At 54.8% G+C, this 57,671-nt stretch carries 48 protein-coding genes and 1 pseudogene (1 of these 49 running past the window's edge); 19 read left to right on the forward strand and 30 right to left on the reverse strand.

What is annotated here, in order from left to right; translation table 11 throughout:
• The first annotated feature begins 234 nt into the window (after positions 1–234).
• On the forward strand, positions 235–1,677 hold the full coding sequence (locus AC01ZF_RS13355) for a 1,4-alpha-glucan branching protein domain-containing protein (protein ID WP_424674748.1): 1,443 nt from the start codon (positions 235–237) through the stop codon (positions 1,675–1,677).
• A 176-nt stretch (positions 1,678–1,853) separates the two neighbouring features.
• On the opposite strand, the gene AC01ZF_RS13360 is transcribed toward AC01ZF_RS13355, so the two are convergent.
• The 4 genes from AC01ZF_RS13360 to AC01ZF_RS13375 form a co-directional block, all read right to left on the reverse strand.
• Complete coding sequence (locus tag AC01ZF_RS13360) at positions 1,854–2,726, reverse strand: DUF547 domain-containing protein (RefSeq protein ID WP_476575421.1); 873 nt, start codon at positions 2,724–2,726, stop codon at positions 1,854–1,856.
• A complete protein-coding gene (locus AC01ZF_RS13365) occupies positions 2,723–3,505 on the reverse strand; it encodes a helical backbone metal receptor (protein ID WP_424674746.1) in 783 nt (260 codons plus the stop codon). Before AC01ZF_RS13365 ends, AC01ZF_RS13360 begins: the two co-directional genes overlap by 4 nt.
• 19 nt (positions 3,506–3,524) lie before the next feature.
• Positions 3,525–4,913 carry a circularly permuted type 2 ATP-grasp protein gene (locus tag AC01ZF_RS13370; RefSeq protein WP_424674745.1) on the reverse strand — a complete coding sequence of 463 codons (1,389 nt, stop codon included), beginning with the start codon at positions 4,911–4,913 and terminating at the stop codon, positions 3,525–3,527.
• Between the two features lie 102 nt (positions 4,914–5,015).
• Complete coding sequence (locus AC01ZF_RS13375) at positions 5,016–6,086, reverse strand: ATP-grasp domain-containing protein (protein WP_424674744.1); 1,071 nt, start codon at positions 6,084–6,086, stop codon at positions 5,016–5,018.
• A 211-nt stretch (positions 6,087–6,297) separates the two neighbouring features.
• Between AC01ZF_RS13375 and AC01ZF_RS13380 the strand changes: the two genes are divergently transcribed.
• The gene (locus tag AC01ZF_RS13380) at positions 6,298–6,711 is read left to right on the forward strand and encodes a nuclease A inhibitor family protein (RefSeq protein WP_424674743.1); all 414 of its coding nucleotides are present in this window, start codon (positions 6,298–6,300) and stop codon (positions 6,709–6,711) included.
• A 155-nt stretch (positions 6,712–6,866) separates the two neighbouring features.
• Positions 6,867–7,913, forward strand: coding sequence for a DNA/RNA non-specific endonuclease (locus tag AC01ZF_RS13385; protein WP_476575426.1), 1,047 nt, complete (start codon positions 6,867–6,869; stop codon positions 7,911–7,913).
• A gap of 190 nt (positions 7,914–8,103) precedes the next feature.
• On the opposite strand, the gene AC01ZF_RS13390 is transcribed toward AC01ZF_RS13385, so the two are convergent.
• The 4 genes from AC01ZF_RS13390 to AC01ZF_RS13405 form a co-directional block, all read right to left on the reverse strand.
• A complete protein-coding gene (locus AC01ZF_RS13390; RefSeq protein ID WP_424674742.1) occupies positions 8,104–9,513 on the reverse strand; it encodes a glycosyltransferase family 4 protein in 1,410 nt (469 codons plus the stop codon).
• Complete coding sequence (locus AC01ZF_RS13395) at positions 9,510–10,034, reverse strand: type 1 glutamine amidotransferase domain-containing protein (protein ID WP_424674741.1); 525 nt, start codon at positions 10,032–10,034, stop codon at positions 9,510–9,512. The genes AC01ZF_RS13390 and AC01ZF_RS13395 overlap by 4 nt, the downstream gene beginning before the upstream one ends.
• An 88-nt stretch (positions 10,035–10,122) precedes the next feature.
• The gene (locus AC01ZF_RS13400) at positions 10,123–11,046 is read right to left on the reverse strand and encodes a GGDEF domain-containing protein (protein ID WP_424674740.1); all 924 of its coding nucleotides are present in this window, start codon (positions 11,044–11,046) and stop codon (positions 10,123–10,125) included.
• Positions 11,047–11,127: 81 nt separating this feature from the next.
• A complete protein-coding gene (locus tag AC01ZF_RS13405) occupies positions 11,128–11,616 on the reverse strand; it encodes a putative iron-sulfur cluster-binding metallochaperone (RefSeq protein WP_424674739.1) in 489 nt (162 codons plus the stop codon).
• Between the two features lie 402 nt (positions 11,617–12,018).
• On the opposite strand from AC01ZF_RS13405, the gene AC01ZF_RS13410 reads away from it, so the two are divergent.
• The gene (locus AC01ZF_RS13410; protein ID WP_424674738.1) at positions 12,019–14,310 is read left to right on the forward strand and encodes a sensor histidine kinase; all 2,292 of its coding nucleotides are present in this window, start codon (positions 12,019–12,021) and stop codon (positions 14,308–14,310) included.
• A gap of 1,071 nt (positions 14,311–15,381) precedes the next feature.
• Here AC01ZF_RS13410 and AC01ZF_RS13415 read toward each other — a convergent pair.
• Positions 15,382–16,929, reverse strand: a complete 1,548-nt coding sequence (locus AC01ZF_RS13415) for a nicotinate phosphoribosyltransferase (protein ID WP_428111714.1) — start codon at positions 16,927–16,929, stop codon at positions 15,382–15,384.
• Between the two features lie 828 nt (positions 16,930–17,757).
• Between AC01ZF_RS13415 and AC01ZF_RS13420 the strand changes: the two genes are divergently transcribed.
• Positions 17,758–18,669, forward strand: coding sequence for a sortase (locus AC01ZF_RS13420; protein WP_428111716.1), 912 nt, complete (start codon positions 17,758–17,760; stop codon positions 18,667–18,669).
• 12 nt (positions 18,670–18,681) lie between these two features.
• Here AC01ZF_RS13420 and AC01ZF_RS13425 read toward each other — a convergent pair whose 3' ends face one another.
• The 11 genes from AC01ZF_RS13425 to AC01ZF_RS13475 all read right to left on the reverse strand — a co-directional run bounded on the left by AC01ZF_RS13425 (position 18,682) and on the right by AC01ZF_RS13475 (position 32,582).
• The gene (locus AC01ZF_RS13425; protein WP_424674735.1) at positions 18,682–18,897 is read right to left on the reverse strand and encodes a helix-turn-helix domain-containing protein; all 216 of its coding nucleotides are present in this window, start codon (positions 18,895–18,897) and stop codon (positions 18,682–18,684) included.
• Between the two features lie 9 nt (positions 18,898–18,906).
• Positions 18,907–19,548 (reverse strand): phosphatase PAP2 family protein, encoded by a 642-nt coding sequence (locus AC01ZF_RS13430; RefSeq protein ID WP_424674734.1) that lies wholly within the window; start codon positions 19,546–19,548, stop codon positions 18,907–18,909.
• Positions 19,549–19,560: 12 nt separating this feature from the next.
• Complete coding sequence (locus AC01ZF_RS13435) at positions 19,561–20,715, reverse strand: glycosyltransferase family 4 protein (protein WP_428111719.1); 1,155 nt, start codon at positions 20,713–20,715, stop codon at positions 19,561–19,563.
• Between the two features lie 2 nt (positions 20,716–20,717).
• Positions 20,718–21,773 (reverse strand): lysylphosphatidylglycerol synthase transmembrane domain-containing protein, encoded by a 1,056-nt coding sequence (locus AC01ZF_RS13440; protein WP_424674732.1) that lies wholly within the window; start codon positions 21,771–21,773, stop codon positions 20,718–20,720.
• Between the two features lie 94 nt (positions 21,774–21,867).
• Positions 21,868–22,824, reverse strand: coding sequence for a GDP-mannose 4,6-dehydratase (locus tag AC01ZF_RS13445; RefSeq protein WP_424674731.1), 957 nt, complete (start codon positions 22,822–22,824; stop codon positions 21,868–21,870).
• Positions 22,821–24,311, reverse strand: a complete 1,491-nt coding sequence (locus tag AC01ZF_RS13450) for an O-antigen ligase family protein (protein WP_428111721.1) — start codon at positions 24,309–24,311, stop codon at positions 22,821–22,823. The genes AC01ZF_RS13445 and AC01ZF_RS13450 overlap by 4 nt, the downstream gene beginning before the upstream one ends.
• Positions 24,311–25,810 carry a sugar transferase gene (locus AC01ZF_RS13455; protein ID WP_428132630.1) on the reverse strand — a complete coding sequence of 500 codons (1,500 nt, stop codon included), beginning with the start codon at positions 25,808–25,810 and terminating at the stop codon, positions 24,311–24,313. Before AC01ZF_RS13455 ends, AC01ZF_RS13450 begins: the two co-directional genes overlap by 1 nt.
• A 44-nt stretch (positions 25,811–25,854) precedes the next feature.
• The gene (locus AC01ZF_RS13460; protein ID WP_424674728.1) at positions 25,855–25,998 is read right to left on the reverse strand and encodes a hypothetical protein; all 144 of its coding nucleotides are present in this window, start codon (positions 25,996–25,998) and stop codon (positions 25,855–25,857) included.
• 232 nt (positions 25,999–26,230) lie between these two features.
• Positions 26,231–30,829, reverse strand: a complete 4,599-nt coding sequence (gltB, locus tag AC01ZF_RS13465; RefSeq protein WP_476575422.1) for a glutamate synthase large subunit — start codon at positions 30,827–30,829, stop codon at positions 26,231–26,233.
• A 344-nt stretch (positions 30,830–31,173) separates the two neighbouring features.
• Complete coding sequence (locus AC01ZF_RS13470) at positions 31,174–32,037, reverse strand: DnaJ C-terminal domain-containing protein (RefSeq protein WP_424676146.1); 864 nt, start codon at positions 32,035–32,037, stop codon at positions 31,174–31,176.
• A 161-nt stretch (positions 32,038–32,198) separates the two neighbouring features.
• Positions 32,199–32,582 (reverse strand): hypothetical protein, encoded by a 384-nt coding sequence (locus tag AC01ZF_RS13475; protein ID WP_424676145.1) that lies wholly within the window; start codon positions 32,580–32,582, stop codon positions 32,199–32,201.
• 276 nt (positions 32,583–32,858) lie between these two features.
• Between AC01ZF_RS13475 and asd the strand changes: the two genes are divergently transcribed.
• A complete protein-coding gene (gene asd, locus AC01ZF_RS13480) occupies positions 32,859–33,905 on the forward strand; it encodes an aspartate-semialdehyde dehydrogenase (RefSeq protein WP_428111726.1) in 1,047 nt (348 codons plus the stop codon).
• The gene (locus AC01ZF_RS13485; protein ID WP_424676143.1) at positions 33,902–34,954 is read left to right on the forward strand and encodes a hypothetical protein; all 1,053 of its coding nucleotides are present in this window, start codon (positions 33,902–33,904) and stop codon (positions 34,952–34,954) included. Before asd ends, AC01ZF_RS13485 begins: the two co-directional genes overlap by 4 nt.
• A gap of 90 nt (positions 34,955–35,044) precedes the next feature.
• Here AC01ZF_RS13485 and AC01ZF_RS13490 read toward each other — a convergent pair whose 3' ends face one another.
• Positions 35,045–35,470 (reverse strand): response regulator, encoded by a 426-nt coding sequence (locus tag AC01ZF_RS13490; protein ID WP_424676142.1) that lies wholly within the window; start codon positions 35,468–35,470, stop codon positions 35,045–35,047.
• A 254-nt stretch (positions 35,471–35,724) separates the two neighbouring features.
• Here AC01ZF_RS13490 and AC01ZF_RS13495 point away from each other — a divergent pair, with 254 nt between their 5' ends.
• Positions 35,725–36,582, forward strand: a complete 858-nt coding sequence (locus AC01ZF_RS13495; RefSeq protein ID WP_424676141.1) for a carotenoid biosynthesis protein — start codon at positions 35,725–35,727, stop codon at positions 36,580–36,582.
• Here the strand turns inward: AC01ZF_RS13495 and AC01ZF_RS13500 are convergent.
• The 5 genes and pseudogenes from AC01ZF_RS13500 to AC01ZF_RS13520 form a co-directional block, all read right to left on the reverse strand.
• Complete coding sequence (locus AC01ZF_RS13500) at positions 36,503–37,309, reverse strand: lysophospholipid acyltransferase family protein (RefSeq protein ID WP_424676140.1); 807 nt, start codon at positions 37,307–37,309, stop codon at positions 36,503–36,505. The two genes, AC01ZF_RS13495 and AC01ZF_RS13500, sit on opposite strands and share 80 nt — an antisense overlap.
• Before the next feature lie 16 nt (positions 37,310–37,325).
• The gene (locus tag AC01ZF_RS13505) at positions 37,326–37,817 is read right to left on the reverse strand and encodes a hypothetical protein (protein WP_424676139.1); all 492 of its coding nucleotides are present in this window, start codon (positions 37,815–37,817) and stop codon (positions 37,326–37,328) included.
• A gap of 17 nt (positions 37,818–37,834) precedes the next feature.
• Entirely contained in the window at positions 37,835–38,890 is a 1,056-nt protein-coding gene (gene dusB, locus AC01ZF_RS13510; RefSeq protein ID WP_424676138.1) for a tRNA dihydrouridine synthase DusB, read from the reverse strand.
• Between the two features lie 161 nt (positions 38,891–39,051).
• Positions 39,052–39,767 (reverse strand): annotated as a pseudogene (locus AC01ZF_RS13515) (baeRF3 domain-containing protein).
• 408 nt (positions 39,768–40,175) lie between these two features.
• Positions 40,176–40,814 carry a redox-sensing transcriptional repressor Rex gene (locus AC01ZF_RS13520; protein WP_428111730.1) on the reverse strand — a complete coding sequence of 213 codons (639 nt, stop codon included), beginning with the start codon at positions 40,812–40,814 and terminating at the stop codon, positions 40,176–40,178.
• Between the two features lie 188 nt (positions 40,815–41,002).
• Here AC01ZF_RS13520 and coaBC point away from each other — a divergent pair, with 188 nt between their 5' ends.
• The 11 genes from coaBC (at position 41,003) to AC01ZF_RS13575 (ending at position 53,717) form a co-directional block, all read left to right on the forward strand.
• Complete coding sequence (gene coaBC, locus AC01ZF_RS13525; RefSeq protein WP_424676136.1) at positions 41,003–42,241, forward strand: bifunctional phosphopantothenoylcysteine decarboxylase/phosphopantothenate--cysteine ligase CoaBC; 1,239 nt, start codon at positions 41,003–41,005, stop codon at positions 42,239–42,241.
• Positions 42,238–43,290, forward strand: coding sequence for a HEAT repeat domain-containing protein (locus tag AC01ZF_RS13530; RefSeq protein WP_424676135.1), 1,053 nt, complete (start codon positions 42,238–42,240; stop codon positions 43,288–43,290). Before coaBC ends, AC01ZF_RS13530 begins: the two co-directional genes overlap by 4 nt.
• 15 nt (positions 43,291–43,305) lie before the next feature.
• Positions 43,306–45,474, forward strand: coding sequence for an ArnT family glycosyltransferase (locus AC01ZF_RS13535; protein ID WP_476575423.1), 2,169 nt, complete (start codon positions 43,306–43,308; stop codon positions 45,472–45,474).
• A gap of 125 nt (positions 45,475–45,599) precedes the next feature.
• The gene (locus AC01ZF_RS13540; RefSeq protein ID WP_424676133.1) at positions 45,600–47,744 is read left to right on the forward strand and encodes a glycosyltransferase family 39 protein; all 2,145 of its coding nucleotides are present in this window, start codon (positions 45,600–45,602) and stop codon (positions 47,742–47,744) included.
• 19 nt (positions 47,745–47,763) lie between these two features.
• The gene (locus AC01ZF_RS13545; RefSeq protein WP_424676132.1) at positions 47,764–48,699 is read left to right on the forward strand and encodes a glycosyltransferase family 2 protein; all 936 of its coding nucleotides are present in this window, start codon (positions 47,764–47,766) and stop codon (positions 48,697–48,699) included.
• Between the two features lies 1 nt (position 48,700).
• Positions 48,701–49,663 (forward strand): lysylphosphatidylglycerol synthase transmembrane domain-containing protein, encoded by a 963-nt coding sequence (locus AC01ZF_RS13550; RefSeq protein ID WP_424676131.1) that lies wholly within the window; start codon positions 48,701–48,703, stop codon positions 49,661–49,663.
• Positions 49,660–50,448 carry a class I SAM-dependent DNA methyltransferase gene (locus AC01ZF_RS13555; RefSeq protein WP_424676130.1) on the forward strand — a complete coding sequence of 263 codons (789 nt, stop codon included), beginning with the start codon at positions 49,660–49,662 and terminating at the stop codon, positions 50,446–50,448. Before AC01ZF_RS13550 ends, AC01ZF_RS13555 begins: the two co-directional genes overlap by 4 nt.
• Entirely contained in the window at positions 50,409–51,335 is a 927-nt protein-coding gene (locus tag AC01ZF_RS13560; protein WP_424676129.1) for an asparaginase domain-containing protein, read from the forward strand. The genes AC01ZF_RS13555 and AC01ZF_RS13560 overlap by 40 nt, the downstream gene beginning before the upstream one ends.
• Positions 51,336–51,434: 99 nt before the next feature.
• Positions 51,435–52,154 carry a bifunctional demethylmenaquinone methyltransferase/2-methoxy-6-polyprenyl-1,4-benzoquinol methylase UbiE gene (gene ubiE, locus AC01ZF_RS13565; RefSeq protein WP_424676148.1) on the forward strand — a complete coding sequence of 240 codons (720 nt, stop codon included), beginning with the start codon at positions 51,435–51,437 and terminating at the stop codon, positions 52,152–52,154.
• A gap of 83 nt (positions 52,155–52,237) precedes the next feature.
• On the forward strand, positions 52,238–53,017 hold the full coding sequence (locus AC01ZF_RS13570) for a DUF4230 domain-containing protein (protein ID WP_424676128.1): 780 nt from the start codon (positions 52,238–52,240) through the stop codon (positions 53,015–53,017).
• A 28-nt stretch (positions 53,018–53,045) separates the two neighbouring features.
• The gene (locus tag AC01ZF_RS13575) at positions 53,046–53,717 is read left to right on the forward strand and encodes a response regulator transcription factor (protein WP_428111739.1); all 672 of its coding nucleotides are present in this window, start codon (positions 53,046–53,048) and stop codon (positions 53,715–53,717) included.
• Here the strand turns inward: AC01ZF_RS13575 and AC01ZF_RS13580 are convergent.
• From AC01ZF_RS13580 to AC01ZF_RS13595, 4 genes are all read right to left on the reverse strand, one after another.
• Positions 53,704–53,922: a hypothetical protein gene (locus AC01ZF_RS13580; protein WP_424676126.1), complete on the reverse strand. Its 219-nt coding sequence runs from the start codon at positions 53,920–53,922 to the stop codon at positions 53,704–53,706. The genes AC01ZF_RS13575 and AC01ZF_RS13580 overlap by 14 nt on opposite strands.
• A 132-nt stretch (positions 53,923–54,054) precedes the next feature.
• The gene (locus AC01ZF_RS13585) at positions 54,055–54,978 is read right to left on the reverse strand and encodes an alpha/beta fold hydrolase (RefSeq protein WP_424676125.1); all 924 of its coding nucleotides are present in this window, start codon (positions 54,976–54,978) and stop codon (positions 54,055–54,057) included.
• A gap of 3 nt (positions 54,979–54,981) precedes the next feature.
• Positions 54,982–56,154: a galactokinase gene (galK, locus tag AC01ZF_RS13590; protein WP_424676124.1), complete on the reverse strand. Its 1,173-nt coding sequence runs from the start codon at positions 56,152–56,154 to the stop codon at positions 54,982–54,984.
• A gap of 87 nt (positions 56,155–56,241) precedes the next feature.
• Positions 56,242–57,671, reverse strand: the 3' portion of a protein-coding gene (locus AC01ZF_RS13595; RefSeq protein WP_476575424.1) for an MDR family MFS transporter. 79 nt of this gene lie beyond the right edge of the window; only the last 1,430 of its 1,509 coding nucleotides appear in the window; its start codon lies off the right edge, out of view; its stop codon occupies positions 56,242–56,244.

Below are 57,671 nucleotides of genomic sequence, written 5' to 3' on the forward strand. Positions count from 1 at the left end.
GGCGACACCAACCGTAACACCGACCGAGACGGCGACACCAACCGTGACACCGACCGAGACGGCGACACCAACACTCTAACGGTACGGTAACAGTTGCATCACCCGCAACGGTGACGCCATCACCAACTGATGAACCAACGCTGCTCCCTACACCTTTACCGGTAACACCAATACATCCGTAGTTCTGACATAACTGCACTATCTGTAGGTCATTCAGGAACCGGCGAGGCTAAGATGCCAATAGCATTTGTGATCGAAGTTCATACACCGTATGTGCGCCATCCCGGACGGCATCCGATTGGTGAGGAGCGCTTACATACCGTCATTGCGCAGTTGTTGATACCGTTACTCGATCTGCTCGGCGAATTGCAACGTCACCACCTCCCGATCACGATCACCCTTGCCTGTTCGCCAATTGCATTAGAACAGTGGCTTGATCCGATTGTGAATAAGCATTTCGGGCAATGGTTAGAGGATCGTATTACGCATCATCAAGCCGAGTTGAACCGTTTTGAAGCGGAAGGCAACAGTCATGGTGCCTACTTAGCCCGGTTTTACCTCGATTGGGATCGTCAACTCTTACGCACGTTCACGACTCGATACCGCCGGAATCTGGCAGGGCGGCTGCAAGAACTCACCCTTGCCGAAATCGTCGTCCCGCTCTGTTTGCCGGCCAGCCATGCGATTCTGCCTTTTTTGAGTCATGAGAGTATGGTGCGCGCACAACTCGAACACGGTTTATTGTACATTTCGCGCCACCTAAGACGACCGGAAGGCTTGTGGTTACCCAACTGTGCCTGGCGACCGGGTATTGAGCACATTGCCCTCGAACTCGATCTGCGGTACGTGTTGGTTGAGCCGACGAGTGTCATATCGGGATCACTGCCCGGTTGGGTTGTGCCGCGCCGGTTGGCGGCAATTGGGATTGACGATACGCTGGCCCGTCATGTGAATTCCGTTGAGCTGGGCTATCCCGGTGACCCGCTCTACCGCAATCCCGACGATCCTACCGGCTATACCGCGAACGGTACGCATACGCCACAGCCCTACGATCCGTATGATGCGCTCCGTCGTGCGCAAGAACATGCTAACCATTTTGTCGAACAACTACTACACCGCCTCCAACAACTGCCTGCGGAAGCGGTTGTTGTCGTCCCGATTGATGGACGCTTGTGGGGAAGCAGATGGTTTGAGGCACCAACTTGGTTCCAAGCCGTCTTGACCCGTTGTGCCACCGATACCCGCTTACGCCTAACGCATCCGGGAACGACGTTGACCGATTTGCGGGTAAGTGACTTGGTGACGTTACGCCCCGATCTCGCGATCGCCGATAAGCATGGACGCCGGCAGAATACCGTTTCACAGCGGTATTGGCAAGCGCTTGCCGATGCCGAGCAGCGCTTTGCCGATTTGGTCGCTACCTACCCGTCTGCGGAAGGTCTTCGCGAGCGTGTACTGACGCAGGCTGCCCGCGAGCTTTTCCTTGCCGAACAAAGTGATTGGATCGATGCACCACACGAGTTGGGCTGGCAACGCCACCTTGATCGTTTTGAGCAGTTGTTGATTCTTGCACGCCAAGAGTCGCTCAGCGCGACCGATCTCTTCACCCTCGAACAAATCGAGACCTACGATGCGATCTTTCCGGTGCTTAATTATCGTTTGTTTGGACGAGGGTGATCCGTCCCGACGGCACGGGAGCTATCGTTTGTTGATGTTCGGTGAGAGGTTTGTGAAGTCGGATACATCTCACCACAGTGCGTGGAGATGTTGCTTGAGCGTCGGGCTAATGTTGACCGACCAGACGATTAAGTTCACCTGCGAACGATTGAGCCGGTCACCACTGCTACCTGTTTCTAGCTACGGTTCAAAGCCCAATTGTACGGACGAAACACAAAACGTCCACGTTGTGTTTGCGACAGCCATGCCCGTCGCTCATCGTCGGGCAATGCGTGCCGTAAGAGCTGTACAATCCCTTGAAGACCACCAAAATCTTCGCGGTACCAGTCAAAAATGCGAGATACATGAATCTCACCACGCTCAGGATCAACGGTCACATCAGTCGCGACAAAATGACGCAACGCCATGTCGAGTTGATGATCGATCTGATCGACGCTATAGACGGCAATTGGCGGGCACGAACGGCTCGCACAGTTTAGTGTAAAATGAATACGCGGATCGGGCGGATCGATCACCCATGCCAAACGTGGATCGTCGGCGGCGAATTGGGGGCCAGGAATAAACGGATGGCCACGATTGGCGCGCAGGATGCCGTGCTCAATATCGTTAAGCGAACAGCGCTGACCACCGATCACATAGGCAGCCGCTTGAAAAAAGCTGAGACCGGCTAATTCGTCGGCAACGCTCTGCTTAACCGCAAAAGCAATCACAGCATCGATCACCAACGTGTTGTAGAGATTGATCCAGAAGGCCAACCGTGTTGCCCGATCGGGTAACGTGGTCGGATCGAACGTCTGTAATTGCGGGGTAAGTTCATGGCGAAACGCCTGGTACGCCGGATGATCACGTAGCCGGTCGTAGTTCACCTGTGTCCCGGTTTCATCCATTGCCAGCGCCTTAAATTGGTTGACGGCCCGTTTGATCGCACCGGCCAGTGCTCCACCATCAACTACCGTAGCCGAAGCAGGGCCACGATTGAGCACATCATTAGCCCGCTTGCCGATCACCAACCCCAACATCGCTTCACGCAGTCTGATTAATTGGTTCATAGCGCATCCTCAAGGAGATGACGGAATGTTGTCAGAGCCGTCACCGTGCGCGGGCCGGGCCATGTCAGCGCCATTCCATCACAAAAAGCGAGACGGCAACGTCCGGTTACCTCGGCAAACGCCGGCAGATCGCGTTCGCTAAACGGATATGGTTCGCTCGGTAGGAGAATAACTTCTGGATCGAATGCGAGGAACTCGGCTAACGTGGCTCGTGGATAGCGACCGGGCAACTCGATGGCGACATTGATCCCACCACTGAGACGCAGCACATCACCGGCGTAAGTAGCTTGCCCGACCGCCATCCACGGATCGCGCCAAATCAAGGCCAGCACCCGTCGCGTTGGCGGAGGAGGCGCAGCAATCGCTGCCTCTATCGCTGCAAGCATCGGCGCTGCTACCGGCGTAACGTCGAGTACAGCAGCCAAAGCAGCCAATTGCTTGACAGCATCGGCAACACTGCGAATAGCAGTGACATAGACATTGATCCCGGCCTCAGACAGTGCCCGCACATCACGTTCGCGATTTTCTTCTTGCTCGGCGATAACCAGGTCGGGCTGGAGCGAAATAATCGCTGCCCGATCCGGATTCTTGGTGCCACGCACCCGTGGCAAATGGGCAATCGCTGCCACCGGTTCGACACAATAGTCAGTCACGGCCACCACGCGCTCGCCGGCGCCAACGCTGAACAACCATTCGGTCATGCTTGGTACCAGCGAGATGATCCGGCGGGGTGGTGCAGGTAGTTCAAGCTGACGACCGAGAGCATCACTGAACCGCATACTTACTCCGATACAGACGTTATGGCCGATCTTTAATCACAAACACCGGCACGGTACTTCCACCACCCGCCGTCACGTTGAGTAACGTGACCGTAGAGAGACGACACAAGCAGCCATGCACGGTGGTGCCAAACAAATAGGGATCACTATCAACCAATCGATCGGCGATCACGACTTGCCCATCGACAAACGCCGGATACGGCTCATAGGCAATCGTCACTCGTTCTTGCACGACGAACGGCGTCTCGAGCGCAGCTTGGAGAGCGGCATCCCACGCATCGGCACTGACTTCCCAGCCAATAGTAATCCCCTTACCGCCGTATTCATCGTTCGGTTTGAGCAACAATCGCTCGCGGTTAGCGCGGGCAAACGCCAGTAAGTCAATCGTTTCTCCCTGATACGTTGTCTGACCGGGCCGTACCACTCGTGTCCATGGGACGTGGGCCACTACTGCTGACCGTTGTTCGGCGCTGAGTGGTTCGTGGAACCGTTCATCAGAGAGAAGTGCAAAGAGAGACTTTTTGTGGAGTAGCTTGGCCCGGAACGAGTTCACGATGACACACGCACCGGCAACATAAGCCTGTACCAGCGGATGCGAAAGCGCATCATCACCGTAATGGCTCAAGAATTCGCTAGTCAGTACGCGCTTGAAGACAATCGTTACCGGCAACTGTCCACCGTCAGCAGTCCTGGCAATTAATTGTCCGTCGCGGAAGACGAGATCGTGCGGTGAACAGATAACGGTGGTCAAGCCGTGCTCACTAAAATACTGTCGGAACATCTCAAACTCGGTAGCCGTCGGCACTCCATACCAATCTACAATCGCCACTCGCGGCTCGTGGCCGGGGCTACCGGCAGTGCGCCAACAATCGAGCAGAGTACGCAACATATATTGACGTGCCGGTAACGGCATAATCGAATAGCGCTTGGAAAACTCTTGCATAACCGGCATCGACAGAAAGGCCTGTGCCAACAGATCTTCGTAAGCAATCGCCGCCGGACTTTCGGCGTTATATTCAACAAACTGCAACGACGAACCATCGACAGTCAAGAACGTATCCATTCGTGAATGTGCGCTCGGCTCGAGGTAGCCGGGGGGCATCGCGATCAACCGTTCTTCAAGCGGGGTCAGCATCAGCACCTCACGCACAGCCCGCCCGACTTCATCATCGGCCAACGCCGCTGCGACGATCGAGCGGGCGGCTTCGGCAACCTGCTGTGTACCGCGCTGTAACAACTCATACTGCGTCATCGTCATGAGACGCGGACGGAGGACGGTAGCCAGTGGACGCTCACCAAAATACAAACGTCTTGCCCGCATCTCCTCGGTCAAACATTGCCACGAGACAGCCGCCAGTTTCGGATCGAGTAGGGCATGGTAATCGGCGATTGCTTGAACAAGAGTCATAGGCATCCTTTCAGTTCGATTATGTTAAGCTTTACTAATGATTGACGCCAAGGCTTGCGGGTACACCTGCGCCTTGGCGTTTCATGAACTGTTTTGGGCAGTTTAGGCCTCTTCTGTGGTCTTTTTCTTCGTGGTACGGCGGCGCTTCGGAGCTGCCGGTGCCTCTACCGGATCAGGGGGCGGTGGGTCGCTGTTCACCGTCGCCGCTACAACCGGAGCAGTTGCGGGCGTCATCGGTCCGTTCAACAAACGATGCCACGCAAACTCCTCTGGCTTGGCACGACCCTGTAAGGCCAATTCAATCGTGAAATCGGCCATTGTCCGTACAACCCAATCGAAGTAGAACGGCGTGAGAGAATTCACATCAAAGTCAGGGGCCGGATTAGTAAAATCGATAGCGTAGGCTACACCATCGCGAATCGCGAACTCGACAGTGTTCATGTCGTAGCCGAGCGCCTGATTCAGCTTCAACGCAGCATCAACCACTTGTCGGCCTTCGTCAGGTGTGAGATAGTTGTCATCGCGGAAGTAGCGGTGTGGCCACGGTGCATTGGCGTCAAACTTGATCGTCATGATGTGGCGACGACCAATAACAATGCAGCGTACATATTTCTCCCATGCGATGTACTCTTGCAGCATCATGCACTCGATGCCGGTCTCATTGTAGGCGCGCCACAACTCCTCATACGAATGGACTTTGTAGACCTTCTTAAAGCCACCGCCCCACGCCGGTTTGAGAATTACCGGAAAACCACCAACATAATCCACGTGATCCTTCCACGGAATTGGGTAGATCAGATTACGCAGGGACTCTTCAACCACACCTTCAATGTAGGAATGCGAGGGTAAGGCGACGGTGCGCGGATGGGGAATACCAAGAGCCGTCGCCAACGATGCGCCGAAGAATTTATCATCAGCGCTCCACCAGAATGGATTATTGACAATCCGTGTTCCACTGAGCGCCGCCGTCTTCAAAAATGTCCGGTAATACGGGATTTCATGGCTAATGCGATCGACAATCACGTCGTAGTCGCACAACTCTGCCATCCGCGTCCCGCCTAGTTTGATAAACTCAGCCCGCACGCCAACGTTGCGCCGATTGACCTCTTCGATAAACGCAGGCGGCCACGACCACTCGCGACCGACGAGAATGCCGATCTTTTTCTCACTCACGATAACCCTCCTCATCGTTTATCACGCTATACAGGTGGAGCCGCATCTGTTGCTACTCCGCCTTTGCACAATTTCAGATGGTTGCCGGTATCCTTATTCTGTATTCTGTATGCCGGCAAAGCTGATTGTAGCATAAGGTCTCGTTTTACGCGCGACATGGTACTATAGTAGCTCAGTAGTCCGTTGGTGTGGATCAACTGAGGAGATGGCTATGCCGGAACCGTTCTCGCCTGCTGCAACGGCTGCTCTGGCCGCATTCAACGCCGCCACCGGCGACTTGCGTATGCCGAGTGAACGCGATCATCCGTTTATCCCGGTCATACTCGGTATGATCACGTTGTCACCACAGACAGTGGCGCAGGCCCTTGATATTCCGCGCAACACTCCGGTGAGCGTCCAATCGTTTGAGCACTTTTTCGCACCGCTAACAACCCGCCAACCGTGGCATACGACCGATGATTTACCGACACTCGTTGGCTTTGCCGGATTACGTGATACCTTAGCCGCGTCTTTGCGCGATCCGGTGGTCTATCGTTTTGGGGAAGGGACAGTAACCGTACTCATTATCGGTTATCTGGATGATGGCACGATTGCCGGTGTACAAACGAAGGTAATCGAGACATAAGTAGACGCTATCTATAACTTTTACTTCTCCTCCAGATTGCCTTCTTCAGCGCCTATTTCGCGCTGATTGCGGTCAACACATCAACGAGTCGGCATCTCACCCTTGGCAATCCGAGCAATGCTGTAGCCGATCCAGCTTAGCCCAACAACTACTTAATCGAACGCGAGGTATATGCACTGGCCTATCAGCGCGACAGCGGAATTGCACGCTGGGTAAGCTGGCATCTGACCTTGACCGATTTCAGTCCGGCGCAAACCGATCGGTATAGCGGCAATTTTATCGTCGATCCTACCATCAGTGCGCTTGGTTGGTCATACGCGATGCACAGTGATTACACCAACACCGGCTACGACTGTGGTCACCTCACCCCTTCCGGCGATCGTCTCTCGAGCGATCTGGTACAGCGTGAGACCTTCTACCTCGCCAATATCGTACCGCAAGCTCCGGATAATAACCAAGGGCCATGGCGATTACTCGAAGAACATACGCGCAACCGGGTACGTGCCGGTAACGAAGCCTATGTGATCGGGGGAACAATTGGGAGTAATGGTACGATTGGGAACGGGAAGATTGTTGTTCCTGCCGATTTATGGAAAGTCGTGGTCGTCTTACCAGAGGGTGATAATGATCTCGCTCGCATCAATGCCGAGACTGAAGTCGTCGCGGTGATTATGCCGAACATCAATGGTCTCAGCAACGATTGGACTGAGTACCGCTCTTCAATCGCCTGTATTGAACAATGTACCGGACTTGATCTACTCAGCAACGTGGCACCGGAAATCCAAGCGGCATTGGCCGGACCACCTTGCTCAACCAGCACGAATCCCCAGAATATCTTTCTTCCGCTCGTGATCGGTCAGGACAATGGCACGAATGAACCGACGCCGACGTCGATTCCACCGACGGTACGCATCACCTACATCGAATGCAATCCACCGAGTGATGATGTAATGGGTGAATACGTCCGTATTGTGAACGAGGGAACGATACCGGTTGATCTGACCGATTGGATATTACGCGATTGTCTTCCCATTTTTTGTCTTACGTTGGTGGCCGCGTGCAGGTATGGACGGGTAGTAGTAGTATCAATACCAATACCAATGAACATGTGTACTGGGGACACAATCAAGCCGTTTGGAATAATCAAGACGGCGATGGTGATCGCGATACTGCTGTTCTCATCGACAGGAACGGCAATGTGATCTCAACATACCGGTACTGAGTCACCACGGAAACAAGAATGGGATGACCAACAGGCAGATCACCAGTACGACTACCTGTAATGGAATACCGACACGGGCATAATCGGCGAACCGGCCTCGAACTAGTACCTAGCGTACACCGGACGATCATCGTTGCCAGCACAGTAAAGGACAAAAGCAATCTCTGTCGTCATGCAGTTAATTCGTTAATCCGCACCGCTACCGAACGCAGCGCATCTATGTCGTGTTCGGTCAGACCGATCTCGGCAGCAGCGCGGGCTGCCGATTGTACCAGAAGCGATGGCTGGGTAGGTGCGGTTGTCGTTGGCACCGGCGTTTCTACCGGTTCCGGTTCACAGACCGGTGTTGGATCCCAGAGGGGTTGGGGGTGAATCAAGCGAGGTGGCGGCCAACCGTATACGTCGGCCAAAAAGCGGATCATCGCCTGTGCGGCACTGGGGAGGGTATGTTCGGTGGCAACATATTCCCGCGCCCGTGCCCCCAACGCCGCAGCCAAGGGGCGATCGGACAATAACCGTCGGCAATAGGCGACGATTAAGTCGATCTCACTCCCATCCACATCAACCTGCGCGGCAACGTCAGGAGGTAATTCGCAAAACGCATCGACTGCGCTGACCAGCGTTGGTTTGCCGGCACCTAGTAGTCGCAATAGACTGGCACTCGTTTCACCGGCAGTTGGGTAGCGCAAATTGAAACAAATGTCGGCTGCCGCCACGTAGTACTCAAATTGTGTTCTTGGAACATACCCGGTCACCGTTACCGCCGTTTGCAGGCCAAGACGCCGGATGAGGCTATCGAGGTCATAGTTTGGTGACACCGAACCTACGAGCACACAATGGGCGTCAATACCTTCGCGATGCAGGAGAGCAAGCGCGCGCAGCATTGGCTCGATCCGCTTCCACGCATTGATATGACCAAAACTCGCCAATAGTGGACGGTCGAGCGGAATACCAAGTCGTTGACGGGCCTCGTTGCGGTCAATCAGTGGTGGTAAGGGAATACCCATCGGCACAAGACCACGGGGCAGATCGGGACGGATCGCGGCCACGCGATCGAGGATATGCCGACTATGACCGATCACGGCTTGGGCAGCAGCGAGCACATCTTCGTTGCACGGAAAGCTAAAAGCGGCCGCACTAAAACGTGAGCGGATCATGAGCTGAGCAACATGCCACCCCTCATCTCCGTAGCGTGTGCGCATCATCGTCACATAACGCTGCACATCACGCTGAACGTTCGCGGCATACCAGAGCATAAAGTGGTGTAACACAAAATCATGCAACACCACCACCCCGGGAATACGTTGGGCTGACTGCCAAATTCTGGCGTGAACCGGGCTATTGCCCATATGGTAGACAATTGCATCAAATGCCCCACGCCGAACAAAATGTTCGAGTTTGCGCAGGGGTTGAATGGTTAAGTACTGATGAAGGAGCGGATTCGTCGGATGCAGCCCATCGTCGACAAACAGAGTGATGTCGGCGTATTGGGCAAGATAGGGCAATAGATCCTCGCTATAATCGGAAATACCCGACGCAGCCGGGTTAACGGGCGAGCAATACGCGATCCGCGGCATCATACGCGCTCAACCAATGCTGCAACCAGCTCACGACAAAAAGCGGGAATATCTGCGACAACCCGCCCCCACACGAGATTGCCATCACGGAACGCTGCTTCATCGCGCCAGTGGGCGCCGGCATTGATCAGATCGTCTTTAATCCCGGTTGAGCCGGTAGCCGGACGGCCACGGACAATACCCGCCGAGATCGCAATTGAACCACCGTGACAAATGATCCCGATCACCTTACCGTCGGCATCCATAGCGCGTACCAAATCGGTCACCTCGCGATACCGACGCAGCTTATCCGGTGCCCAGCCACCGGGTAATACAAGACCAAAGAGATCATCGGCACGCAGATCGGCAATGGTAGCGGTTGGAGCAATCTCAAGCCCATTCTTTCCCCGCACCGGACGTAAGTCTAGCCCGGCCGCAACCACATCGGCTCCCTCTTCCTGCAACCGCATCATCGGCACGTAGAACTCTAGGTCCTCCACCCCTTCGGCCAGTAGAATAGCGATCCGTTTTCCTGCCAGTCGCATATCATCACACTCCTTCTGCCTATCGCAGCCCTACGTCGCGGGAATAGTTCACGTTGTTCCCGACAAGAGATTGCTGTACATCATCCGGCTATACACCAAACGGGGTTTGCTTCTGAGTACCGGGCCATAAGCGCACACAGTTGCCGCCGGCCGCCTTAGCCGCGTAGAGTGCTTCGTGCGCCTGATTGAGCAACTCAACCGCGTTACGCGCATCATGGGGAAAAGTAGCAATACCAATCGAAATAGTCACTTGTAAATCGAGGGTTCCAGGGCGGATGATCGTTTCTGCAACCGACGCCCGCCATTGCTCGGCACGGTGCAAGATCGTTTCACGGCTCACACGTGGCAACAAAAGCAGCAACTCATCACTTCCATAGCGACAGAAAAGATCACCACCACGTACCTGACGCCCAATCAGAGTGGCCAGATGTTGGATGACTGCATCACCAAGGGCACGACCGAACTGCCAGTTAACGTGCTCGAGTTGGTCAATATCGATCAGGACAGCACTCAACACAATTTGTTCTCGGTCAGCACGACGCAATTCGCGCTCTAACGTCTCGTTAAGATAACGGCGGGTATACAACCCGGTAAGGGGATCACGGATCTGTTCGTTCTGCAACCGCACCGTCAACGCCTGGACTTGCGCCCGTGCCTCGGCGAGTTGCTGACGGCGCATCTGCTCGATCTGCCAACGGATCTGCGCAGTGCTGATGGCGCGATGCAAACAGATCGGTTGCAGATCGGCCATCGTGATGACTTCGTGAGCGCCGGCTCGCAAGACTTCACCGATCGCAGCAATGTCGGCAACTAATCCGATCAGCGGTGCTTGTTCAGCTTGGGCCGCAAGATTAGCCGGGATCGCGACGCGCAGATCGATCAAATGTGGATGGGAGAGATGAACCTCCGTAGCCGACACCAGTTGCCATTCTGCACCTAGTAAGGTCTGTAGATGATCGATCAAATCGTGATCGGTTGTAATGATCGAGATAGTTGTCTCAGCCGTGGTCATAATCATTTTGTGAGAGTGCTGACCGATTGCTGCGACAACGATAGCATACTTCACTGCTCTCGACAAGGATATTTAGAACTTCTAACTATTCTCTTGAGCGCGGATGATGCGCATGACATTCCCCAAACAACATACCCCCTGCGGATTCCGGAGATCGCATGCACACTGGTCGGCAGCAATACCGGCTTTAATATCAGCAACAATCGCTTCGTAATCGACCTGGCTCGCTCCGCTCAGATCACCTACCTGATACTGGAAACAGTAGCACACAAACACATCTGGTTGGTGAGCTTCTTTCTGAAACACGCGCTCACGAACGTGATCTACCGTTAGTGTCTGTGAACCATCATTGCTGAAGTACACAACCGGACAATCTGCCGTTTGACAAAACCGGTACTCTTGTGCCGTTACCCGCCGCAAACTGATCGCAGCTAACGCACGTACCGTTTGGATTGGCACCTTTTTACCGGTTGCCTGACAAGATGGACACAGATGAGCCGAAGACTGAGGCAGCTTCGCGTCACCTGTTACCGCACTCGCATCTACCGCACAACCGTAAGGGGTACACATATACCATCCCTCTCACTACCGATTTGTTACATACACTGAAGATACACCTTCCAGTAACTGGAATGTCAAGTGACTATCGAGAAGGCAGCATATATTCTGTTGATAGCAGTTCGGTAGTGAGTACTTCGTGTCGGGTAACTCCGTTGTCACGCGGTGTGTCAGCAGATGGCATGGTCAAGAATTACGACAAAACCTACAGGGGATCAGAGGTGTGAGCCAAAGAAAAGCCGAGTATCGCATCAGCATAATGTGAAAGATACCGTACCTCTTGTCGTTTATCGTTTTAAGGTACAATAATCGATATAGTCCGAACCTATATTCTGGATGCTGCAACAAGACCATTCGAAGTAAACCAATCTTGTTTGCAAGACCACCAATGCGCACATAGGGTGAGACGCGAGTATGGCGGCAATTCCCTTCATGATGATTTACCTGATCCCGGCCATTATCGCAGCCGGATTGGTAATGTTCATGTGGCAACGCCGTTACTATCGCGGTGGAAGACCATTTACCTTGTTACTGATCGCTATTGCATGGTGGAATCTCTGTCATGCTCTCAGCATCATAGACACGACCTTTGAAGGGACACTCTTCTGGTCGTTGTTGCAGAATTTAGGGATCGTGCTGATCGGACCGTGTTGGCTCTTAATCGCACTCGCCTATTCCGGTGAGTGGTGGCGCGTGCCACGCTGGTTGCGACGAGGTATCTTTGTCCCCGAGTTAGTCGCGCTAATTTTTGCCTTGACCAATAATCTCCACAACCTTTGGTGGTCAACGGTTGTCGCCGACACATCACGACCCTTTCTATGGTTGTCGGTCACCCGTGGCCCAGCCTTTTGGGTGCATAGCGTGTACGCTTATGTCTGTCTGGCGGTTGGGATTATCATACTGATCCGCTCGTCATGGCAAGCACCGCCGGTCCACCGTTTTCACTCACGGCTAATGCTGGTAGCTGCGCTCATTCCTGCGGTGGGCAATATTGCGTTTCTTAGCGGCGTTCGCGTTCCCTGGAATGATGACCCTACCCCTCTTTTACTTTTGATTTCGGCAGCACTTGGGATTTATACCACTGTGCGCTACCACCTCTTCGATTTGGCACCGCTGGCTGAACAAGAGGTGATTGCCAGCTTACCGGATGGTCTGATTATTCTGGATAGTCGCGGGCTAATCGTTGAGATCAATCAACACGCACCACGTCTGCTTGGTATCGAGAAAGAACGCTGGATTGGTCGATCACTTGCCCACCTGATACGTAATTCACCGTTTGGTCACGATCTGCAACGCATTCTGCAGACCAACCCTTCGAGTGCGAATCGACCATACATCCTCGATGATGGAACACAGGCTATTGAAGTTCGTCTCCGCCCACTGCAATCGGCTACCGGGATTACAACCGGTTCATTATTGTTGATCCGTGATGTGAGCGAACGGATGCGGGTGGAACAGGAGCGATCCCGCCACATTGCTGCTCTACGCCTGATCAATGCGATTGCCCGCAGTGCAAATACTGCCCAAGAGACCAATTCACTGCTTAACACGATTGCACGCATTATCGTGCAGGAAGGCCACTGGGAGCGTGTATCGATTGGCTTGATCGATGAAACAAAGCAGTACATTACGGTAGCGGTGGATTACACCGTGAGCGGTTCCGGTCGCTTGCAAGGCGAGGTGATTACCGGTTTGCCTGCCGCACAATTGATCAAACGTATTCGACATGGTCGACCCGAACTCATCCAACTTAGCGAACTTGCTACCGATGATCCTCTGGCTGCCGGGTTACAGCAGGAGGGTTTGCAATCACTCTTAATTGCACCACTCCGCCACGAGCATCAAGCTACCGGTATCCTTGGTCTTGCCAGCCATAAGCCGAAGACGATGACGCCAGCGCTGAGCGAACTTGTCACCGCTATCGGCGAACTGATTACCGATGCGATTATTCGTATTCGCCTGTACGAACGGGTACAGCACGCCGACCGGCTCAAGACCACATTTCTCGCTACAGTAAGCCATGATCTACGAACGCCACTGACCTCGATCATCGGGTACACCGATGTGTTACGCCGCGGTATCTTAGGCGAACTTAGTCCTGAGGTACAAGAGACCTTAGGGTATATGCGGCAAGCTAGCCTGAACCTGATGCGACAAATCAACGATATTCTTGAGTTTTCACGGATGGAGGCCGGTCAACTGGAGATTGAGATCGAACCGGTTGACGTGAGAGGAATTATCCAGAATGTGGTCGGGCAGATGTTACCGCAAGTGCGCGAACGCGATCTGACCGTAAACGTCACTATTCCGCCTGATGTACCCCAGATCGCAGCCAATATTGGTCGGTTGGAGCAAGTCCTGATCAATCTGCTGAGCAACGCGATCAAGTTCAATCGTCCGCAAGGCTGGATCGAGATCAGTGTCGAACCGCGCGGGGCATGGCTACGTATTAATGTCAAGGATTCTGGGGTTGGAATTGCACCGGAGGATCAAGAACGAATCTTTACCGAGTTTCAGCGTGCTCGCTCACCGAATGGAGAACGGGTGCATGGCGTTGGTCTCGGCTTGGCCATTTGCCGCCGTCTGATCACCCATATGGGTGGAACGATCGGCGTAACAAGTACACCGGGTGAAGGTTCCGTCTTCTATTGTGATTTGCCAGTGATAAACGTTGAGCAGATGGTAGGGAAACGAGCCGACGCATAACCGTACCCCCGATTCTGTTTCTGCCGCCATCTCTCTCGCTGCCAAGCAGCGGCCGCTCCTAGCGCGCCGGGTGTTACCCGGGTTGCCGTCGCGGCGGCGATGCGAGCGAGCGGGGTGGTACCGCGAATGCATTGCTGTCACATTCTCCCACCGATAAGCCCGCCCCACGCACCTTGCTCCCCATCGGCTGGCGCAGTCGCCTAGCCGCCGACATTACTGCCGGCGCTGGTCGGCTCTTACCCGACCGTTTCACCCCTTACCGGTTACCCGGCGGGACTATTCTCTGTTGCCGTCTTGCGTCACCGGTCGATTACTCAACCGGTGCCCTCGCTTACTGTTTCGCGAGGCAGCCTTCCGCCTTGTAGCGGGCGAGGAGTCGGGAAGTTCCTCTGGGAAGAACCCCAGCGGCGGCGCGTCATGCGTCGGCGCCAACCTTAGTATAGCACACTGATGTATAGGCACAAAGGGTGCGAAGAGCGCAAAGTCCGGGAACGCAAAGGTGCGAAGAGCGCAAAGGTCGCAAAGGATGTTATCATCTGGGCATGAGCGCGCTTCATAACTACCAAAAAACCTTAGCGCCCTCTGCGTCCTTAGTGCGCGTCTTGTCTAGCTGTATACCGCACTACCCGGTGACAAGGTACCCAAAAACCTTGGCGCCCTCTGCGTCCTTAGTGCGCGTCTTGTCTAGCTGTATACCGCACTACCCGGTGACAAGGTACCAAAAAACCTTAGCACCCTCTGCGTCCTTAGTGCGCGTCTTGTCTAGCTGTATACCGCACTACTCGGTGACAAGGTACCCAAAAACCTTGGCGCTCTCTGCGTCCTTAGCGCCTTTGCGTTTACCATCCTCTGCGCCTTTGCCTCAACTGCGTCTTTGCTCCCTCTGCATCCTTAGCACCCGCTACCGCCGGTCGGTACGAACAATAACAATCAGCCAAAAAACCTTGGCGCCCTCTGCGTCCTTAGTGCGCGTCTTGTCTAGCTGTATACCGCACTACTCGGTGACAAGGTACCAAAAAACCTTGGCGCTCTCTGCGTCCTTAGCGCCTTTGCGTTTACCATCCTCTGCGCCTAGACCTGTTGCAAGCGGGCCAGCAGCTCTTGCTTCAGATCCCACAACCGTTGACTAAGCGAGACGTGATAAATATGCGGGTTCATAATTCGGCGAACACCGAGATCGAGTCGTTCAACATCAGCATTACGTCGCGCCCGCATCTGCTCGAGTGGTAACGGCTCGGCTACCCGTTGCCCATTCACCATCGCTGGTTCGAGTAGTGGCTCGATCCCGGTCAGCTCGGTACGTTTGAGCAGCCGCTGACGAGTGTGATCGATTGGGTGACGGAGGCGAATATACTCTTCACTCGCCGGATCTTCGTCTTCGAGCGCGATCAGGTCGGCGGTCGCTTTGCCCCGATCATCGTACAAACGCCAAACCCGCTTGAGACCAGGATTGGTCAGTTTCACTGCACTCTCGGCGATTTTGATCGCCGGTTGCCACGTTTGACCATCATGGACTGCTACCAGTTTATAAACTCCGCCAAGGGCACCTTCACCGTGTGAAGTAACGAGCCGCGTCCCAACACCGTACACCAATCGCCGAATGATCGCATCGGCGTCGGCGTTGTAACGCCGTGCTTCTTGGGCAATTTGGCTCTGAATTTGCCAGATCACCAGTTCATCAAGATCGTTCGAGAGGACGATTACGGTATCGGGAAAACCGGCCTGATCGAGCATCAGGGCCGTCTGGATGGCGAGATAGGCAAGATCGCCCGAATCGAGCCGTACCCCAACCGGTTTATGACCTTTGGCGCGTAACTCCTCAAAAACACGGATCGCGTTGGGCACACCGCTTTGTAACGTGTCGATCGTATCGACAAGCAACAGACAATCGTCAGGGTAGACCTCTGCATAAGCACGGAAGGCATCGAGTTCGCTCATACCAAGGGCGAGGAACGACTGCACCATTGCATGGGCATGGGTTCCTTTCGCGGTTTGGCCGATGGTGTAGGCCAGACCGACATTTGAGGTAAAGTCAGCACCACCGATCAAAGCTGCGCGTGTACCGGCATTTGCCCCCAAACCTTGCCCACGCCGTAAGCCAAACTCGAGCACTGTACTGGCACCGCTTGCTTCGCGGATGCGGCTAGCTTTGGTTGCCACCAGCGTCTGGTAATTGAGATGGTTGAGCAACGCGGTCTCAAGAATCTGCGCCATGAACAACGGCCCTCGCACGATGGTCATCGGCGCCTGCGCATGCACGACACGCCCTTCAGGCACCGCCCACATGGTGATCCCACTAAAGTTGCCATGAGCACGCAGATAAGCGAGAAAGTCCTCGCCAAAAATCGGCTTACCAACACGGTTACGTTGACCACGTAATACCTCGATCTCGGCTGGGCCGAAATACGCCGTCTCCATCCAGTCGAGCAACCATTCCAACCCGGCGGCAATACAGTAACCGGCAACGTGCAAACCGTAGTTCGGTGGCTGACGGAAGAAGTGATCGAATTGGGCGGTGCGTTCGTGGATGCCCATGCGAAAATAGAGCTGGGCCATCGTCAACTGGTATTGATCGGTAAAGAGAATACCGGTGGCGGTGCGGAGCTGTGCGCCGTTCATAAGACACTCCAAAATAGTGTAATTATTACACTTAATATATCAACGAAGGCATATTTTGTCAACGAAAGAAAGACCGAAGATGGGCCGCAGCTCTCATTGAGCGTAGCTACACCCCGATGGGGCAGGAGGCAGTGGTTGTGACCTCTCGTCCGTTGTTAGGGTAATTTGTCAGTTTCACACCCTGTGCTAAGGTATAGCCAAAAACTGAGCCAAAGCGGCGAGCAAACTAACAAGCGGTGCGCAACAGCGTGCTCTACACGTTTCGTTGTGGTATCGACAATCCAGATCACCACATTGATGTATCGCCGGGGAAGCCAGGGTGGGTTTCGATAGCGGCAAGCTGACCATGAGTGTAAGAGCCATGTGCTCATCGCTACGCCGGGCATGTTGGCCTTTGTTCACTCAGTGCGGCAGAATAATAACTAATAGCGACCACAGCGATAGGTGGGTTGCACCTTATCGAGCAGCTATAAGATTCGTACAGCCGTCAGGTATTCAACCGAAGCGCTGATTGGGTGAGCAACCCACGCCTGGTTGAGTGACAACCGTTCGTTGCGCCGGGATAATTAACTCTCATTCGCGTTGCTCTGCACGCCGACTTTTCCTCGCCTTGCCAGGCTTTTGAGCCGCCGGATCACCAAAGCTTCGTGAATCTAGCTTTATTACTGTCGGAACATTGGAGAACTGCCCAGACTCGCCCCGCTCTGTTATTGCAGTGCGCTACCCATCCGCTACACTGCATTGTACGTACCGTATCATACAATCCGACGCTTGCTGCATGCTGCGTGGTATACTGATAACAGACTGTAGTGATGAGGTGAATCGTTAATGCTCCGCCTGAACCCACTTAGCGAACGTCTTTGGCATGTCGTCAGTTGGCGACAGGTACCGGCGCATCATCGTGGCCGATGGTTGCTGGGGACCCTTCTGATGCTGTTTGGTATCGGAGTGTTATTGTACGTCTTGGTGACGACATTGCAAATCGAGTACTACCGCTGGGCTGCACGCGGTGATTCGCCACTCCCTGCACCGCGTGTTATAACGAGTGGTTTTCGCCCGGCCGATGCGCGGCCTTTGCCGTTATTACCCGAACTATCGGTCACCTCCCCCGTAACCGGTACGACCGATACGCTCGATCCATCATCGGTTGCACGCACAACTCAAGAGGTACCTACCTCAACGAGCAGCGCTATCGATAGTGGTCTGCTCATTTCAGAGCCTCCTGAACCGCTGCAAGCCGATTGGGTGGCAACGGTAGAACGCTTGGTGATTCCGGCGATTAACGTAGACTCGAAAGTGATCGAAGTAGGTTGGGAGACCGTCGAAGAGAATGGTCAACCGATCTCAGTCTGGCAGGTTGCCGAGTACGCCGTCGGTCAGCATCGCGGTTCGGCCAATCCCGGTGAGGGGGAGAATATTGTCTTGGCCGGTCATGTTGGAGGGTACGGTCGCGTCTTCAAAGATCTCTTCTATCTCAAACCGGGTGATGAAGTCATCGTATACAGTCGTGGTCAACCGTACCGCTATACCGTAGTGGAACGGATTGTGGTTGATGAAGAGGGTGTTTCGCCCGAACAACGTCTTGCTAATGCGCGCTACATTGCCCCAACCGGCTACGAAGTGGTAACGATGATCACGTGTTGGCCGCCCAATGGTCCTGATAAGTTCAAGCAGCGGGTTATCGTCCGTGCGTTGCCGGCACAATCAGACGAACGTACCGATTCGGCGTCAACGCAGTGAGATCTTCATTGCTTACGACTCATGCTCACCGTTGATCCGCGTTGTTTCCAGCATCTCTAATACACTTGCGCCGCGGATAAAAACGCGGCGCAAACCGGCCGGACGGCTGGCGGCAAGTTGGCCGCTGCTGATCAGTCGCTTGACCGTACTGAGGCTTACACCCAGCAAGCGAGCGACTTCTTCACGTGAATAGACGGCATCGGGGTTAATCCCTTCACGGCGCGCCATAGGCCTCCCTTACACCAACCCAAACAACCGGAACACGCCAAGCACGCAGACTACCGCCAAACTCATGCCGGCAATCACCTGCATCAGCGTATGGTTACGAGTGCGTAAGCGTGCCCATCCCAGCACGATAGCTGCCGCCCAGCATATTCCACCAAGTGTAGGTAGATATATACTGGCCAGCGTAGCGCACGAACCAATACTGGCCGAGTGAATACTGATTTTCCAAAATAGGTTGATGATAAATGATAGCAGGTTCATCACTGCTACCGATACCAGCATCGCTAACATCGGGAGCGGTGCTTGTAATACCCACAGAATCGCCGTCCCGATCAGCACATTAGCCATCCCAAACAGATACAGTTCGTTGCGCTGGGTACGAACCGAAATATCATCATCGCTATACGCCCCCTGACGGAGACGAATATTGAAGAAGATCGTTGGCGGGACGACATGGAGAAACGTGCAGAACAACGACCACCACAATCCGCTCACACGGTTATCGTTCCCAAAGATACCAACGATGAAGATGCTAACAATGCCAAGCGGCACTGGATGCAAAATCTGTGAAATCCGACGCGCAATCGTATAACCGCGACCCGGTAAAGCGCCGCGGCTGAGAGCTTCGGCGGTGAGATCTTTCGGTTGCATCATACAAATCATTCCTCACGTGGCCGCGATCATTGCCGCCAACTCACGGTAAATCGCAACGAGATGCTGCCCGGTTTGCTCCCAGCGAAACTTACCGGCTTGCAATGGCCCCGCAGCGCGTAACGGTAACGGATTGCTCAGAGCGACCCGGATACCGGCTGCAATATCCTCGCTGTCAAGTGGATCGACCATAATGGCTGCCGATCCGGCCACTTCTGGTAGGCTCGCTACTTTAGTCGTGACAACCGGCGTTCCACAAGCGAGTGCCTCGAGTACCGGAAAGCCAAACCCTTCGTACAACGATGGGTAAACGAAGGCTTCGGCTAAATTATACAATGCCGGTAGATCGTTATCGGCAACGAAATCGAGAAAACATACTCGGTCGGTCACCTGATACTGTGTTACCGCGGTAAAAATCTCGTCATACAACCAACCACGTCGTCCGGTAATGACAAGCTGCAAATCGGGATAGTCAGATTGTAACAGGGAAAAAGCATGTAACAGACGTACAAGGTTTTTACGCGGTTCCAGCGTTCCGACAAAGAGCAGGAATCGATCCGGTAGTGCTAGCCTTGTGCGCACCGTGGCTAGTTCATCCGACGGTAATGGTCGAAAACGTGCATCCACGGCTGGGTAGAGCAGACGCACACGCCGGCTCGGTATGCCATAGAGTCGACCTAAATCGTTTGCCGTCGACTGTGAATCAACAACAATCAGGTCAGCCCGTCGGAGTGAACGGGGAACAGCCTCGCTCAAATAGCGTCGCAAGCTGGGGTCGGCACAACCCGGTTCGACCAAAAACGTGAGGTCGTGAATGGTCAGCAGGGTACGCGACCGCGTCGGCGGTAAGACAAAATCCGGTGCATGCACCACATCCATCGGTCCGATAAGCCACTCGATCCGCAGTGGTAAGCGTAGCCGTTGCCAGATGATCGTGAGCAGGCGAGGGCTGATCGGTAGCGGCCGTAACGTAACATTTGGATAGGTAGCCGCTAGCTCCTGGGCATAATGGATAAAGGGGTTATCTGGCCCGATCCCACCGGCCGCGTAAAAGAGGTGAAACGTCAGATCAGGCCCGGCTTGGGCAGCAGCACGCACCAATTCTCGCGTGTAGCGACCAATCCCTGCTCCTTGCCAAATACCCGCTGTAAAATCCACTCCGATACGCATCATTACTTCCGCGGGCTGAACAGATAGAGGATGAAACCAAACACGACAATACTCCAGAAGTTGATCAGCCGGTCGAGTAACGTAACTGCCCCACCAAGACTCGTTGCAATGCCGAAGAGGGTCAAGACGACGGTAATCGTTCCCTCGACCACCCCCAAACCGGCGGGGGTAATTGGGAGTGCGGTCAGCAGTGACGATGCTAACGCAATAAAAATAATCGCGGCGAGGTTCAGATCAAGACCGGTATGATGCAAGGATTGAATGACAAACCAAAGCCGAAAGCCTTCAAGCAACCAAATGGCACCGGTGAATGCAAATAAGCGGGGAAGGATTGCCGGCGCAAACGACCGTAGTGCCGATTGCTCAAAATTGCCGTAGACGCGATGCAAACGGCGTGGAATAAACCAGCGTATCTGCGGCCCTAGCCAGCGCATGCCGGCCAGACCACTGATAATAATCACGACCAAGAGCGCTCCAAAGCCAAATACAATCTGGGTACCTTCGGGCATATGCGCACCAAAGGTAAGATACCCGGAGAGCACGAGCAAGCTAAACAGGCCGATCATATCGAGCAACCGTTCGGCAAAAATCGTGCCGAAGGTAGCCGAAAAGGAGACGTTACCGTTGTGTTTGAGTAGATACCCACGGTATGCATCACCGAGCTTGGCCGGTACAATGCAATTGGCAAACCATGACAGATAGATATACTCGATTAAAGCCGGCAATGAAGCCCAACTGCTTCGGCCAGCCTGTAACGGTACACCGGCGTTGGTCAGTAACATACGCCAGCGCAGCGCGCGTAAGGGGAAGGTGAGATAAAAAACCACCAGCCCTAACCCAAGGAGCCACAGATCGGCTGAACGCATGTATTGCCACGTGGTCGCAATGTCAATGTCGAGACCACGGACGACAAATATAATGATCGCGATTGCCAATCCAAACGAGATAAGAGTGCGCGGTTGACGCAATCGTTGACCGAGTGAGAAATCATCGCGCTCTGCTTGGTTGGATTCAGGTAAATCGTTTGTGATGTCAACCACCGATGGACGATCACTCATAGATGTAATCGCCTTCCCATGTGTAGGTACTGATGATGGTTTGCTGGCCGACATGATCGTAGCTACGCTTACGGAATATCTGCAAGGCGACAGGCTATCGATTCACTTCTGCACGGTACCATGCCCAAAAACGCTCTAACCCCTCTTCAATTGCAATGGTCGGTACGAAATCGAGTAATTGTCCGGCTTTCGCTGTATCGGCGAAGGTGATCGGCGGTTCGGTGGCCGGCAGTGGCTTAACCTCGATCTTGGCAGCATAACCGGTGATCTGTTCGAGCAATTGTACAAACCGGCATAGTTCGACCGGTTGCGAATGACCGAGATTAAAGATTTCGTAGGGACGTGGTCGGTCGAGCGCATTCATCACACCGCTGACAATATCATCGATGTACGTATAATCGCGGAACAGATTGACTCCACCGTTAAACAGCGTGATCGGTTGGCGCCGTACCATCCGCTCGACAAAGAGATAGGGGGTCATATCCGGTCGTCCACGCGGCCCATAGACGGTAAAAAAGCGCACGACGCTGGTCGGAATCCCGTACAAGCTATGGAACGTGTATGCGAGAACTTCAGCCGCCTTTTTTGTGGCTGCATACGGTGACAACGGTCGGTCGGTTGGGTCGTCTTCGCGGAACGGAACACGACCGGCTTTACCGTAGACCGATGAGGTCGACGCGATCACGATATTTGCTACTTCGGCACGACATGCCTGTTCGAGAATGACCACGCTCCCGCCAACGTTCACCGACTCGTACAGGAGCGGATTGGCTATCGAGGGGCGTGGTCCAGGCATAGCGGCAAGGTGAGCCACTGCCCGCGGTCGGTAGCGGCTGAAGATGGCAGCGACGGTCTCCGCATCACGAATATCCCCTTCAATAAGGGTAAACCCCGCGTGTTGTAGCGCTTGGGCTAGATTCCGTCGTTTGCGGGCCGGATCGTAGTAGGCGACAAAATTGTCAAGGCCAATCACCTGTTCGCCGCGGGCCAGGAGGCGATCAACCAGATGACTCCCGATAAAGCCGGCAGCGCCGGTCACGAGATAAGTCATAGGTCCTCTTTGCAATTGCGCAGTTCAGTACGACCGATACTGATGGTCGCGATAAGCGCAATGATTGTCCCAAACTGCACTCCCATATTCAAAACATGCAGATTTTCAAAGAGATTGTGACCACTTAGTGTGCTCACCACTCCTATGCCACCCAGGGCGATACCGCGTGTAAACCAATCGCTCGCTTGTTGAACTGCTCGCACCGCAGTATGCCAAACGCTACCTAGCAAGAGCAGATACGCACTCAATCCGATCAAACCACTTTCGGCAGCGATGTGTAGGTAGTAGTTGTGAGCGTGACCACGAGAATCATACCATGGTTTAATCCATGTGGGTGTCTGCCCACTATACACCAGCCGTTCGTAGGCGATGGTGAAATTTCCCGGTCCTACTCCCAATAGCGGCCGTTCTCGCACCATATGCCACGCTGCTTGCAGGTGCGCCATTCGCTCGACGACGGCGAAGTTATCCGGCGTGATCTCAATATTACGTACATCGAACGGCTGGAGATTGACGATAATGGATGTAAGCCGACTACTCAATGCGGTCGGTAGCAGCCCACTATTCAACAGGATCACTCCACCAAATACTGCCATAAGGATAACCGGTATGCTTTGTCGCAGCATCTGTCGTCCGTACCAGACGCCAAGCACAACCGTCATGACCGTTGCACCGAGTGCTGCTCCTAACCAGCCACCACGCGAAAAGCTCACCAGTAATCCACCAATCAAGCTACCCGCCGTGATGAAGACGACGCCTAAGTGCAACCTATCGCGCCAGGTGTGCCAACGATGTGCGGCGATCATCACTAGGCCAAAACCGGTTGCCAACGGCCATGCCTGATTCAGGTAGCCGGCAAACGAGTTTGGTTGACCAATCGTGCCATAGGCGCGCACCCGCCCGCCCCCAACGACAAAACTCGCCGGGCCGATCCCGGTCAGGTGTTGACCAATACCGATCAACGCCGTTATCACCGGGGCAGCGAGCAAACAGGCAACGAGTACGGCGCGTCGCCATTGTACTCGATCAGGGTCCTGCAGCGCACTCATTGCAGCAAGGTAGATCAGGAGCACTGTTCCCCAACGGAGTGTCTCTTTTAGTCCCTCACTGCGGCTAAGTGGCGTCAAAGCGGCGGTCACGGCGAGTGTCCAAAGGAAAACAGCCAAAGCAATTCCCGGCATATCCGGCCAAGGCCACCGTCGTTGGGACAATTGCCAGAGGAAGCTTAGGGCCACCAGGATGAAACAGAACTGGGTCACACTCAGCCCACCGGGCAGCGTGACCAATTGCTGGAATGGTACCGAGAGCACGGCCAGCGCTACCGGCCAAATCGGATCACACACCGCCAAACCGAGCGCGGCCAGACCGAGGAGCCAGCTTACGGCGAAAAGTGGTGGAATGAGCGTAATACCAACCCCGACCAAGACAGCCGCGGCTAGCCATAACCACACAGATCGCTCTAATCGTTGACCGGTGAACCAATACATTACCACGCGCCGCGACCGGACAAAATCGCCGGTATGACCATCATCAGAATCCGCAGATCGAGGCTAAACGTCCAATTTTCAGCGTAATAGATATCGAGCCGCACTTGTTCGTCGAACGAGATCTCGCTCCGCCCCAACGCTTGCGGCAAGCAGGCCAAACCTGGCTGCACCGCAAGCCGCCGATGATGCCACGGCTCATACCGCTCGACCTCTTCTGGCAATGCCGGTCGGGGGCCGATCAAACTCATATCACCGAGCAATACGTTGAAGAGTTGTGGTAATTCGTCCAAACTCGTGCGACGCAACCAACGTCCGACGCGGGTCACTCGTGGATCGTCACGCATTTTGAACAACGGGCCATCAGCTTCATTGTATGCCAATAACTCACGTCGGCGTTGTTCGGCATCAGGGATCATGGTGCGGAACTTATAGCAGGTAAACAAACGTCCATTTTTACCGACACGTTGCTGGCGAAAAATGATCGGTCGCCCAGAGTCGAGCCAGATCACAAGCGCGATGATCGCCGCAAGTGGTACGGTTATCGGCAAGGTAAGCAGTACCGCTGCTAGATCAAATGTTCGTTTGAAGAACAGGTTCAATCCGTGGAGTTGGATCTCCTTCGGTTGCAATAACGGTACACCGCTCAGATGCATAATGTCGACGCGGTCAAAGCTCAGTTGATAAATATCCGGGGCAATCTGATACTCGATCCCCATGTGTTGGCAGCGTGCCACCAATTCCGGCAATTGATCGTATTGCCAGAAAGGTAATGCGATGATCACCTGTTGGATGTGGTACGCCTCGATGACCTGTTCGAGATCATGCAGGTCGCCGAGATGATGAAATACTCGCGCGCGGTTGCCGGAAATGATCGGCTGATCGCTAAGATAGCCGACCAACGTGTACCCTGCTCCCGGCGAGGCGGTGAGCGCATGCATGACCAATTGCCCCAAACCGGTACTACCCACGACAACCACTCGCTCGCGCCCAAGCCCGCGCGACCAGAACCAATGCCGTATCCCGATCAGCAAGATGCGCCAACTAAGGAGCAAAGCAATGATCGTAACGGCAGCAAACGCAAAAATGAGCCGTGAATAGAAGAAAGGTCGATGCAGAAATACCACCACAATGAGCAGTGCAGTCATCGTGATCACACTGCCGGTGATAGCGGTAGCCTCATCGGTGAGCGTCATCCGGCGGCTTGGGCGGTAGAAGCCGCGCACCACAAACCGCACACCCAATAGGACTTGGAGAATGAAAACAATGGGAAGGAATGCGCGAAAAGGTACCATGTTCTCGATGGCCACCTCAGCCACAATCTGATCGAACGGTGGTGGCCAGAGAATCTGGTACCGTAACACATACGCCAACACAAAACCGGTAAAAATCAGAATCTGATCGATTAAGAAAAAACCAACCCGTAACCAGCGTTGTGTTTGATGTATCCGCTGGTGTCTTGTTGGTTTCGCGATAACTGGGGCTGGTGAATGTTCGATCATGGGCCGGCCTGTGTCTGCATGCCTTACCCGCTTGACAGCACCGTCTAAGGTGTATCGTGGTGAGACGGTGGCGTGTCTCCGGTCTGTTCAAAATGACCGGTAGTGGCCTGCCGCTGCTCAATGTATAGCATTATTCCCGGTGAGACTGCGATTAACACCATGAGCGCAATCAGGCTAATCCAGAGCATACGCGGCTCTTCTCCCTCTTTTTCAGATCGCGGGCATTCGTTGATGAACGGACACGTGGGTGTGCCAGAATCATTTGGTGTCCAGCATACCTGAGTAACACCCAACGTTATCTATCATTTTTGCTGCACAATCTAATGCAGCGCCTTATCTTACCACGATCTTTCCGGTCTGCAACCTGATAAAAAGCTGACAGACGGGAGTTATTCCCGTCTGCCAGTGTCTCAATACAGCTTAGGCTGCATGTGCTTTCGTCGGTTCTTCGGTGCCTTCGGCGGCGGCTTCGATCTGCGCTACGGCATCGCGCGGTCGGACGGTGAGGAACAGGTGGCGATACCGATCCCAGCGGGCTAGAATCTCGCTTCCGCGTAGGCTCTTCGTCAATTCAACGTGGCGACGAATGAGATCGCGCAGCCGCATCTCATCGCGGTCACTCAGAGGGCGCAACTCGACCAACTGGGGATTGTAGCGTCGGGCAAACGTCCCCTGCTCGTCAAGAACATACGCGACACCACCGGTCATACCGGCGCCAAAGTTCCGACCAGTTGGACCGAGCACCACGACCGTGCCGCCGGTCATATATTCACAACCGTGATCACCAATGCCCTCCACCACTGCCGTTGCGCCGGAGTTACGAACGGCAAAGCGCTCACCTACTCGCCCGGCGACGTACAATTCACCACCGGTCGCGCCATAGAGCAGCGTGTTACCGGCAATCACGTTCTCATGCCAGACGTACTGAGCTTCCGGGGGCGGCGCAATGGTGATCAGACCACCGGCCATTCCTTTACCAACGTAATCGTTAGCATCGCCGATCAAACGCAGCGTCATTCCCGGTGCATTGAAGGCACCGAAGCTCTGTCCGGCGTGACCGTGGAACGTAATCGTAATCGTATTGGCAGGCAGCCCTTTATCACCGTACATTTGCCCAATCGCTCCTGCCAATCGTGCACCTACTGAGCGGTCACAGTTGTTAATCTGATACTGTAAGCGCACCGGCCCGCTGGCAGCAAGGGCAGGGCCGGCGTCACGCATAATCCGATCATTGAGACTCTCTTCGGCAGGCAAGGAATTGGGTTTTCCATTGTGTCGGATCGGGCCATAGCCGATGAGCGAGGCTGCACCCAACACCGGTGTCATATCCAACATGTCGGCAGACTCGACTCCAACCTTACGCTGTCGCAGCAGGTCGGTGCGACCAACCGCTTCATCGATCGAGCGTAAGCCGAGGCTGGCAAGAATCTCACGCACTTCTTGCGCCAGATAGCGGAAGAAGGCCATGATCATCTCCGGCTTGCCGGGGAACTTAGCCCGCAGATCGGCACGTTGGGTAGCGATTCCGACCGGGCACGTATTGTTGTGACACGCTCGTGCCATAATACAGCCTTCGGCCACCAATGCTGCCGTACCGAACGAGAACTCATCAGCCCCTAACAGCGCGGCAATCACGACATCACGCCCTGTCTTTAGCCCACCATCGGCACGCAACCGTACCCGCTCGCGTAACCCGTTGAGAATGAGGGTTTGTTGAGTTTCAGCCAAGCCCAACTCCCACGGCACGCCGGCATTTTTAATACTGCTCAGTGGTGAAGCACCGGTACCACCGGCGTGGCCGCTGATCAGAATCGTATCGGCATAGCCTTTGACAACGCCTGCCGCTACCGTACCTACCCCGGCAGTCGCTACCAGCTTCACCGATACCCGTGCATTGGGATTGACCTGCTTGAGGTCGTAGATCAACTGGGCCAAATCCTCAATACTATAAATATCGTGATGGGGTGGTGGGCTAATGAGTGCGACACCGGGCACGGTATGTCGAATACGAGCAATCTCCTCATTCACCTTATGGCCGGGCAATTGCCCACCCTCACCGGGTTTCGCGCCTTGGGCCATCTTGATTTGTAACTCGCTGGCGCTTGCTAGATAGGCTGGCGTGACGCCAAATCGGCCCGACGCTACCTGTTTGATCCGTGAATTGCGTTCATCGTGGTAGCGTTCCGGCGCTTCGCCACCCTCGCCGCTATTGGCCATTGCGCCTAGCCGGTTCATTGCAATCGACAGCGTCTCGTGTGCTTCTGAACTGGTCGAGCCATGGCTCATCGCTGCCGTCGAAAACCGCTTCACAATCGACTCGACTGGTTCGACCTCTTCAATTGGTACCGGCGGACCGGCGGGTACGAATTCCAGCAGATCACGCGGCTCGGTTGGCGGCCGATTGTTGACGAGATCGGCGTAAGCGCGGTAGATCGCATAACCTTCGCGGCTTAGGGTGGGTCCTGTGCTATCACCGTTGAGGGCGTGCGGGCTACGTACCGCTTTGTGTAACGCATGCACGACTGCCGGGCTGAAGGCGTGATACTCACCATCTTTCTTGAACTTGTAAAAGCCGGGATGCGGTAGGATTACACGTTCCGTCTTGAAAGCTCGGCTATGGCGCACGGCAAGGTCGCGGGCAATCCGCTCAAACGAAATACCACCGACGCGCGAAGGCGTACCGGTAAAGCAGCGATCGATCACCTCTTGCGCCAGCCCGACTACCTCGAAAATTTGGGCACCACAATAGCTGTCAAGAGTCGAGATACCCATTTTTGACATAATCTTCAGCAGCCCCTTTTCCAGGGCGTGGATGAAATGTTGTTCAGCCTCGACAGCCAGGGCATGCCGGTACGGCTCGACAGCTTCCTGACTTACACCGTGCTCCGCCCGTTGGCGTACAGCGTCACGCTCGATAGTAATCCGGCGCACACTCGCCAACGCGAGATACGGATTAATGGCTTCAGCGCCGTAACCGATCAGCGCTGCGATATGATGTACTTCACGCGCCTCACCTGTCTCGACGAGCAAGCTCACTCGTGAGCGCAAACCGGTACGGATCAAGTGATGATGAACGGCGCCGGTCGCCAGTAAAATCGGCAAAGCAGCCTGTTCAGCGTTCACACCGCGGTCGCTCAAGATCACAATGGCTGCACCATCGACAACGGCTGTTGCTGCCTCTTCACTCACCCGATCAAGCGCCTTGAGCATCTGCTCGGTGGTAATGTGATGTGCCGGGAAGAGCACGCTGATCGTTACTGAACGCAGCAGCGGATCGGTCTGATCGCGAATTGCTTGCAACTGTGCATCGGTCAAGATCGGTGATGTCAACTGCAAGAGATGGGCATGCTCAGGCGTCTCGAGTAAGATCGAACGTCGGCGGCCAATCCCAACACTCAGCGACATGACCAACTCTTCGCGGAGCGGGTCGATAGGAGGATTCGTCACTTCGGCGAAGCGCTGCTTAAAGAAGTGGAACAACGGGCGGCCTAGTTCCCACTGCGAAAGTGGTGGGATCGGTGTGTCATCACCCATCGAGCCAACCGGCTCATGACCGGTCATGCCCATCGGCTTCAAGATGACGTTCAGCTCCTCAGAGGTATAGCCAAACGCCATTTGCAGTGGTTGGATGTCTTCATTCTCAGTCGGTGGTACCGGTAGGTCGGCCGGCAGATAACACAGATGCTCATTGAGCCACTCGGCATACGGCCGGCGCGATGCGAGGAGCGCCTTCACCTCACTATCGGTGTAAATTCGACCGGCGGCAACATCGACTGCCAACATCTGCCCGGGGCCGAGTTTGCCTTTGCAGACAATCCGTGTTTCGGGGATAGGAACTACTCCTACTTCTGAGCCGGAAACAACCAAGCCATCATCGGTAATGAGATAGCGGGCCGGGCGCAGACCATTGCGGTCGAGCGACGTACCAACGATAACACCATCGGAGAAAGCGAGTGCTGCCGGGCCATCCCACGGCTCGATCAAGCAAGCGTGATATTGATAGAAAGCGCGCAAGGTCGGGTCGATATCGGAAACCTTTTCCCATGCTTCTGGTACCAACATGGCCACGGCGTGCCGAATATCACGTCCGGCCATCACCAGTAGCTCAAGCGTATTATCGAGCATTGCCGAGTCGGAACCGTTCTCATCGATTACCGGCAACAGTTCACTCATCGGCGGAGGACCATCGGGCAGAAAATCGTCCGGTAGCGTAATCGCCTGCTCACGAGCGCGCATCCAGTTTACGTTACCCTGCAACGTATTGATTTCACCGTTATGCGACAGCATACGGAACGGTTGGGCCCGATCCCAGGTAGGGAAGGTATTGGTGCTGTAGCGTTGGTGATACACGGCCAGGGCAGTGGTGAAATCGGGATCGCGCAGGTCGAGGTAGAAATCGGCCAGGTGGGAACCGAGCAGCAACCCTTTGTACACCACAGTACGTGACGAGAACGAGGGAATGTATGCCGGCAAACCAGCCTGCCGGAAGCTTTTTTCCATTGCCTTACGCGCCAGGAAAATCGTGCGCTCGAAGGTACGATCATCGAGACCCTGTGGGCGCCCCACGATAATCTGGCGGATCGTGGGCATTGCCTTACGCGCACGCTCACCGAGTACGTCCGGATCGATAGGTGTCTCGCGCCAGCGGAGCAAGGGCAAGCGATGTTTGTTCAGGGCCTGCTCAACTAGTGAGCAGGCCTTGGTACACTGATCGGGATCGGCAGGCAAGAACAGCATACCAAGCGCGAGATCGGCATCGGCGACGGTTATTCCGGCTGCGGCCAGCTCGCGCTGTAACAGACGGCGTGGTAGTTGGGTCAACACACCAGCGCCATCACCGGTACGAGCGTCGTCGGCCACAGCACCGCGATGTTCAAGGCGGCCCAAAGCGGTCAGAGCCAGCTCAAGAATATCGTGGCTTGCCCGACCGTTGACGCGGGCCACGAAACCGATACCACAGGCATCGTGCTCAAAGCGCGGATCGTAAAGTCGGGCTGGGTCTCGCGCAGGAAGGTACATTGCTGGTTCCTTGATCTTCACTAATAAAAACGGATGCCAAAGGTACAAAGAAACACACGCTCGCACGACCTCGGCAACGAGGAGGTGCGAGCGCGCTCTCGCTTTTGCAATTGCAGCGATACGGTGCGAGTACGTCGTCTCACCACAACGTTCGCACGTGGTAGAAAATTCTTAAATAATGATAATAATGGAAGATACAGGGAAGCGCCACGCTCTGTCTTTGAGCGTGATCACTGTACCGCCCGGTACACCTACACATCACTGTTGTCGTGGATTATTGCCTTGTAATATACCGCTCTTGAGCGTTTGTGTCAAGCAATGTGTATAAATGGCCCAAATACCCCCTACTCGCCGGTGAGACGGCGTAATGCTTCGACTAAGCGGCGTGCCTCTGGTGAAAGGTTGGTAGGCAAGACGGCACTTACCGTTACATACAGATCGCCGTACTGTGGGCTGTGCATCAGTGGCATGCCTTGGCCGGTAATCCGAAACACACGACCGTTTTGCGTCTGAGGCGGAATGGTAAGGGTAAGCGTTTTACCCGATAACAAGGGAAGCTGAACTTGCCCACCAAGGAGCAGGGTATACATGCTGACCGGTACGGTCGTATATAAATCTCCGGCTTTACGTTCAAAGCGGGAATGTGGTGTAACCGTTACCACCAGATACAGATCACCGCGGCGGCCACCGTTCAGACCAGGCGCACCTTCCCCTGGAACTCGTACCCGCTTGCCGGTATCAATCCCGGCAGGGATTTTGACCGTGATTGTGCGTGGTGTGCCATTTGGGTTGGCAAATTGGAGGGTACGCTGGGTTCCGTGATAGGCTTCTTCGAGCGTTAGCTCAACCGGTTGCTCGACATCTTGACCGTCGAGGCGAACATTAAATCTACTACCGCTTGTGCGGCGGTTGCCAAAAAGTGTTTCAAACAGGTCGGCAAAGTCCGTTTGACTACTGAAATCGACGCCGCCGAAACCGGTTTGTTCATAGCGATGAAACTCACTGCCGAAGCGGTCGTATTTTGCACGCTGCTCTTTATCTGAGAGTACTTGATACGCTTCGTTAATCTCTTTGAAACGGGCTTCAGCGTTTGGGTCACCTCTGTTCACATCGGGGTGGTATTTGCGTGCGAGTCGCCGATATGCTCGCTTGATCTCATCATCGCTAGCATTGCGGCTAACGCCGAGTACTTGATAGTAATCCTTCATACCACCGCCCTACGCTGTTGGGAAGTTGTTGCAAACATGTAGTTTCGTATTGTAGAGAGCGCTGCCGGTGGCGTCAAGATAAGAGTGTTAGATCTCTGTTAGCAGAACAATGGCGCGGGGTTTGCTCCGCGCCAGAATGAACTTGCCGCCGCAACTGATTGTCAGGCAAACTCGAAACGTTCCAGTTCGTACCGACGGAAGGCGGCAAATGCGGCAAGATCGCGGATCCGGCGCTGAATGAGATCACGTTCAAGTGGATCGTTGTAGCTCCGCACCAAACGCCGGATCGCCTCGTGCCACTCCGGCGGGGGTGTGTAGCGGTATAATGGTTCACCACCGACCGATTTGTTGACGGCCAGAAAGCCGGCGGTGGTTAGCTCGTCAAGTGCTTGTTGGATACTCCAAATATCACGGAAGAGCCGCTCGGCAATGGAAGTCGCCGTTAGCTCACAGCGTGGATGTTCGTGAAACATAAGGAGCAAATGCAATTTTTCCGGTGTATCGAGCACTTGCTCTAGCAAACGTTGCACGTGTGGATCGATCATAGTGCTGCTCCTTCTGGGGTGATCGGCAATGATCACGGGCCAAGTACAGACGAAACCAACGACTCCTACGTCGTGGGAGGAGCGCAACACGGGGATGAGATGAAAATTGTTTCATAGCTCACAGAGATTATACACGATTATTTAACGAATTGCCATCCTTTTGCCGACTTTTTTTATAACAAAAGTGGTTAAACCACAACCAACTTAGTTGTTTTTGCAACCGTTCGCACATGAGTATAATAGAACCGATTGTGGTCGTTCGATAGGAGGTCTCTAATGGCAGCGATCCCAGTTGCAGTCTTAGGCGCAACAGGCGCGGTGGGGCAACGTTTTATCCAGTTACTCGACAAGCATCCACTGTTTCAGGTGGTGGCTCTCACCGGGAGTGAGCGAAGCGCAGGGAAGAAATATCGGGAGGTTTGCCGGTGGGTACTCGATACGCCAATGCCACCGGAAGTGGCCGATCTGACGGTACTGGACGCTGAAGCCGATGTGCCGGCACAACTCGTATTCTCGGCTTTACCTAGCAATGTTGCCGGTCCAATTGAACAACGGCTGGCGGCTGCCGGCCATATTGTCTGCTCCAACGCTTCTAATCACCGCATGGAGCCAGATGTACCGTTGGTGATACCTGAAGTCAATCCCGATCACCTTAAGCTCATCGCCGGGCAGCGCCGCCGCCGAGGTTGGTCGGGCGCGATTGTGACGAATCCAAACTGTACCTCGACCCCTGCAACGATGGTGTTACGTCCGTTGCTGGATACGTTTGGGGTGCACCGAATGTTGTTGGTAAGTATGCAGGCGTTGTCTGGGGCAGGGTATCCCGGTGTCCCAAGCTACGATATTGTCGATAACGTGATTCCCTTTATCGGTGGTGAAGAGCCAAAACTCGAAGTCGAACCGCAAAAGATGCTCGGCCAATTGCGCGATGATACCATCGTCCCGGCTAGCTTCACTACTTCGGCACACTGCAATCGCGTGCCGGTGCTCGAAGGCCATCTCGTCTGTCTATCGATTGAGCTTGAGCGGAAGGCTAGCCCTGAGGAAGTCGCTGACGTGTTACGCGCGTTTCGTGGTTTGCCCCAAGAGTTGCGTCTACCAACGGCCCCTGAACAGCCGATCATTGTGCGTGATGAACCTGATCGACCGCAGCCACGTCGTGATCGCGATGCCGGTCGTGGTATGGCAACGGTGGTTGGTCGGATTCGGCCTTGTTCACTCTTCGACATCAAACTGATCGCGTTGAGCCACAATACCATTCGTGGTGCAGCCGGTGCTTCAATTCTCAACGCTGAACTCATGCATGCACAGGGGTGGCTATGAGCGTGCGGGCAACGATTGCTGATTTAACCGATGATCGCGTGATCTATCGCGATTTACAGCCGTGCGACCCTACCTTACCTTCCTTGCCAATGTTACGTGCCGAATTGGGGTTGCCCGTGAACGTTACGCCACGTAAACGCGATGTGGCTTACGCTCGTGTGATAGTAGCCCTCGCCCGTGCAGCACAGGCGCTCCGCAACGGTCCACCGCTGACAACGGTGGTGGTGATCGGCGATACAGAAAATGACCGACTGCTGACCGTTCATCTCCAGAGCCTTAACGAGGTAGCTACCTATGGGTTCATCGGCGTGGATCGTCCGGTAGCACCGGCGACACTCGAGTGGAACGATGTGGTTGCTACCGCAACTCGATGGGCACTGGTTCATGAATGGGCCGCAGAACTCACGGTACGTGGCGTGAATTGGTCCCAAACAGCGATACTGATCGATATTGATAAAACGTTGCTTGGACCGCGCGGTCGCTCGGATGGAGCCATTGACGATGCCCGTGCTGAGGCGGCGTTGATCGTAGCGACGGAGTTGTTAGGTGATCAATTTGATCGGGCGTTGTTTCGCCGAAATTATACAGAGTTATGCCGCCGCGAATGGCACGCCCTCACGCTTGACAATCAAGACTACACCGTTGCTATTGCCCTATTTGCGACAATTGCAGTGTTTGATTTACCGGCCATCGAAGTACAGCTTGCTGCCGGTCTCTCACCAACATTGTTGGAATTGTTAGTCGCTGCCCAACAGGTACCGGCTGAATTGCAACCGTTGCGTAAGCAGTTGATCGAACGGATTGAAGCGGGGGACCCAACGCCGTTTATCCAATTTCGCCGTGCTGAATTGGTGACGACCGCAGCCCGCATGGCCGATGGTCGATTGACGTTGAGTAACGAGCTGTTTCGCCTAGGACGCGCATTACAAGAGCAAGGTGCGCTCGTGCTGGCTGCTTCTGATAAGCCGGCCGAATCGGCCTTACCATCGCCCGAACAGGTGGCTGCCGGTCTGTTACCGCTCCATCGCATCCCGGCAATACTCGATTAGATAGGCCGAGATCAAAATCACTACCGCTATGGTTGGTTGCACCGACACCAATCATAGCGGTCTGTTGTTGCCAAACAACAAGCTTGTGTCCTAGCCATTGACGACCCGTTCGTGAACGGTAGGGGTTACCGGTAAGAGCTGTTTGATCCGTTCAATCAGCTCATCGAGGAAGAAAGGTTTCGTTACGTAGCCGTTAACGGCTGCTTCGGTAGCAGCTTGTCTTACCTCGGCCGAGTCGTAGGCAGTGACGATTAACGTTGGTGGATAATAGCCGCGTGCGTGGAGTTCCTTGATCAGGCGAACCCCGTTCATACCGCGTAGATTGTAGTCGGTAATCAAGATATCGAATGGTTGTGCCTCCCAGCGTTCGAGGCCCTCTTCAGCGCTAAGAACGCTGGTAAATTCGTAGGGAATGCCAAGACCACGCATGGCCACTTCAATAATGCGCCCAATATGGTTGTCATCCTCCACGAGAAGAATGCGCACAGGTTGATTTGGATGAGATACCGCTGTCATACTTCCTCTCTCCCGATCCCTGCGCCATTGCAAAGTCGGAGAACGGAAGTGGCGCCGGTGACAATAGTACTTTTCTTCCATTCTTAGTATAGCACATGGTTCGCCAGTTGTCATAACAGTTTTATTACTCAATCGTGAATCTAAGTAAATGATGAGAACGTCAGATAAGGCTTTGACAAGCCATGCAAGCGAATCTATAATCAGAGTAGGGGTCACCGAATGGTATGACCCGTCTGATGGGGACATATTAACTTATGTTTTTCGATCAAAGTTTTCAACAGCAATTACGCCGAATTTCTACTATTCTCTTAGTCGTTTACCTTTTTATCTATCCCTTTGCAATTGTATTGGTCGCGCTTGATCAGGTTCCGGTATGGGGCACATGGATGGGTGGTGCGCTCCTGATCTTACAAGGCGCACTGATGGGGATGTGGCTGACAGTTCGTTACCATTGGTATGGCGCTGTTGCTAGCGGCTTGATCCTGATTATTTCGTGGGCGGTAGAGCATATCGGCGCCACGACCGGATTTCCCTTTGGGAGCTATTCCTACACCGATGTGTTGCAACCACAGATCTTTGGGGTGGTGCCGTTGGCTATTCCCTTTGCATGGCTGTTGATCGTGGTAGCGGCCGTCGGTGTCGCCGAGCGGCTGTTTCATCGTGATGGCCGACCGGTCGATGATCGATATCTGCACCCAACGCGCGTGTTGACGGCGGCGTCGTTTGCGTTATTACTTGACGTAACTATTGAGCCGTTCGCCGTCTATATCAACCGCTATTGGGTATGGGCGAGCGATGAGAGCGGCTTTTATTACGGTATTCCGGTTTCTAATTTTGTCGCGTGGTGGGTAACAAGCCTGATTTTATCGTGGGTATTGTTGAGCTTACGGCGGAGTGCCAACCGCAAAGGACTGGTACCGCGACCCTTTATGCAGTGGCTACCACCAACTCTCTATCTGACCAACCTGACGATGTTCGTCGTGGTGAATCTGGCGCGTGGGCAGGTGCTGCCGGCGTTGATCGGCGGTGTGATTATGCTCGTGCTCGTAGGCGATTGGCTGCTGCCACGGCTGGCCCGTCGTCTGCGCCGCCTCGCCGAAACCAACCCCTGACGGTGTCCCAGATGCGATCGATGCCCCAGCGTCCGACGAGCAACGGCTGAAATGTACCGAGCCGTTGCTCGATGACATCGGCACGTAGGCGGTCAACGGCATCAGTAAGGCGTGTAGCGATGTCGGCTCGGATTGCTTCGATGTCATCGTAACTGGCCGGTGGGTGCGGCGGCCCGATCTGGATAAAGGCGTGAGGCCATTGCTGGCCGAGAAATTCATAGCGCAGGGCAATTGGGCATAATGTCACGTCGCGAACGAGTGCAGCAATCCGGGCAATACCCGGGTAGATGGTGAGTGGACGGTAATCATTGGCCTCAATCCGGCCCTGTGGAAAAATGTAGAGGGCCCGGTCGCGTCGTTCACGTAACAGGTTGGCGGCATAGATTTGCGCACGTTGCGCATCTTCAGGGTCGTGACGATTGACCGAGAACGCCCCACACCACGTAAAGAAGCGGTAGGCACGGAGCTGGCGCTCTTCCATCATCAGGTAACTGTCAAACGCGCGATGCATGATGGCCCGGTGAATCAACATCATCATGTAACCGTCCCACCATGCTGAATGGTTAAGATAGAAGATGTACGGTCCGCGCTGTGGATCAGGTCTTGGGCCATATTGGGCAAACCAGACGTGATCGAAGCTGCGCTTGAGCGCGGGTCGGGCAAGCAGATAATAGATAGCTTCGTCGCCGAGCCAGAACTTATGGGCAGGAATGCGTGGCGTGATCATAGGAGCGCGACATTCATCAATTGACTTCACGGGGCAGCGCATGAGGCGCAAGCGCTGCACGGGCGGTTGTGTAGGCGGTTCGCACAAGCTCGATCGGTGCCGGGTCGTCGGCGGTGAGCGCTGCGGTGCCGGTAACCACCAAACCGCATTGGATAACTGCCGCCTGTAATGCCGGCAGCACCGAAGCTGCATATGGCCCAATCGCAACCAGTACTGCATAGCGCTTACCGAGATCGACAGCACATGCCGCGCGTAAGAGATCGTTGAGGCGAGCCGGCAACTGTGGCGTCGATGCCGGCGTGACCATCACGATCAGCTCAGCATCGCGCATATCGGCCACAATCTCAGCTACCAATAGATCAGGCTGTTCGCTGGGAAGGACACCGAGAAATGCGGCTCGCTTGACCGGAGGTATTGCCCCCAACAGGGCACTCAGTACCTCTGGCGCCGGATCGTCTTCAGCAGCACTGCCGCAAATGCCGAGGGTGAAGAGATAACCGTCGTGCATAGCCTAGCCGTCCACTCCTAATCGGCGGCAATTGCCGGTTCAGGCACGACTGCATCTGTTTCGAGATACGGTGCGAAGAATCGCTCAATTGCTTCTTGTGCTGCGGCAAGACTGGTAGAAGTATGAACGGCGACACGCAGATGGTTACTGCCGGGTAAGCCGATGTAAAATTGACCGATCAGTTGCTTGATCTTATTAAGTGCCAGCCGTTCGGGTAATTCTTCGGCGCAGATCGCCATGTACTCCAGCAAGAGATTGTACTTATCGGCAGGAGTTGGCTCAAACGGTGTGCGGCCTTGGCGCAGATCGGCGACTTGGCGAAAAATCCACGGATTAGCGATTGCACCTCGTCCGATCATCACTCCATCGGCGCCACTATCGCGTAATCGGATGAGTGCATCTTGAGCGGTGACGACATCACCACTCCCGATCACCGGGATTGAGACGGCACGCTTGAGCGCTGACACACGTGACCAATCGGCTTGCCCTTTGTACCCTTGCTCACGAGTACGCGGATGCAGCGTTAATGCAGCAACGCCAGCAGCTTCGGCGCGCTGGCCGGCTTCAATAAAATTGAGGCTCTCTTCGTCCCAGCCGGCACGCAGCTTGAGCGTCACCGGAATCTGGACGGCTGCCCGCACCGCTCGCAAGACCCGTTCCATCTTGGGCAGATCGCGCAGCAACGCCGAACCATGCCCGCCACCAGTGACTTTCGGTGACGGACAACCGCAGTTAATGTCGATAATATCGGCCCCTAATTGCTCGACGACCCGCGCTGCATTCGCTACGAGATCGGGATCGTTGCCCGAAATCTGCATGGTCAATGGTCGTTCTTCCGGTAGATAGTCGAGCAAGCGATGGCGACGCAATGCTTTTGGGCTAACGCTCGCAGCGTTGGTCATCTCTGTGCTCACCAAACCACACCCACCCAGCCGCAATATCATGCGGCGGAAGATGCTATCGGTGACGCCGGCCATCGGGGCCAGAATGATATTCGGTTCTATTTTGATGTGTGCGACATAGTATGCTGTTGGGAGCTGCACAATTTCGGTGAAGGGTATTTGGTTACTCATACCTTCTATTATAGCAGAGAGTGGGCAAGGCGATGCAGTTCAGCGCCGATCAATACCGTAAAATCCCGGCAATACGCTGGTGAACGCTTAGCGAACCGTTCGGCACAAAAATCACCTGCCCACCCCGCTCGATCACGGTGGCAATGACTTCGTCAACCGCATCATCGAGCGCACCCGGTGTCGTCGAATCGTCGACCGGTGTTAGGCGTTAGGCGCAAACCGCTCTCGTCGATCAAGGCCGGCTGGTGATAATCTTCTTCCACCAAGAGCGTTGCCATACGACTTTCTTGTGCAAACCGCCATACTTCACCGAGGGTTGAAGTGGCGCGCTTTCCACCCACTGCGGCATCTAGTTCACGCAAGATTTGGGTGCGCCGGTGGTGAAGGTTGGTTTCAACCAACGGCCAGATCAAACGACCGAGATCCTGAGCGCTCATTGTATCGTAATTACCGGTTAGTGTAGCAATGATGGCGTCACTATGCTTGCTCACTTCACGAAAGAAGGCAAGATACCGATCTATGCCGACTAAGGCTAACGGCAATCGATCATCGGCCATAAACGTGCAAATGCGGCATCCACTTGACGAAAGAAGATTCGGTGGTGCTCATCACGATAGGCCGACTGGTTAATTGACGCATCATTGGGAATACCTCGTTTACCGCCCGGCCCAAGGTGGAACATTGGAAACCCACCGGTCTCGATCTCGCTCAGCGTCTCGCGGGTTGCCTCGAACAAGCGAGTTGGTTTCTCGCTGAGGGCCAACACCCAATACCGCGGTGTACGATTGAGGGCAAAGACCAGATCGCGGGTAAAAAAGGTTTCATCGACCACGACCCGCTCGTGGAGCGGAAACGGTACCATGAACATCCGCGCCATGTCTTGATTAACAAAGATCGCTAAACCATCAAGCGTGTAGCGATAGTCGATATCGTTAGTTATCTCTTCTAACCGACGCAATATCGGCTCAATGGTGCGTTTACCGTACTCGGCGATCAGCTGATTCACCGCTGCCGTCACGAGGTTCTTCACGTGGCGTATTATTCCCGACCATTGTTTATTTCTTCCTACCTCTCCACGCACTGCGCTAGCAAGACAATAGGATAACCGAGTAATCCTGAAGTGACTAATGCGGTAACAACAGAATTAACAGCAGCGGTTGTTTCTATTGCACTGATGAGGCCGTTCACCGCGGATAAAAGTAACTGACGCACTGGAAATACAGTTGATCGTCCAGCACTCAACACACTGCGGGATGATATATTCGTTGTAATGCGTTATCGAGGGTTACTGCTGCTGCTCACGTGCCAGATAGTAGGTCATACTCTGCAAGACCGCCACCGGATCAATATACCGTACCCAGACATCTTCCGGCACTTGCAAAATCATCGGTGCATAGCTTAGGATGGCGCGCACACCGGCCTCAATGAGTACATCGGCGACCCGCTGCGCCTGAATCGCAGGAACCGCGATAATCGCCAATTTGACCTGCTTCTCAGCAACCACGCGCCTCACGTTGGCAAAGTCTTGAACGATCAAATCGCCAACTCGCTGCCCGATCTTAGCCGGATCAGAGTCAAACAGGGCGACGATCTCGATCCCCTCGTTGCGAAAGCCTTCGTAACGGGCAATCGCTTGGCCAAGCAAGCCGATACCAACCAGCACAACCGGCCAATGTTGATTGAGGCCAAGAATCCGCTCAATGTGATGCAATAGCTTTTCGACATCGTAACCGATGCCTTGTTTGCCAAACTCGCCGAAATACGAAAGGTCTTTACGGATTTGGGCAGCAGTCACATTGATCCGCTCGCCGAGTTCCTGTGATGAGACGGAATGGATCCCCTCTTCGAGTAGGTAGCGTAGACTGCGGGCATAGAGTGGTAGCCGCCGAATAACAACATCAGGTGGTTGATCTGAACGCTCCACGAAAGACCTCCATCAGATCGGGGAGAGTATGTGAAGTGTAGCACAAGGTTTGTCGTTCTGCAAGAGTATTTTACCCCTCATCGGTCTGTATTGTGCTAAGCATCATCACGTGGCCCGTCCTCTCGGCAAGGACGTCAGATATGCTACAATGCGCCCGCAGAGAAGTTGCCTGAGTACAGGATACAACAATGGATACGCTGGCGGGTAGGAAGATAGTCTTAGGTGTATGCGGTAGTATTGCTGCCTACAAAGTCGCGCAACTGGCACGCGACCTGACTTTGGCAGGTGCATGTGTTGATGTCATTATGACGGAAGCTGCCGAGCGATTTCTCGGACCGGCAACGTTTCAGGCTCTCACCGGGCGTCCGGTGCTCACCGATATGTGGGCTTTGCCCGAAGATGGCGTGATCGGCCATGTGAGCCTTGGGATGCAAGCCGATGCCGTGGTGATTGCACCGGCGACGGCAAATACGTTGGCTCGGTTGGCTGCCGGTATTTGTGATGATCTGCTGACGACGACCGTTTTGGCGACCCGCGCACCACTGTTGATTGCACCGGCTATGAATCCGTCGATGTACGAGCATCCGGCGACCCAAGCCAATGTTGCGACGTTGCGCGCACGCGGAGCTTGCGTCATCGAACCGGAATTCGGTCGGATGGCCGAACCGGTGTTCGGACGTGGCCGTCTGCCCGAACCGGATGACCTGCTGGCCGAGATTCGCGCTTTGCTCGGTCGTCATAGCGGGCCGCTGCGTGGCCGGCACGTGGTTGTTACGGCAGGCGGTACCCGTGAGCCGATCGATCCGGTACGTTATCTCGGCAATCGGTCATCAGGGCAAATGGGCTATGCACTGGCGGCACGTGCCCGTGATCTCGGGGCAACCGTGACCCTGATCAGCGGACCAACGGCGTTACGTCCGCCGCGCGCGGTAACGTTTGTCGCTGTGGAGACAGCGCTTGAGATGCGTGCTGCGGTACAGGCTGCTTGTACCCACGCCGATATTCTCATTATGAATGCGGCAGTGGCTGATTTTCGCCCGGCACAAGTTGCCCCTGAAAAGATCAAAAAGCACGGTGAAGAGGGCTTGACCTTGCACCTGCTGCAGAATCCCGACGTTGTCGGTGAATTAGCCGCGCGTACCGACATCTTTAAGGTCGGATTCGCAGCCGAAACGCACGACTTGCTAGTCAATGCACGGAGTAAACTTCAACGTAAAGGCCTCCATCTAATCGTCGCAAACGACGCAATTGCTAGTATCGGACAACCTGATATTGCGTTGATCGTTCTCGATGGCGAGCAGGTGGTCGAATTGCCACGCCAGTCTAAAACTGAAGCCGCCGCTACCCTGCTTGATGTGATCGTAGCACGATTTGAGCAATGGCTGGCGACACGTCAGTCATTTGCCGGAGAGATTGGAGACCGATGACCACCGAACCACAACCGAATCAATCATCACCTGAACCATCACCAACGTCACGCGAGACTCGTCGGCTCACTGCACCGCGGTTACCACGCACTGCTGAGCCTAAAGCGTCATGCACGCCTTCACCGAGTGAGATTGATGAGTTGATCAATGCACTTGGTGATCCGAATCATCCACGTCACACTGTCGCCGTTGATGAATTGGTCGCGATTGGGCCTGCTGCCGTTCCGGCACTCTGTGCCGTTGTTGGGCCACATCAGCCGTGGTTGACGGTCTACCGCGCGACCGAAGTGCTCGCTCAGATTGGTGATGGTCGCGCGACCGGCCCTTTGATTGCGGCCCTGAACCATCAAAACGCGAATGTCCGCTGGGGAGCCGTGCGCGCACTCGCGCAAGTCGGTGATGTGCGGGCACTGTTTGCGCTACGCAAAGTTGCCCAGACCGATCAGGGTCGTACCAGTTGGGGCGAATCGGTTGCCGGAGTAGCTCAGAGTGCGCTTGATCTGCTGAATCGGCGCAGTATTTGGTCGCAGAGTCTTGAATTGATCAAACTAGCGATTGTGAGCGTGATCTTCTTACTCTCGATGGCACTGGCCTTCGGCGTGATCGGCACGCTCCGCAATGAACTTGATCAATTTGGGCGCTACGTACCAGGCCAAACCGAATTGCCGACCTTGGTATTGCCGACCACACGACCCACAGCAACCCCGCGCCCGACGCTTGCTGCCAATCAAACAGTGGGTCCGCAGCCGACGACACAGGTTATCACCGGTACGGCATTGCAAGTGGCGAATGTGCGACCACTTCCCGGTACGAATAACCAACCGATTGGACGCATTAACGCCGGTGATGAGATTATCTTTATTGCCCGCACTGCCAACGGTCAGTGGTATCTGATCCGACTCGGCAATCAGCGGAGTCCCGACTCGTTTATCGCCAATCCTGATGGTAGCGGGACGGGGTGGGTAAATCAGGCGCTGGTGTCGCCGCCATCGGCTGACGTGCCGGTGCAAGAGCCGTTGCCGGTTACCGTGCCGACAGCAACCCCATAGCGGTAGATGTAAGCAGTGGTTGGCTTGATACGACATACACTGAACCATGCGCTGGGATGGGCTACGGTAGCAGTGCTCATCATTACCTTGCTCGGCCAGTTGCCGATGCAGACGACCTTTGACATCGGTCGTACCGATGCTGCGGTGGTGCAGGGGTTTGGTGAACCGGAAACAGGTGATCCATCGTCTGATGGTATGGTTAGGCGAGCGTTGCCGACAGCAGCACTGCGGATACCGCATGTTGGCGCACCGGCCACGCTCACAATCCGCTGGATGGCACCGGCTGGCACGCCCGTACTGATCGCGGTCAATGACGAAGCGCCGATCCAGCTCCTTGCCCGTGGCGGTTGGGAAGAGCATTCGTTCACAATTACAAGCGGCTGGCGAAAAGCGTTTGATCTGGTTGTGAGGATTACAACACCAGCACCTACAGCGAGCGTTTGGTTGGATCGCGTAACGCTTACCGCAACCCCACCGCTCTGGCCCTATCCGGCGCAACTCGGATATGCAGCACTCATCGGCGCACTGATCGGTAGCTTGTTGGCCCAGCGCCCGCGCTGGCAGCCACTGATTGCCATTGGTGGCTACGGCCTGCTGTGGCTGGTGCTGTACCGTATAAGTTCTTACCCGATCCTCTATCTCCCGGCGATAACGGTTGTCATGCTGGGCGCTATCTGGTTTGTCTGGCGTTGGCCCCAATTGGCAACGTATTGGCCGCCAGCGGTTACCCCGCTGCTAGCAGTCGGAGTGGCCGTTGGCTGGATGATCTGGCTCATACCGGCGATGCAGGCCCACGTCACACTGGCGCGTCCCGGGGTAGAAAATGACTTTCGCGTCTTTGCTACGCGCGATACGATAGCGACTATCTTTCAGGCAGATGGCTTTTACAACCTCGGTTATCCGTTACTCTTGTGGCTAGTACGACCACTGACATTCGACAATCCGTTTTTGGCCGGACGCCTGATCGCTCTGATCAGTGGTGGGTTGCTGATCGGCGGTAGTTATCTGCTAGCTCGCTGTTTTCTGGCTCCTGCGCCGGCTCTGCTGACCACCGTCTTCCTTGCATGGAGCGGGATGGTTGTGCAGTATGGTCTGCTGGTGGGCAGTGATATGCCATTTGCCGTCGCGTTTACGTTTGCGGTTGCCCTGACGCTGCACGCCGGACGTTCTTCGACGGGATGGATGGCAGTGCTGGCCGGAGTGTTGGCCGGGTTCGCGTTTCTGATACGTCACCCCGGTCTGTTACTTCTCGTGTGGGGAGCCGCTACCCTCTGGTACCTGAACGGACGACGCGCTGCATTCCTCTTTGTCCTTGGGTTTGGGTTAGCCGCAGCGCCCCAACTTGTCGTCAATACCGTGCAAACCGGTCAGCCATTGTTTAACCAACAGGCCAAAAATATCTGGTTGGCGGTGTACGCTAACACCGACTGGCAGCGATGGGATGAAGTTCCCAACAGTATCAGCCTACTTGAGGTTGTTGGGCGTGATCCGATCCGGTTCTTCACCAACTGGAGCCGCAATATCGTTGGTTTTCTGGGGGCAGGAGCCGAAGATGTGAGCGAGTTTGGTCGGGCCGATCAGTTACGTCTGTTAGGGTGGCCGACCAATTGGTTGGCTATCGGTGGGTTGGTAGTAGGCGGATGGCTGGCGTGGCACAAGCGAACCGATCGGTGTTGGTTGGCATTGTTGGCGCTGATCGGTTTGTACGTTGCCGCGATCAGTGTCGCTTTCATCTTACCACGCTTTTGGTTACCGTTGGTGCCGCTGTATGCGGTGGCGGCAGCGTGGGCACTTACCCACTTGCTAAACCGGCCACGTTCCTTATTAGCCGCAGGGTTAGGGCTGATCGTTTTGCTCTGGCCTGGACCACAGATGGCCGTCAGTGCGGTCTTGACTGCACAACCATCTGATGAAACAGGAGCTGTGGCATTGGTGCAGCAAACGATAACGACATCCGGGGCGCGCGTGGTTGCCGCGATCCCCGACCGTCTGCCGTTGGTGAAGTATTCAGCGATTGCCCACCTGATTACCGAGCGTGTCCCACTAACAGTTACTTTTGCCGAATTACAGGCGCTGCATGCCGATTATGTACTTTGGGATAATGCTCAAGGCGAACCACCGTTGCCTACGCCAAACCAACGTCGAATCGGTGATGGACGGTTTACCTTGTATCGAGTACGCTGATCAAATGACCGTTCTCTTATCGTGCCCGGTCTGTACGTAATATGTGTCCGACTACGAGCGTATGCTCCTCTTGTTAATCTCTGGTATCATAGCACGGATAAAGGCAGAGCCGATAGCAGACCGTCATGGATTATTCGTCGACGTGCACATCAGCCATTGAACAATTGCAGCGCAGGCCGCTGACTCGCCTGCACGCACTGATCCGACAACCGGTCGTTTGGCTGGTCCTCTTGATGATGCTGGGTCTCGGCTTACGACTATGGTTTTTAGCCGTCAACCGGATCGACCCGCGCTTTTCCGCCGCCGATGACGGCGATTATTACGCGCGTGCGTTGCAGTTCGCCGTTACCGGTGAATACCACGACAACTCGTGGTTGGTACGCCCACCCGGCCATATCTTCTTCTTTGCGGCCATGCTGAAGATCGGTCTTTGGTTAGGAGATCCGGCAATTGGCATCTCCTTAATTCGGGCCGTGCAGATCGGATTATCGATCGCCCTGATCCCGCTTGGCTATGACATAGCGCGGCGTCTATTCGACCGGCGTACCGGTGTGATCTTTGCCACAATCCTCGCCATTTGGATGCCGATGGTTGAATTGCCGGCCCTGATATTGAGTGAGCCTCTCTTCTTCAGTATGCTGGTGATCCACGCATGGATGCTCGTGCGTTGGCGTGACGAACGACGAGCACGTTGGTTGATCGGGGCCGGTATCACGCTGGCGTTGGCTGCTCTGGCGCGCTCACCCGGACTGTACGGTGTACCGTTTGCGGTACTGTTTATCGCTCTGAGCGTATGGCAAGCTGCGCATCAACTGCGTCTTCGGCGGGTGATTCTGGCATTGCTGAGCTTCTTACTGCCATTTGCAATAACCATTGCGCCGTGGACGATCCGTAATTATCTCCTGTACCACGATCTCATCGTGGTTGATACACTCGGCCCGGTTAATCTGTGGATTGCGATGAGCGATGCTGTGCATGAAGGGCGGGGTGAAGGCGAGGCCAAAGGGATATTGCTACAAATTCCACAAAGTGAGCGGCAACGTTTCATCAGCGCTGAGCTGCGAAGGATTTTACAGACAGAACCTTGGCGATTTATTCGCAATTCCTGGCCGCATTTTCAACATATTTGGAAAGCTCAATTTATTGAAGACTTTCTTGTTAAAGCGAGTTTCTTTACCCGTCCGTTGCGCTCAGTATGGCCGCTCGGTCTTATCGGCGATCTGATATGGTTCGCGTTTACCGTCGCTGCACCGTTTACACTACTATCACGCCTGCGCGAAGGAGCCTTCCGCCTTATTGCCCTCGGTTGGATTGGGTATACCTGCCTTATGGTAATGCTCACCCACGTCGAGCCGCGTTATCTCTTGCCCATCTGGCTCTGGTTAGCACTCTATGGCGCAGCAGCATTGGCTCAAATTGGTCAACAGCCGTTGCACTTCGAACGATATAGCTGGGCAGGGCTGGCGGTAAGCATAGCGCTTGTCGCGCTGATTATCGGCTACCGCGATTACCCGCAGATCATTCGGCACGGTATCGCGCGCGAACAGGCGTGGATGGCTGCCCAACAAGCCCTCGCCCGCAATGACCCTGCGGCGGTCGAGCAGGCATATCAGGCAATGTTAACTGCCGATCCCGATTTTGCCGATGGACGTGCCGATTTTGCCCGTTGGCTTCTCGCCCAAGGTCGCTATGATGAGGCGTGGCAGGTGATCGGTGATTACCAAACCCACCGTGGTAATTTAATCCGTGGGGCATTAGCCCGTGCCCAAGGAGATGACGAAACGGCAAAGTTACTTCTGCGCAACACTGAAGAGTTGGCCGGTGAGGATGTTCAGCGGCTAGCCCTCGAGTGGCTTTCACCATCGCCCACGTTTGTTCTTACCCTCGGCAACGATCTCGACCTCGGCTACGTGATGGGATTTGCCCTCGGTGAACAGGTGGGTGATACGACGTTTCGCTGGTTACACCGTGAGGGTATCATTCGTTTGCCGGTACCGACCTTGCTGACCGGTACCGAGATCATCGCGCTCCGGCTCGCTGCCCCCCAACCAACGCCCCTCACCGTAATGGTCGGTTCCCAAGTATACCAGATCACCGTTGTACCGGGCGGTTGGCGGGTGTATCTTCTACCACTCCCGGCAACAACCCGCGGTACCGATGAAGTGGTTATCACGCTACAGGCGCCAACGTTTGTACCGTACCGTCAATTTGCCGATAATACCGATGCACGCCCGCTGAGCGTGATGGTAAACCAAATAGCCATACGATAAAGGTTGGACCATGCAGCCTATGCAAACTACGCCTCATATGACGTCGATCGTAGCCGGCGACTATCCCTTCACGGTGAGTGTTGTCATTCCGGCTTACAATGAAGCCCATGGTATCGCCAAGGTTATTGAGCGCATCCGCACTTACATACCTACCGCCGAAATTATTGTGGTCGATGATTGCTCACACGACGACACGGCAGCCGTCGCACGAGCGGCAGGTGCTTGCGTCATTCGTCATCCCGTTAACCGTGGTAACGGCGCCGCGGTGAAGACCGGCATCCGCCGTGCTCATGGTGAGGTGGTGTTGCTGATGGATGCCGATGGGCAGATGGATCCGCGCTATATTCCAGACCTTCTCAATGGGATTGCTGCCGGTTACGATATGGTTGTCGGCGCGCGTACCCGCGATACCCAGGGTGACTCCATCTTCCGTCGTCTGGGGAACCGGGCGCTTGATGCTCTCGGTAGCTATCTGGTTGAGACCGAGGTCCGTGATCTCACCAGTGGGTATCGGGCAATCCGCCGTGAGGTGATCATGGAGTTTATCAATTTGCTCCCCAACCGTTACTCATACCCAACAACCAGTACGCTTGCCTTGCTCAAAGCCGGTTACCTCGTCGGCTATGTCCCGGTAATGGGTCAGCGACGGCAGGGTGGGCGGAGCGGACAAAAGTTGCTGCGCAATGGCATTCGTTTTGGTTTGATCATTCTTCGGATCGTTTCGCTATTCGCACCCTTGCGCATCTACCTGCCGGTAGCCCTTGTGATGCAGGTCTTTGCGTTCATCTCCTTTCTCATCAGTTTCTTTCTCACCGATCCGTTCCGCTTCCATATCCCTAATTCAGCAGTCGGGTTATTCGTCGGCAGTATTATCATCTTCATGTTCGGACTAAATGCCGAACAAGTGGCGGCGTTGCGCTTCCAACGTCCACCGCACGTTCAACAAGAGGACTAGTATGGCGCGCCCGTGGTTCTCATGGTTGCTGCGTTTAATCGGGCCGGCGCTGTTGATCGGGTTTTTGGCGACGAGTGATCTACGCTTACTCTGGGAGATCCTCCGTGCAGCAGAACTTGCGCCGATCGTACTATCGCTGGCGCTCATGCCACCGTTTGTCATTTTTAAATCATGGCGCTGGACCCAAATCCTCCGCGCAATGAACATGTCGCTCGATTTGCCTTCAGCCTGTGCCCTTTACACCGTCGGTCTTTTTTACGGTACGACAACGCCGGGGCAAGCCGGCGATCTGCTCAAAGCGGTCTATTTGCGTGAACGAGGCTTACCGACGGCGCCGGCCCTGCTCTCGGTAGTGCTTGATCGACTGTGCGACCTGATCATCATGGCGCTCCTAGGGATGATCGGCGTCTTTGCCTTAGGCCAACTGTTGCCAAGTCGTGAACTCCAACAACTGATCGTCATCGCAATGGGTGTCGGTTTGATCGTTGTGACAACGCTGCTCACTGCTCGCAAGCCGCGCTCATGGCTCTTAACCGAGGTGTTGCCTCGCGTAGCGCCACGCTTACGTACCCGTCTTGACCATTGGAATGAACAGATGCATAGTCTCACCATCACACCTCGGCTGGTCATTGTGGTGAGCGGTGCGACCCTCCTCTCGGTCGCTTTTACCTTTACCCGCCTGTGGCTGCTCTTTCTCGCCCTCGGTCTTACAGCTATTCCACTGCTGGTGATCGTTGGCTCTTCGGCGTTGATTGCAGTGTTGCAAGCGTTGCCCATTTCAATTGGTGGAGTGGGCGTGCGTGATGTGATCCTTATCGCGATCCTTACCGCCTATGGCTATACCCAAGAACAAGCGCTTGCCCTTTCGACCACTTTCTTGCTGATTAACATCGAACATACGCTGGTCGGTTTCATCGTCTCATTCTGGTACCCTCTCGGTCGGAGTGGTACAATATCCCTATGACTTACGAACGTTATGCGACCGTGTACGACAGAAGTGGTCAAATCCGCTTTGCCGTTCTGACCGCTATGTACCTGAACGAGATTTTACAGCGCCATCCGGTCACGGGTCGGCGCATGCTCGACATAGCATGTGGGACCGGCACTCTGTTGGCAATTCTCGCCGAACAAGGTTGGACGGTGGCGGGCATTGATGCCTCAGCCGCCATGTTAAGACAAGCGGCCACCAAACTTGCTACCGTCACAAGTGAGGGTGAGTTACGGCAAGGTGACATCCGTCACATAGCCGATATAATGCCGGCACAGACGTTTGATCTCGTAACGTGTACCTATGATAGCCTTAACTATCTGCTCAGCCCCACCGATCTGGCCGCTTGCTTCCGGGGGGTTGCCCATGTGCTGGTGCCGGGTGGATTGTTCGTTGGCGATATGAATACCCGTCACTTTCTGGCCGTTGATTGGGAGACATGCTTACTCCATGAACAACCGGGATATGTGCAGATAGAACGTTCTCATTTCGAGCCGGCAAGTACCATCTCAACGATGTGGCTCACCGGCTTTATCGGTAATGATGACGATGGGTACGAGCGCTTCGATGAGATTCACATTGAGCGCGCGTATCCGCCTGAACAGGTTGCCGCACTGATGTCCGATGCCGGTCTTGTCATCGAAGGGTGCTACGACGGCTTTACGTTTCAATCGCCTTGTGCTACGACCCAGCGTATCCATTGGGTCGCTCGAAAACCGTTATGCCAAAACTGCTCATTCTCTCAACCGGTGGTGCGTTAGTTATTCGACGGGCACTAGGTAGCCGTGACGAACAGTCGCTGACGTTACGCCCCGATCTTGCCGTGACCGTTGAAGAATTTGCTAACTTGCCCGGTAGCCATCTGACGCCACAGCAGGTATTTGCATTAGCCCAACGTATTCTGGCGGTGCGCGAAGGATACGACGGCATTGTCGTTGCCTCCGGGAGCGACACCTTAGAGGAAACGGCGTACCTGCTCGATCTCCTGTTACCCGACGGCCCACCACTCACTATAACGAGTTTACCGCGGCTTAACGCCAGTGGCGCATTTGCTTCCAACGGCTTATCGGCAGCCATTTCTGTTGCGACTACACCGTCGGCAGCCAATCTCGGCGCATTGGTAGTCGTTGATGATACCATCTACCCGGCACAGTCGCTCCAGACGCAGTTTAGTCAAGGTGTCGGCATGTTTACCGCTGCCGGCGGCGCCCTGGGGCGAGTAGAAGGCGATCACGTCTGTTTTCGTTACCGTCCACTGAACCGTCAGCATATCGCCGCCCCCCGCCTGGTTGAGCCGGTTGATCTGATCCGGGTCGGACAAGGCGCTGATGATAGACAGTTGCGTCATAGCATCGCCGATAATGTGGCCGGGATCGTGATCGAAACGTTGGGGAGCGGACGAGTGCCGCCATGGTGGTTACCGACAATCGGTGAAGCCATCCGGCAGCGCATTCCGGTAGTCGCGGTGAGTCGGGCTGGTGTTGGTGGGTTGGGAGACGAATTTGGCTTCGTCGGGGCTTACCACGATCTGCGCAAGCTTGGGGTAATCTTTGCCCACGATCTGAGCGGGATCAAAGCGCGTCTTAAACTGATGGCGGCACTCGCTGTAGCGCGCTCGCCGGCTGAATTGCGCACACTCTTTCGCTAATTATTGGGAGACGCATAACCCTCCGCCGGTATGGTACTGAACGGCGCAAAACGACATGCGAACATAACAGAGGTTTCCATGGTAGAGGATCGAACCGCAATGAATGTGTTACCACCCCTAGAAGAAAAAGCGGCGTATGTCGAACGGATGTTTGCCCGCATTGCCCGCGGCTACGATCGGGTTAATCGGGTCATGACATTCGGCTTAGATCAAGGTTGGCGACGAAAAGTAGTTGAATACGTAGCGCCACCAGTCAATGGGCGTGCGCTTGATGTAGGGACCGGCACCGGCGATTTTTTGCCCGAACTCGCAGCGTGGGCGCGCGAAGGGATCGTGATTGGGATCGACTTTACCGTACCGATGATGCGTGCCGGTCAGCCAAAGATCGCCGATCTGACGGCCAATGGGCGGGCCTTCTTCATCGCCGGTGACGCACTACAGTTGCCTTTTCCCGATAATACCTTCGACTCCATTACGACCGGCTTCGTGTTACGAAACGTCGTTGATATACCTGCGGCGCTACGTGAAATGTATCGGGTAGCTCGCCCCGGCGCGATGATGGCCTGCCTTGAAGTGGCTCGTCCGCGTAATCCGATTATCCGCTGGGGGCATCGTCTCTACTTCGAGCAGGTGGTGCCGTGGATCGGCGCACTGCTCGGCGGCGATCGGCGCGCGTATACCTATCTGCCACAATCGGCACGTCTCTTTCCCTCGCCTGACCGTCTAGCCGAGATGATGCGCGAAGCCGGTTGGCGGTATGTCTTTTATCGGCTGTACGGTCTTGGCGCTGTCGCTATCCATGTTGGGGCGAAGGTGTAACGACGCATGCGTAGCGGGTAAGGCGTCGTTTCTATTCTTGCCGTCACGGAAAGGGTAAGCAGATGTACCACGATGACGACGATATGATGCGACGACGTACACAACGGCTCGACCGGCTGCGTCGGCAACGCGAATGGATCAATGATGAATTATTCGATGATATGCCACCGCTACGTTATCGATCACGTTCAACCGGGAGTATTTCACCACAACTTGCCTTCCTCGTGTTGATCCTGCTGATCGTCGCTGTTGGTGGCTTCTGGTTCATGCAACGTATCAACGAACTCGGTAGCAGCGTGCCGAGTTTGCAAGTGATCGTGCAAACACCGACACCGCAGATCATTAGTGGTACGGCGGTTGTCCAGCGTATTCAGCAATTGAGCCGGCTTGAAACGAGTAAGTACACGATCGAGCGCGTCATTGACATTCGCCAAGGCAGCAACATTCCGATTATTGGCGACTGGCTGGCCGGTGATGCCATTCTGCTGATTGCCCACGGTACCGTGGTTGTTGGGGTCGATCTGAGCCAACTCACCACTGATGATGTAACCGTATCGCCTGATGGGCAACGCATTACCGTGCGCTTACCGCCGGTACAGGTGCTGAGCGCAACCCTCGACAACAGCAAAACGCGCGTCTATAGCCGTGAGCGTGGTCTCTTTGCGCCGGAAAACCCCAATCTTGAAACGCTGGCCCGGCAGACTGCCGAACAGCAGATCCTGCAAGCCGCCTGTGAGGATGGCATTATGGAGCAAGGTACGCGCAATGCTGAAATCGCCATCCGCCAGTTTCTCGGTCTGATTGACAATGTTACGGTTGAGGTCATCACCTCGCCGCCAGGTGAATGTCGGGTCATGCCTTGAGCGCAAGATCGGTTTCGGTTATGAGAGTATGATGAGAGTTCCCTATGGTATGCTGCTCGGTGGCTTGGGTAGCTATGTCGATAGCTACCTTTCTTCACTCCTGGCCGATGCCGGTTATCAAGTGTGGATGGCGATCGGTCAGCAGGCGGTGTTAGATACTCTGAGTCGACAAATTGATGTAGCGCTGATCGATCTACCGGGAAGCAACTATCTCGATCAAATAATTACCTTACGTGCTGACTTTCCCGGTATCCTTTGCATCATCGGCCCACGTAACGACCAATTGATCGTTACAACGCTTGAAAGCGGCGCCGACGATTACATTCCACGTCCGTTTCGGGGTGATGAGTTACTGGCTCGCATACGGGCGCAGTTGCGGCGGTGGCAACGCTATCTGCCACCGCCGTTCGCAATTGGTCATTTTTACTTCGATCTTGCGCAACGTACCGTTACGTATGCAGGAACACCCCTCACCCTCGACCTGTCAACGTTTACGTTGCTCCGTGTGTTAGCGGAAAAGCCGTATCACATCTTCCCTGCTGACGAAGTGGCCGATCTGGTCTGGGGACGCGGGAACGAGCATCGTCATCAACTACTTGCCCAGACATGGCTAAGGTTGTGTCAACAACTCGACAATGCACCTGAACTGTACGGTAACCCTACGCAAGGACTAGGCCTAACAAGTCCTAACGCGGCATAACCTGCGTGACGACGCCCATAATATAGCTCACTCGTACCGGATCACCCGCCTGCGGATTCGGATAGATGCTCTCGATGCCGATCCGTGCTCGAATCGGTTGTGTTTCGCCTTCGTGGTGGAAAGTGATGTCATAAAACAGGGTACCGTGAATATCAACGCGCTGCACGGTGAGCAGCACGGCTTCGCGCATACCGGTTACGATCATGGCTGATTGCTCCTTGAACGTTCAATTAAGTGATAGTTAAGAAAAAACAACCACCGCGTTGGGTGCAGTGGTTATTTGCCATGTCACGAGCAAAGACGCGGGAAATTATACTGCTAGTAGGTGTAGTCTGTATCAGTGGGTAGATTGAGAAGGTGTGTTCACCGATGTCCCTGTAATGTCACGGGCAACATCATGAATGAAAGCGGCGACCTCGCGTGGTCGTTGTTGTTGTGGCATATGACCGCAATTCGGCAAGATCAACACTCGCGCATTCGGTATATTGGTACAAAAGAAATCGCGCGACTCACGGGGGATAAAGTGGTCGGCGTCGCCCCAAATCATTGCCACCGGTACCCGTAACGACCGCAGCTCTTCGGGGTACAACATATCACGCTCATCAATTGCGGCCACAAACTGGGTGACCGGATCACGCCGGAAGATCATCCGCAACCCTTCACCGGCAAAATACAATGGTAAGGGTGGTCGCCCGTACATCTGACGCAACACAGTGCGAACTGCTCGCTTATCGGGCAACTCAATAGTTTGCAAGAACGGCTCCCACGACTCACGCCCACGCAAGAGCGCTCCGCCCGGCGCAAGTAAGACGATACCTGCCACCAATTCAGGCGAAGCCAGAGCGACGCGCACCGCGATCCATCCCCCCATCGAATTACCTACCAGCAACGTAGGCCGACCGATCACATCGCGGATCATCGCCTGGACCAGTGCTACTTGCTGGGAAATCGTGGCGTAACGCTGGCCGGGAGGAAAGCCACTCAGACCAAAACCGGCCAAATCGAGTGCATACACCGGGCCAATATCGGTGAGGCGTGGCATCACAAATGACCATGTTTGGGCACGGTCGGCAATACCGTGTAACAAAAGGATTGGCAATTGGCCATTCCCTCGTGCTGGCATCAGATAGTAATGGGCGCGGATACCGGCTAAGCGCCGTTCGTGACTCGTCGCGCCTAACCGTAACAGCATCCGATGACTAATCCCGTAGATCAGGGGAACGGCTGCCGTTGAGAGGGGCGTTAACAGCTTACCCACCATCGCCTATTCCTCCTCACTCGCGTAAACGCACGAAACACCGGCGCCCGCCGTACAGACCAACGGTTGTAGAGTACGTCCGGTTCGAATGGCATAACCGGCGATCATCGCCGCGACGAACTCATCGACCTTCTCTGCTTCGACCAACGAGACGGTACTACCGCCAAAGCCACCCCCGGTCATGCGGCTGCCATAACACCCCGGTGCAGCCAGTGCCAGGTCGACCAGCGTGTCAAGTTCGGCGATACTGACGCGATAATCGTCGCGCAGACTTTGGTGTGACTCAATCATGAGTTGTCCCATCTTCACCACATCCCCGGCGGCAAGGGCATCGGCGGCGGCCAACGTGCGTTCGTTCTCGCTCACAACATGGCGGACGAGCGGCAGCAGTTCTGGCGGGAGCAGATGACCGTACTCGGCGAGATCGGTCGAACGGACATCGCGAAGCGCTTGGATCTTGCCCAACGCCAGACGCAGGATGCGGACCGCCTCCTCGCAACCGGCCCGCCGCTGATTGTATTCAGAACCGGCCAGACGGTGGCGCACACCACTATCGCACACGACAACCCGCACACCGGTGGGAATTGGTATCGGACGATAGCTCAAGTCGCGGCAATCGATCAACAGTGCATGACCGGCCTCGCCCAGGGCAGCGATCAACTGGTCCATAATCCCACAATTAACGCCGACGAATGAATGTTCAGCACCTTGCGCGAGCAACGCCAGTTCCTCACCGAGCAAGTTGATCTGGTTGAGTAGTTGGAACGTATAGCCAACCGCCACTTCAAGAGCTGCCGACGACGAGAGACCACTACCGGCGGGTACATCACTATCGATCAAGAGATCGGCCCCACGCAGGGGCAAATCACGGGCTAACAATCCTTTAGCCACTCCCCGGATGTAATTCACCCACTGGCGCTGCGTATCACGCACGATGTGATCGAGATCGAATTGATCCTCGTCACGGAATTTAACGCTAAATACACGCACAATTCGATCATCACGTGGACGAGCAGCCACATAGGTTGCCCGATCGAGCGCCATTGGAAACACGAAACCATCGTTATAGTCGGTATGCTCGCCGATCAAATTAACCCGACCGGGAGCACGCGCGATTCGGGTAGGTGGTTTGCCGAAATACCGCTCAAAGGCAGCATAAATCGTCGATAATTCAAACATAACACTACTCCCCATACGGCCCGGATGGCCTGCGTGGGGAGTATAGCATCGGTAGGCGCAATAGTGCAACGTATGACATTGCCGATGCTAATCGGCGCCCGCTTGTTGCGCTGCTGCGGCCATACCATCGGCATACTCGCGTTTGCGACGAAGATCATTAGGGCTGTGTGCCGGAGCAAAAAAGGTCACGGCTAAGGCTGCCAGCGCAAAGAGCAACGGTGCCGTAAATACAGCCGCAAGTGCTGCTGCCAGTGCCAGGCGCGGCTCGCCGGCCAATACCACCGTTGTTGCTCCTTCGCCGAGCAAGGCATCAACCGGTATGGCATCAGGTTGCAGACCACGTATGGCCAGTTCGGTAGCTAATCGGTTGGTCAACAGCGTCCCTAGTACGGCCACACCAATCGTTCCTCCAATGGTGCGTGCGAATTGTAAGCTTGCCGTTGCCGCACCCAAAACGCTTCTTGCCACCGTACTTTGCACGGCGATCAAGAACGAGGGAATACTCGCTCCCATGCCGATGCCCATCAATCCCAGTGCCACTGCCAATTCCAGTTGGCTCATCTCAGGACGCAGACGAGCCATCATGAGTGCGCCAACGACGAAGATTATCATTCCCCCTATGACCAACGAACGGTAACTAAACCGCAATAACAACCGACCACCGATAATGCTGGTACATACCCAACCCAGCATCATTGGCGTTAGGGTGGTGCCGGCTTCGGTTGCACTGGCCCCTAATACGCTTTGGGCAAAGAGTGGAACATAATTCATACTACCGAACAGCACACCACCGGCCAGGATACCGTGTAGACACGCAACGGCAAACATTCGTTCACGTAGTAAACGCACCGGTAGAATGGGGGCCGGCGCCCGTAGCTCGACCATAACCAAGAGTGCTAACGTCGCGGCGGCAGCGCTAAGCAAAGCAATTCCCCGCAGCGAAGACGGTTCATTAAGGCCGAGCAACAACGACACAACACCTACACTCAGCAATGCAGCACCGGCATAGTCAATGGGTGGTCGTGTACCGGCCATCCGAACCGGATCACGCCATGCCATCCACACGAGCGCCGCAACAATCGCAGCCGGCGGTAAATTGATCCAAAAGACCCAATGCCACGAAATCTGATCGACCAGAAACCCACCGATCAGTGGGCCGATCACCGAGCTGACACCCCATACTCCCGAAAAGAGACCCTGGACCTTCGCCCGTTGCTCAAGCGTAAAGATGTCGCCCACGATAATGAATGCCAACGGCAATAACCCACCTGCACCCAATCCTTGGAATGCACGGGCCATAATCAATTGAGGCATGGTGGTTGCCAACCCACACCACAGTGAACCCAGGCTAAAAATAGCAATGGCCGTGAGGTAGACCGGTCGCCGACCAAACAGGTCCGACAAGCGACCAAATATTGGCCCGGCAGTAGTCGAAGTAAGCATATAGATGGCGAATACCCAACTGAAACTGGTAATATCGCCAAGGTCACGCACAATACTTGGCATAGCCGTTGCAA

Source organism: Chloroflexus sp. (genome assembly GCF_056331925.1).

Coding starts and splice junctions, on each gene's coding strand:
- AC01ZF_RS13570 (WP_424676128.1), top strand. CDS start 52,238: ATGATGCGACGACGTACACAACGGCTCGACCGGCTGCGTCGGCAACGC.
- gltB (WP_476575422.1), bottom strand. CDS start 30,829: ATGTACCTTCCTGCGCGAGACCCAGCCCGACTTTACGATCCGCGCTTT.
- AC01ZF_RS13580 (WP_424676126.1), bottom strand. CDS start 53,922: ATGATCGTAACCGGTATGCGCGAAGCCGTGCTGCTCACCGTGCAGCGC.
- dusB (WP_424676138.1), bottom strand. CDS start 38,890: ATGAGTAACCAAATACCCTTCACCGAAATTGTGCAGCTCCCAACAGCA.
- AC01ZF_RS13575 (WP_428111739.1), top strand. CDS start 53,046: ATGATGAGAGTTCCCTATGGTATGCTGCTCGGTGGCTTGGGTAGCTAT.
- AC01ZF_RS13355 (WP_424674748.1), top strand. CDS start 235: ATGCCAATAGCATTTGTGATCGAAGTTCATACACCGTATGTGCGCCAT.
- AC01ZF_RS13560 (WP_424676129.1), top strand. CDS start 50,409: ATGCCAAAACTGCTCATTCTCTCAACCGGTGGTGCGTTAGTTATTCGA.
- AC01ZF_RS13460 (WP_424674728.1), bottom strand. CDS start 25,998: ATGCTCTGGATTAGCCTGATTGCGCTCATGGTGTTAATCGCAGTCTCA.
- AC01ZF_RS13425 (WP_424674735.1), bottom strand. CDS start 18,897: ATGGCGCGCCGTGAAGGGATTAACCCCGATGCCGTCTATTCACGTGAA.
- AC01ZF_RS13585 (WP_424676125.1), bottom strand. CDS start 54,978: ATGGTGGGTAAGCTGTTAACGCCCCTCTCAACGGCAGCCGTTCCCCTG.
- AC01ZF_RS13380 (WP_424674743.1), top strand. CDS start 6,298: ATGCCGGAACCGTTCTCGCCTGCTGCAACGGCTGCTCTGGCCGCATTC.
- AC01ZF_RS13445 (WP_424674731.1), bottom strand. CDS start 22,824: ATGACTTATCTCGTGACCGGCGCTGCCGGCTTTATCGGGAGTCATCTG.
- AC01ZF_RS13475 (WP_424676145.1), bottom strand. CDS start 32,582: ATGATCGATCCACACGTGCAACGTTTGCTAGAGCAAGTGCTCGATACA.
- AC01ZF_RS13435 (WP_428111719.1), bottom strand. CDS start 20,715: ATGCGTATCGGAGTGGATTTTACAGCGGGTATTTGGCAAGGAGCAGGG.
- AC01ZF_RS13440 (WP_424674732.1), bottom strand. CDS start 21,773: ATGAGTGATCGTCCATCGGTGGTTGACATCACAAACGATTTACCTGAA.
- AC01ZF_RS13555 (WP_424676130.1), top strand. CDS start 49,660: ATGACTTACGAACGTTATGCGACCGTGTACGACAGAAGTGGTCAAATC.
- AC01ZF_RS13500 (WP_424676140.1), bottom strand. CDS start 37,309: ATGATCACGCCACGCATTCCTGCCCATAAGTTCTGGCTCGGCGACGAA.
- AC01ZF_RS13430 (WP_424674734.1), bottom strand. CDS start 19,548: ATGATGCAACCGAAAGATCTCACCGCCGAAGCTCTCAGCCGCGGCGCT.
- AC01ZF_RS13450 (WP_428111721.1), bottom strand. CDS start 24,311: ATGTATTGGTTCACCGGTCAACGATTAGAGCGATCTGTGTGGTTATGG.
- AC01ZF_RS13370 (WP_424674745.1), bottom strand. CDS start 4,913: ATGACTCTTGTTCAAGCAATCGCCGATTACCATGCCCTACTCGATCCG.
- AC01ZF_RS13540 (WP_424676133.1), top strand. CDS start 45,600: ATGGATTATTCGTCGACGTGCACATCAGCCATTGAACAATTGCAGCGC.
- AC01ZF_RS13365 (WP_424674746.1), bottom strand. CDS start 3,505: ATGCGGTTCAGTGATGCTCTCGGTCGTCAGCTTGAACTACCTGCACCA.
- AC01ZF_RS13400 (WP_424674740.1), bottom strand. CDS start 11,046: ATGACCACGGCTGAGACAACTATCTCGATCATTACAACCGATCACGAT.
- AC01ZF_RS13405 (WP_424674739.1), bottom strand. CDS start 11,616: ATGTGTACCCCTTACGGTTGTGCGGTAGATGCGAGTGCGGTAACAGGT.
- AC01ZF_RS13420 (WP_428111716.1), top strand. CDS start 17,758: ATGCTCCGCCTGAACCCACTTAGCGAACGTCTTTGGCATGTCGTCAGT.
- AC01ZF_RS13530 (WP_424676135.1), top strand. CDS start 42,238: ATGACCACCGAACCACAACCGAATCAATCATCACCTGAACCATCACCA.
- galK (WP_424676124.1), bottom strand. CDS start 56,154: ATGTTTGAATTATCGACGATTTATGCTGCCTTTGAGCGGTATTTCGGC.
- AC01ZF_RS13455 (WP_428132630.1), bottom strand. CDS start 25,810: ATGATCGAACATTCACCAGCCCCAGTTATCGCGAAACCAACAAGACAC.
- AC01ZF_RS13490 (WP_424676142.1), bottom strand. CDS start 35,470: ATGACAGCGGTATCTCATCCAAATCAACCTGTGCGCATTCTTCTCGTG.
- AC01ZF_RS13545 (WP_424676132.1), top strand. CDS start 47,764: ATGCAAACTACGCCTCATATGACGTCGATCGTAGCCGGCGACTATCCC.
- AC01ZF_RS13390 (WP_424674742.1), bottom strand. CDS start 9,513: ATGATGCCGCGGATCGCGTATTGCTCGCCCGTTAACCCGGCTGCGTCG.
- AC01ZF_RS13550 (WP_424676131.1), top strand. CDS start 48,701: ATGGCGCGCCCGTGGTTCTCATGGTTGCTGCGTTTAATCGGGCCGGCG.
- asd (WP_428111726.1), top strand. CDS start 32,859: ATGGCAGCGATCCCAGTTGCAGTCTTAGGCGCAACAGGCGCGGTGGGG.
- AC01ZF_RS13360 (WP_476575421.1), bottom strand. CDS start 2,726: ATGAACCAATTAATCAGACTGCGTGAAGCGATGTTGGGGTTGGTGATC.
- AC01ZF_RS13410 (WP_424674738.1), top strand. CDS start 12,019: ATGGCGGCAATTCCCTTCATGATGATTTACCTGATCCCGGCCATTATC.
- AC01ZF_RS13470 (WP_424676146.1), bottom strand. CDS start 32,037: ATGAAGGATTACTATCAAGTACTCGGCGTTAGCCGCAATGCTAGCGAT.
- AC01ZF_RS13415 (WP_428111714.1), bottom strand. CDS start 16,929: ATGAACGGCGCACAGCTCCGCACCGCCACCGGTATTCTCTTTACCGAT.
- AC01ZF_RS13485 (WP_424676143.1), top strand. CDS start 33,902: ATGAGCGTGCGGGCAACGATTGCTGATTTAACCGATGATCGCGTGATC.
- AC01ZF_RS13505 (WP_424676139.1), bottom strand. CDS start 37,817: ATGCACGACGGTTATCTCTTCACCCTCGGCATTTGCGGCAGTGCTGCT.
- coaBC (WP_424676136.1), top strand. CDS start 41,003: ATGGATACGCTGGCGGGTAGGAAGATAGTCTTAGGTGTATGCGGTAGT.
- ubiE (WP_424676148.1), top strand. CDS start 51,435: ATGAATGTGTTACCACCCCTAGAAGAAAAAGCGGCGTATGTCGAACGG.
- AC01ZF_RS13395 (WP_424674741.1), bottom strand. CDS start 10,034: ATGCGACTGGCAGGAAAACGGATCGCTATTCTACTGGCCGAAGGGGTG.
- AC01ZF_RS13495 (WP_424676141.1), top strand. CDS start 35,725: ATGTTTTTCGATCAAAGTTTTCAACAGCAATTACGCCGAATTTCTACT.